The sequence below is a fragment of the Rhizobium sp. P1_B8 genome (assembly GCF_056406515.1).
The window spans coordinates 112,854-166,266 of sequence record NZ_JBFTZZ010000007.1 but is presented as its reverse complement, the minus strand read 5'-3'; the positions used below and the strand labels follow the sequence as shown (position 1 = coordinate 166,266).

At 60.8% G+C, this 53,413-nt stretch carries 50 protein-coding genes and 1 pseudogene (1 of these 51 running past the window's edge); 24 read left to right on the top strand and 27 right to left on the bottom strand.

The window, feature by feature from the left end:
- Nucleotides 1-324: 324 nt before the first annotated feature.
- The 19 genes from lpdA to sdhC all read right to left on the bottom strand — a co-directional run bounded on the left by lpdA (nucleotide 325) and on the right by sdhC (nucleotide 19,152).
- Complete coding sequence (lpdA, locus tag AC1D2N_RS12235; RefSeq protein ID WP_018243877.1) at nucleotides 325-1,731, bottom strand: dihydrolipoyl dehydrogenase; 1,407 nt, start codon at nucleotides 1,729-1,731, stop codon at nucleotides 325-327.
- Nucleotides 1,732-1,757: 26 nt separating this feature from the next.
- Nucleotides 1,758-2,396, bottom strand: coding sequence for a LysE family translocator (locus tag AC1D2N_RS12230; RefSeq protein ID WP_130653202.1), 639 nt, complete (start codon nucleotides 2,394-2,396; stop codon nucleotides 1,758-1,760).
- Nucleotides 2,397-2,417: 21 nt separating this feature from the next.
- Nucleotides 2,418-3,170 carry an SDR family oxidoreductase gene (locus AC1D2N_RS12225; protein ID WP_047620322.1) on the bottom strand — a complete coding sequence of 251 codons (753 nt, stop codon included), beginning with the start codon at nucleotides 3,168-3,170 and terminating at the stop codon, nucleotides 2,418-2,420.
- Nucleotides 3,167-3,697: a hypothetical protein gene (locus AC1D2N_RS12220; protein ID WP_130653203.1), complete on the bottom strand. Its 531-nt coding sequence runs from the start codon at nucleotides 3,695-3,697 to the stop codon at nucleotides 3,167-3,169. The genes AC1D2N_RS12225 and AC1D2N_RS12220 overlap by 4 nt, the downstream gene beginning before the upstream one ends.
- Nucleotides 3,694-4,443: a DUF4241 domain-containing protein gene (locus AC1D2N_RS12215; protein WP_130653204.1), complete on the bottom strand. Its 750-nt coding sequence runs from the start codon at nucleotides 4,441-4,443 to the stop codon at nucleotides 3,694-3,696. The genes AC1D2N_RS12220 and AC1D2N_RS12215 overlap by 4 nt, the downstream gene beginning before the upstream one ends.
- 13 nt (nucleotides 4,444-4,456) lie before the next feature.
- On the bottom strand, nucleotides 4,457-5,725 hold the full coding sequence (gene odhB, locus AC1D2N_RS12210) for a 2-oxoglutarate dehydrogenase complex dihydrolipoyllysine-residue succinyltransferase (protein ID WP_130653205.1): 1,269 nt from the start codon (nucleotides 5,723-5,725) through the stop codon (nucleotides 4,457-4,459).
- 39 nt (nucleotides 5,726-5,764) lie between these two features.
- Nucleotides 5,765-6,073: a YciI family protein gene (locus tag AC1D2N_RS12205; protein WP_130653206.1), complete on the bottom strand. Its 309-nt coding sequence runs from the start codon at nucleotides 6,071-6,073 to the stop codon at nucleotides 5,765-5,767.
- 15 nt (nucleotides 6,074-6,088) lie between these two features.
- A complete protein-coding gene (locus tag AC1D2N_RS12200; RefSeq protein ID WP_130653207.1) occupies nucleotides 6,089-9,073 on the bottom strand; it encodes a 2-oxoglutarate dehydrogenase E1 component in 2,985 nt (994 codons plus the stop codon).
- Nucleotides 9,074-9,246: 173 nt separating this feature from the next.
- A complete protein-coding gene (gene sucD, locus AC1D2N_RS12195) occupies nucleotides 9,247-10,149 on the bottom strand; it encodes a succinate--CoA ligase subunit alpha (protein ID WP_130653208.1) in 903 nt (300 codons plus the stop codon).
- 13 nt (nucleotides 10,150-10,162) lie between these two features.
- Nucleotides 10,163-10,654 carry a DUF1579 family protein gene (locus tag AC1D2N_RS12190; RefSeq protein WP_028733521.1) on the bottom strand — a complete coding sequence of 164 codons (492 nt, stop codon included), beginning with the start codon at nucleotides 10,652-10,654 and terminating at the stop codon, nucleotides 10,163-10,165.
- Nucleotides 10,655-10,662: 8 nt separating this feature from the next.
- Nucleotides 10,663-11,856 carry an ADP-forming succinate--CoA ligase subunit beta gene (gene sucC, locus AC1D2N_RS12185; protein WP_130653209.1) on the bottom strand — a complete coding sequence of 398 codons (1,194 nt, stop codon included), beginning with the start codon at nucleotides 11,854-11,856 and terminating at the stop codon, nucleotides 10,663-10,665.
- Nucleotides 11,857-11,892: 36 nt separating this feature from the next.
- The gene (gene mdh, locus AC1D2N_RS12180; protein WP_018482680.1) at nucleotides 11,893-12,855 is read right to left on the bottom strand and encodes a malate dehydrogenase; all 963 of its coding nucleotides are present in this window, start codon (nucleotides 12,853-12,855) and stop codon (nucleotides 11,893-11,895) included.
- Nucleotides 12,856-13,032: 177 nt separating this feature from the next.
- On the bottom strand, nucleotides 13,033-14,196 hold the full coding sequence (gene zapE, locus AC1D2N_RS12175) for a cell division protein ZapE (protein ID WP_130653210.1): 1,164 nt from the start codon (nucleotides 14,194-14,196) through the stop codon (nucleotides 13,033-13,035).
- 47 nt (nucleotides 14,197-14,243) lie between these two features.
- Entirely contained in the window at nucleotides 14,244-14,759 is a 516-nt protein-coding gene (locus AC1D2N_RS12170; protein WP_003543526.1) for a protease inhibitor Inh/omp19 family protein, read from the bottom strand.
- 136 nt (nucleotides 14,760-14,895) lie between these two features.
- Nucleotides 14,896-15,714 (bottom strand): nucleotidyltransferase domain-containing protein, encoded by an 819-nt coding sequence (locus tag AC1D2N_RS12165; protein WP_026230953.1) that lies wholly within the window; start codon nucleotides 15,712-15,714, stop codon nucleotides 14,896-14,898.
- Between the two features lie 5 nt (nucleotides 15,715-15,719).
- Nucleotides 15,720-16,499 (bottom strand): succinate dehydrogenase iron-sulfur subunit, encoded by a 780-nt coding sequence (locus tag AC1D2N_RS12160; protein WP_003567268.1) that lies wholly within the window; start codon nucleotides 16,497-16,499, stop codon nucleotides 15,720-15,722.
- Between the two features lie 18 nt (nucleotides 16,500-16,517).
- Nucleotides 16,518-18,359: a succinate dehydrogenase flavoprotein subunit gene (sdhA, locus tag AC1D2N_RS12155; RefSeq protein WP_047620318.1), complete on the bottom strand. Its 1,842-nt coding sequence runs from the start codon at nucleotides 18,357-18,359 to the stop codon at nucleotides 16,518-16,520.
- A 6-nt stretch (nucleotides 18,360-18,365) separates the two neighbouring features.
- Nucleotides 18,366-18,746, bottom strand: coding sequence for a succinate dehydrogenase, hydrophobic membrane anchor protein (gene sdhD / locus AC1D2N_RS12150; protein ID WP_018448193.1), 381 nt, complete (start codon nucleotides 18,744-18,746; stop codon nucleotides 18,366-18,368).
- Between the two features lie 10 nt (nucleotides 18,747-18,756).
- On the bottom strand, nucleotides 18,757-19,152 hold the full coding sequence (gene sdhC, locus AC1D2N_RS12145; protein WP_018243894.1) for a succinate dehydrogenase, cytochrome b556 subunit: 396 nt from the start codon (nucleotides 19,150-19,152) through the stop codon (nucleotides 18,757-18,759).
- A gap of 315 nt (nucleotides 19,153-19,467) precedes the next feature.
- On the opposite strand from sdhC, the gene AC1D2N_RS12140 reads away from it, so the two are divergent.
- A complete protein-coding gene (locus tag AC1D2N_RS12140; protein ID WP_113542465.1) occupies nucleotides 19,468-19,962 on the top strand; it encodes a hypothetical protein in 495 nt (164 codons plus the stop codon).
- Nucleotides 19,963-20,287: 325 nt separating this feature from the next.
- Here the strand turns inward: AC1D2N_RS12140 and AC1D2N_RS12135 are convergent, their stop codons facing one another.
- From AC1D2N_RS12135 to AC1D2N_RS12110, 6 genes are all read right to left on the bottom strand, one after another.
- Nucleotides 20,288-20,641 carry a RidA family protein gene (locus AC1D2N_RS12135; protein ID WP_130653211.1) on the bottom strand — a complete coding sequence of 118 codons (354 nt, stop codon included), beginning with the start codon at nucleotides 20,639-20,641 and terminating at the stop codon, nucleotides 20,288-20,290.
- Between the two features lie 175 nt (nucleotides 20,642-20,816).
- Nucleotides 20,817-21,686 (bottom strand): LysR family transcriptional regulator, encoded by an 870-nt coding sequence (locus tag AC1D2N_RS12130; protein ID WP_018448196.1) that lies wholly within the window; start codon nucleotides 21,684-21,686, stop codon nucleotides 20,817-20,819.
- Between the two features lie 107 nt (nucleotides 21,687-21,793).
- Nucleotides 21,794-22,858, bottom strand: coding sequence for an ABC transporter ATP-binding protein (locus AC1D2N_RS12125; RefSeq protein WP_130653212.1), 1,065 nt, complete (start codon nucleotides 22,856-22,858; stop codon nucleotides 21,794-21,796).
- A gap of 10 nt (nucleotides 22,859-22,868) precedes the next feature.
- Nucleotides 22,869-23,708, bottom strand: a complete 840-nt coding sequence (locus AC1D2N_RS12120; RefSeq protein WP_130653213.1) for an ABC transporter permease — start codon at nucleotides 23,706-23,708, stop codon at nucleotides 22,869-22,871.
- The gene (locus AC1D2N_RS12115; protein WP_130653214.1) at nucleotides 23,705-24,589 is read right to left on the bottom strand and encodes an ABC transporter permease; all 885 of its coding nucleotides are present in this window, start codon (nucleotides 24,587-24,589) and stop codon (nucleotides 23,705-23,707) included. Before AC1D2N_RS12115 ends, AC1D2N_RS12120 begins: the two co-directional genes overlap by 4 nt.
- Before the next feature lie 92 nt (nucleotides 24,590-24,681).
- Nucleotides 24,682-25,758, bottom strand: a complete 1,077-nt coding sequence (locus AC1D2N_RS12110) for an extracellular solute-binding protein (RefSeq protein WP_047620315.1) — start codon at nucleotides 25,756-25,758, stop codon at nucleotides 24,682-24,684.
- A gap of 261 nt (nucleotides 25,759-26,019) precedes the next feature.
- On the opposite strand from AC1D2N_RS12110, the gene speB reads away from it, so the two are divergent.
- From speB to AC1D2N_RS12025, 17 genes are all read left to right on the top strand, one after another.
- Nucleotides 26,020-27,081, top strand: coding sequence for an agmatinase (gene speB / locus AC1D2N_RS12105; protein WP_182564522.1), 1,062 nt, complete (start codon nucleotides 26,020-26,022; stop codon nucleotides 27,079-27,081).
- Between the two features lie 84 nt (nucleotides 27,082-27,165).
- On the top strand, nucleotides 27,166-27,963 hold the full coding sequence (locus tag AC1D2N_RS12100) for a transporter substrate-binding domain-containing protein (protein WP_130653215.1): 798 nt from the start codon (nucleotides 27,166-27,168) through the stop codon (nucleotides 27,961-27,963).
- Nucleotides 27,964-28,107: 144 nt separating this feature from the next.
- Nucleotides 28,108-28,776: an amino acid ABC transporter permease gene (locus tag AC1D2N_RS12095; RefSeq protein WP_018243904.1), complete on the top strand. Its 669-nt coding sequence runs from the start codon at nucleotides 28,108-28,110 to the stop codon at nucleotides 28,774-28,776.
- On the top strand, nucleotides 28,773-29,420 hold the full coding sequence (locus AC1D2N_RS12090; RefSeq protein ID WP_018243905.1) for an amino acid ABC transporter permease: 648 nt from the start codon (nucleotides 28,773-28,775) through the stop codon (nucleotides 29,418-29,420). The genes AC1D2N_RS12095 and AC1D2N_RS12090 overlap by 4 nt, the downstream gene beginning before the upstream one ends.
- Before the next feature lie 158 nt (nucleotides 29,421-29,578).
- Nucleotides 29,579-30,550, top strand: coding sequence for a bifunctional Delta(1)-pyrroline-2-carboxylate/Delta(1)-piperideine-2-carboxylate reductase (lhpI, locus tag AC1D2N_RS12085; protein WP_130653216.1), 972 nt, complete (start codon nucleotides 29,579-29,581; stop codon nucleotides 30,548-30,550).
- Nucleotides 30,551-30,823: 273 nt separating this feature from the next.
- Entirely contained in the window at nucleotides 30,824-32,674 is a 1,851-nt protein-coding gene (locus AC1D2N_RS12080) for a LysR family transcriptional regulator (protein ID WP_130653217.1), read from the top strand.
- 157 nt (nucleotides 32,675-32,831) lie between these two features.
- A complete protein-coding gene (locus AC1D2N_RS12075; protein WP_130653218.1) occupies nucleotides 32,832-34,271 on the top strand; it encodes a UbiD family decarboxylase in 1,440 nt (479 codons plus the stop codon).
- On the top strand, nucleotides 34,268-34,843 hold the full coding sequence (locus AC1D2N_RS12070; protein ID WP_018243909.1) for a UbiX family flavin prenyltransferase: 576 nt from the start codon (nucleotides 34,268-34,270) through the stop codon (nucleotides 34,841-34,843). The genes AC1D2N_RS12075 and AC1D2N_RS12070 overlap by 4 nt, the downstream gene beginning before the upstream one ends.
- Before the next feature lie 106 nt (nucleotides 34,844-34,949).
- Entirely contained in the window at nucleotides 34,950-36,560 is a 1,611-nt protein-coding gene (locus AC1D2N_RS12065; RefSeq protein WP_130653219.1) for an ABC transporter substrate-binding protein, read from the top strand.
- 145 nt (nucleotides 36,561-36,705) lie between these two features.
- Nucleotides 36,706-37,644 carry an isocitrate lyase/PEP mutase family protein gene (locus AC1D2N_RS12060; protein ID WP_018243911.1) on the top strand — a complete coding sequence of 313 codons (939 nt, stop codon included), beginning with the start codon at nucleotides 36,706-36,708 and terminating at the stop codon, nucleotides 37,642-37,644.
- 67 nt (nucleotides 37,645-37,711) lie between these two features.
- Nucleotides 37,712-38,707 carry an ABC transporter permease gene (locus AC1D2N_RS12055; RefSeq protein ID WP_042941350.1) on the top strand — a complete coding sequence of 332 codons (996 nt, stop codon included), beginning with the start codon at nucleotides 37,712-37,714 and terminating at the stop codon, nucleotides 38,705-38,707.
- A complete protein-coding gene (locus AC1D2N_RS12050; RefSeq protein WP_130653220.1) occupies nucleotides 38,704-39,627 on the top strand; it encodes an ABC transporter permease in 924 nt (307 codons plus the stop codon). Before AC1D2N_RS12055 ends, AC1D2N_RS12050 begins: the two co-directional genes overlap by 4 nt.
- Nucleotide 39,628: 1 nt before the next feature.
- Nucleotides 39,629-40,660, top strand: a complete 1,032-nt coding sequence (locus tag AC1D2N_RS12045) for an ABC transporter ATP-binding protein (RefSeq protein ID WP_130653221.1) — start codon at nucleotides 39,629-39,631, stop codon at nucleotides 40,658-40,660.
- On the top strand, nucleotides 40,657-41,724 hold the full coding sequence (locus AC1D2N_RS12040) for an ABC transporter ATP-binding protein (RefSeq protein ID WP_018448210.1): 1,068 nt from the start codon (nucleotides 40,657-40,659) through the stop codon (nucleotides 41,722-41,724). The genes AC1D2N_RS12045 and AC1D2N_RS12040 overlap by 4 nt, the downstream gene beginning before the upstream one ends.
- Entirely contained in the window at nucleotides 41,724-42,302 is a 579-nt protein-coding gene (locus AC1D2N_RS12035; RefSeq protein WP_130653222.1) for a TIGR02444 family protein, read from the top strand. The genes AC1D2N_RS12040 and AC1D2N_RS12035 overlap by 1 nt, the downstream gene beginning before the upstream one ends.
- 197 nt (nucleotides 42,303-42,499) lie before the next feature.
- Nucleotides 42,500-44,113, top strand: coding sequence for a histidine ammonia-lyase (gene hutH / locus AC1D2N_RS12030; protein ID WP_130653223.1), 1,614 nt, complete (start codon nucleotides 42,500-42,502; stop codon nucleotides 44,111-44,113).
- 85 nt (nucleotides 44,114-44,198) lie between these two features.
- Nucleotides 44,199-45,404: an amino acid aminotransferase gene (locus tag AC1D2N_RS12025; protein ID WP_130653224.1), complete on the top strand. Its 1,206-nt coding sequence runs from the start codon at nucleotides 44,199-44,201 to the stop codon at nucleotides 45,402-45,404.
- Nucleotides 45,405-45,569: 165 nt separating this feature from the next.
- Here AC1D2N_RS12025 and AC1D2N_RS12020 read toward each other — a convergent pair.
- Together AC1D2N_RS12020 and AC1D2N_RS12015 are read right to left on the bottom strand one after the other, a co-directional pair.
- Nucleotides 45,570-45,800, bottom strand: a pseudogene (locus AC1D2N_RS12020) (IS701 family transposase); the annotation flags it as partial.
- 44 nt (nucleotides 45,801-45,844) lie between these two features.
- Complete coding sequence (locus AC1D2N_RS12015) at nucleotides 45,845-46,528, bottom strand: GntR family transcriptional regulator (protein ID WP_018243919.1); 684 nt, start codon at nucleotides 46,526-46,528, stop codon at nucleotides 45,845-45,847.
- A gap of 118 nt (nucleotides 46,529-46,646) precedes the next feature.
- On the opposite strand from AC1D2N_RS12015, the gene AC1D2N_RS12010 reads away from it, so the two are divergent.
- The 6 genes from AC1D2N_RS12010 to AC1D2N_RS11985 all read left to right on the top strand — a co-directional run.
- Nucleotides 46,647-47,294 carry a GntR family transcriptional regulator gene (locus tag AC1D2N_RS12010; protein WP_032991460.1) on the top strand — a complete coding sequence of 216 codons (648 nt, stop codon included), beginning with the start codon at nucleotides 46,647-46,649 and terminating at the stop codon, nucleotides 47,292-47,294.
- A gap of 115 nt (nucleotides 47,295-47,409) precedes the next feature.
- Nucleotides 47,410-48,246, top strand: a complete 837-nt coding sequence (locus tag AC1D2N_RS12005; protein WP_018243921.1) for an ABC transporter substrate-binding protein — start codon at nucleotides 47,410-47,412, stop codon at nucleotides 48,244-48,246.
- Nucleotides 48,247-48,323: 77 nt separating this feature from the next.
- Nucleotides 48,324-49,016: an amino acid ABC transporter permease gene (locus AC1D2N_RS12000; RefSeq protein WP_130653225.1), complete on the top strand. Its 693-nt coding sequence runs from the start codon at nucleotides 48,324-48,326 to the stop codon at nucleotides 49,014-49,016.
- 15 nt (nucleotides 49,017-49,031) lie between these two features.
- Complete coding sequence (gene dapA / locus AC1D2N_RS11995) at nucleotides 49,032-49,922, top strand: 4-hydroxy-tetrahydrodipicolinate synthase (protein WP_130653226.1); 891 nt, start codon at nucleotides 49,032-49,034, stop codon at nucleotides 49,920-49,922.
- A gap of 11 nt (nucleotides 49,923-49,933) precedes the next feature.
- The gene (locus AC1D2N_RS11990; RefSeq protein ID WP_412104582.1) at nucleotides 49,934-52,867 is read left to right on the top strand and encodes an FAD-dependent oxidoreductase; all 2,934 of its coding nucleotides are present in this window, start codon (nucleotides 49,934-49,936) and stop codon (nucleotides 52,865-52,867) included.
- Nucleotides 52,864-53,413, top strand: partial view of an amino acid ABC transporter ATP-binding protein gene (locus tag AC1D2N_RS11985; protein WP_112905459.1) — the 5' portion only. It continues 179 nt past the right edge of the window; 550 of the gene's 729 nt are visible here — the first part of the coding sequence; it begins with the start codon at nucleotides 52,864-52,866; the stop codon falls past the right edge of the window. The genes AC1D2N_RS11990 and AC1D2N_RS11985 overlap by 4 nt, the downstream gene beginning before the upstream one ends.

The following is a 53,413-nucleotide window of genomic DNA, read 5'->3' as shown; positions in this document are numbered from 1 at the left end:
GCCTTTCCGGGTTAGATTGAAGCATTCTGTTGGCTCAAACGGAGTCGGATGGTCGACCGGCCGGCGCGCGTCGTAGCCCAGCTCTACGGCCAAGCCGGCCGGTCGATCAGCCGGCCCGTTTCAGCCAACCCGAAGGGCCGGGCATCTTTGCGCCAGGGCAGAGGCGATCGGCTCGGACGTACCAAGGGGTATGCCCTTCGCCAATCGCCTCTGCCCTGACGAAAACCTGCTCCGGCAGAATGCTTCAATCTAACCCGGAAAGGCTCTAGAACAGCCGCCTGCCTTCCGGCAAGCGGCTGTATGCCTTGTTACGAATATGTAAGATTACATATGGATCGGCTTGAAGAAGGTTGCGAGCGCAGCCTCTTTCACCGCTTCCGACATTGTGGGATGCGCGTGGCAGGTACGGCCGAGATCTTCTGACGAACCGCCGAACTCCATCAGCACGGCGATCTCGTGGATCATCTCGCCGGCGCCGAAGCCGACGATATGGCCGCCGAGCACGCGGTCGGTTTCCTTGTCGGCAAGGATCTTGACGAAGCCGTCCGTCGCCAGCATCGCACGCGCCCGGCCGTTCGCCGTGAACGGGAACTTGCCAACCTTGTAGGCGATATCAGCCGCCTTGAGTTCTTCCTCGGTCTTGCCGACGGAAGCGATTTCCGGCTGGGTGTAGACGACGCTCGGAATGACCTCGTAGTTCACATGGCCATGCTGTCCGGCGAGGATTTCGGCAAGCGCCACGCCCTCGTCTTCCGCCTTGTGCGCCAGCATCGGACCCTTGACCACATCGCCAATCGCATAAATGCCGGCAACATTGGTCTTGAAGTGACCGTCGATCTCGACGCGGCCGCGATTGTCGAGCGTAACACCGGCCTCTTCGAGGCCGAGACCCGATGTATAGGGCTTGCGGCCGGTGGCGATCAGCACGACTTCGGCCTCGAGCGTCACCTTGTCGCCGCCCTTGACCGGCTCGAAAGTGACCTTGGCGCCCTTGTCGCCCTTTTCGACGCCGGTGACCTTGGCGCTGAGATTGAAATCGATGCCCTGCTTGGCGAGCATGCGCTGGAACTGCTTGGAGACTTCGCCGTCCATGCCGCCGAGGATTGTGTCGAGATATTCGACAACGGTGACCTTGGCGCCGAGGCGCGACCAGACCGAGCCGAGCTCGAGGCCGATAACGCCACCGCCGACGACGATCAGCGTTTCCGGCACCTTCTCCAGCGCAATGCCGCCGGTCGACGAGATGATGGTCTTTTCATCGATCTCGACCTGCACGCCAGGAATGCCGGCGACGTCGGAGCCGGTGGCGATGACGATGTTCTTGCCTTCGATCTCCTGCACCTTGCCGTCGTCGGCGGTGACGGAAACCTTGCCGGCCGAGACGACCTTGCCGATGCCCTGAAAGGTATCGATCTTGTTCTTCTTGAAGAGGAAGGCGACGCCGTCGACATTCGACTTCACCGTCGCATCCTTGTGGGCCATCATATTGCCGAGGTTGAGCGTCGGCGCCGGAATATCGATACCGAGCGCGCTCATTCCGTGGCCGGCCTGATGGAACATTTCGGAGGCATGCAACAGCGCCTTCGACGGGATGCAGCCGACGTTCAGGCAGGTGCCGCCATAGGTCGCCCGCTTTTCGACGACGGCAACCTTGAGGCCGAGCTGGGCCGCCTTGACGGCGCAGACATAGCCGCCCGGGCCGGTTCCGATAATGATCACATCGTAGGACATTGCTTCTTTCCCTTTGGATTTTTCGTTTAATCGGCCGCGCGCGACAAAGCGAGGCGGAAGCCGAAGCCGACAAGTGCCGCTCCGGTGATGCGGTTGAACCATTTGCCGCTGGCAATGAAGCGGTCACGGATCGCCTTGACCGTGAAGAAATAGGAGACGCCGGCAAACCAGGCGACCAGCGCCGTCGCCATGCCGATGCCATAGGAGAACTGGATCAGCGCCGGCGTGTCGTGATGGACGAGCGTCGAAAACAGCGACAGGAAGAACAGCACCGGCTTCGGGTTCAGCGCATTGGTGATGAAGCCCATGCCCAGGCATTTCAGCATCGAGACCGGCCTGCGGTCTTCCGCCGTCACCTCGATATCCCTCACCTTGAAGCCCGGTTCGCGGAACGACTTGATGCCGAGATAGACCAGATAGGCGACGCCCGCCCATTTGATGACAGCAAACAGCATCAGTGATTTGGACACGATCAGGCCGAGGCCGAGGATAGTGTAACTGATGTGGAAGAGCAGGGAGAAGCCCATCCCGAGCCCGGTCATGATGGCGGCGCGTCGCCCATGCACGATGCTCTGGCGCAGGATAACGGCAAAATCGGCGCCCGGCACGACGATGAAGATCGAAAAGACGGCCATCAGGCCGAGGAATTCGAGAATATATTGCATGCTGTTTTTCGCCCTGTCGTTCTAGCGGCCGCCGCTCACATTGAGGATCGCGCCGGTTATATAGGAAGCCGAAGGTGACAGAAGATAGAGGATCGCATCCGCCACCTCCTCGGGCGTACCCGCACGCTGCATCGGAACCGCCGGCGCCATCTCGCGTGCCCGGTCAGGCAGCCCGCCCGAAGCATGGAGGTCGGTCTCGATGATGCCGGGCCTTATCGCATTCACGCGGATGCCCTCGGCAGCGACTTCACGCGCCAAGCCGACAGTGAAGGTGTCGATCGCCGCCTTCGAAGCGGCATAATCGACATACTGCGTCGCCGAACCGAGGATCGCCGCCATCGACGAGATATTGACGATCGCCCCGCCCTGCCCGCCATGCCGGCTCGACATCCGGCGTATGGCCTCTGCGGCGCAGAGGATGGAGCCGGTCACATTAACGCGCAGCATGCGTTCGATTCGCTCCGCCGACATCTCATCGATGCGCTGCGGATAGTCGACGATGCCGGCATTGTTGACGAGCCCGTCAAGCCGGCCGAAATGTCGGTCGACCGCCGTAAACATCGAGACGATATCCGCAGCCTTGCCGACGTCACCCTGGATCGCCACGGCCTCGCCGCCGCCTTCTGTGATCGAAGCCACGACCGCATCCGCGGCTTGGCGGTTGGCGGCATAATTCACCGCAACACGCCAGCCCTGGCGCGCGGCGAGCCTTGAGGCCGCGGCGCCGATACCCCGGCTTCCGCCGGTGATGAGAACAACAGGTGCATCGCTCATGTCGCACACTCCTTGAATGTCAGTACGTCCCAAGGCGCTACCGAAGCCTTGCCCTCGCCCCAGGCACTGGATTCGCGGATGGCGGGACCAAGGCCGGGGAGCACGAGCTTTTCGGCCGCCGCAGCACCTTCGGGCTGCAGATTGTCCATCTCACCCTCGGCATCCATGCCGTAGACGGCGCCCTGCCAGACCGTGCAGGCATCGAGATCGGCGCCGGTCGCATCGCCCTCGGGGCAGTTGAACATCAGGATGCCGATGGCGCGCACCGGATCTTCCGATGGCATGACATAACCTTCCATCACGACAGGTGTCTTGAGCGCGCTGACCTTGAACTGGTTGCTGGCGGCGGCCGATGGAGAATTCAGCGGTGCGAAGCGCAATTCATAGGCACCGTCGCGATCGACGTAGACGGCTTGTTCCTGCTTGCATGCGGCGCCGAATGTGGATGCCGGAACGGCGAAAAACGCGGCGGCTGCGATCGCAGCCATGCCTTTCCGTCCCACCATGATCCCGATCCTTCCGCTCATTGCAGCTTCGGCTCCTTCCGCCCGTCGGCGTTTTCGACAACGCTGAAATCCGTCAGCAGCACCAGCGCGCGGCCGTCCTTGTCGAGCCCCCAGAAAACCGGGTAGAAACCGTCGCCCCAGCCGCTCCAGAACACGGCGACATTGCCTCGTCTGCCGGCAACCGGCCGGTGCAGTGCATAGATGCCTTTGTTGGCATTGAGGTCCGACGCCAGCACGTCATCGTAATAATTGACGTCGGCATCCGGTTTCTGCGCCTGTACCTGCCCTTCACGCTCTCCGATCAGATCAAACGTATCGGCATCCATGTAGCATCCGAGGCCGGCATCGACGGGATAGCCGAAGATCTCGCCGTCCTTCAGCGTCGCCGTGTCCTGCCCGGGCAGGACTGCAAGCTCCCAATGATCCGGCCTGCCCTCGGCAAACCGCATGCTGGCGGCGGCGATGCGCCCGAAGGCCTGGTAGAGCGTCACCGGATAGTCGCCCGGCGCAACCGTTCTTGCGAGCGCTGGACGATCGGGCTGGGCGAGCGGATCGGCCGCAACGATGCGCCCCGATGTCAGCTCGACATTGCCCATATGGATCGCGCCGATCGACCGCCCGGAGAGTTCGGCATCGCTCAGCGCCACCAGTTCGAAATTGCTGCTTGCCTTGCTGATGTCCCAGCCGGCAGCCGATGCGGCGACCGGGACATGCGCGGCGGCAGCGCAAAGAAGAAGGCGCGCCGCTCGCATGATCCGGTTCCGCATCGTAAGCGCTCCCTTAGAGATCGAGAACCAGACGTTCCGGATCTTCCAGGCTTTCCTTGACGCGCACGAGGAAGGTGACCGCTTCCTTGCCGTCGACGATGCGGTGATCGTAGGACAGCGCCAGATACATCATCGGACGGATGACCACCTGCCCGCCGATCGCCACCGGCCGTTCCTGGATCTTGTGCATGCCGAGAATGCCGGACTGCGGTGCGTTGAGGATCGGCGAAGACATCAGCGAACCGTAGACGCCGCCATTGGTGATGGTGAAGGTGCCGCCCTGCATGTCGGCCATGGAGAGCGAGCCATCACGGGCTGCCTTGGCAAGACGGCCGAGCTCCTTCTCGATTTCGGCGATCGACATCTGGTCGGCGTCGCGGATGACAGGAACGACGAGGCCCTTGTCCGTGCCGACGGCCATGCCGACATGGCAGTAGTTCTTGTAGATGACGTCGGTGCCGTCGATTTCAGCGTTGACGGCCGGCAATTCCTTCAGCGCATGCGTCACCGCCTTGGTGAAGAAGCCCATGAAGCCGAGCTTGACGCCGTGCTTCTTCTCGAAAATGTCCTTGTACTTGTTGCGCAGGTCCATGACCGCCTTCATGTCCACCTCGTTGTAGGTGGTGAGCATGGCGGCGGTGTTCTGCGCGTCCTTGAGGCGCTTGGCGATCGTCTGGCGCAGGCGCGTCATCTTCACGCGCTCTTCGCGCGAGGCATCCTCGACCGTCGACGGGCCACGCGCGGCGGCAGGCGTTGCCGCGGGTGCGGCCGCCGGAGCGGAAATGCCCTTGGCGACGGCGGCGATGACGTCGCCCTTCAGCACCTGGCCGCGCTTGCCGCTACCATCGAGCTGATCGGCGGAAAGGTTGTTTTCGGCAAGCATCTTCGAAGCCGCCGGTGCCGGCGGCATGGTGGAGACGGAAGCGCTTGATGAGGACGACGCAGCAGCGGCAACTGGCGCTGGCTGGGCAGCAGCAGCCGGGGCTGGCTGGGCAGGTGCGGCGGCCGGTACAACAGCAGCAGCCGGCGCGGCAGCGGCAGCTGCGCCTTCGGCGATCTGGCCGAGCAGCGCGCCGAGGCCGACGGTCTCGCCGGCGGCGACGACGATTTCCGAAAGCGTGCCGGAGGCGGGTGCTGGAACTTCGATGGTCACCTTGTCGGTTTCAAGCTCGAGAATCGGCTCGTCGGCCTTGATGGCGTCGCCGACCTTCTTGAACCAGGTGCCGACGGTTGCCTCGCTGACGGATTCACCGAGAGTTGGAACGCGGATTTCTGTGGCCATTGTTCAGATCCTGATTTCGTGTGTTTTCGTTAATGCGTTTCAGACGGCGGGCGGCCGCGAGATGATCGAGGGCATCGGCAGGATATCGAAGCGGAAACCGAAACCGGAAGCGATGATCGGATCGCCGTCGGCAAGAACCTGCGCCGCCGCCTGATCCTCGACCTCGACGATCGCCATGCCCCAGGCGCCTTCACCCTCGAAGACGGGGCCGACGATGACCGCCGATCCCGCAAAGGCGTGCCGATGCCAGTATTCGACATGGCGTTTCATCGCCGCCATTTCCTCCCCGGTCCCGTCATGCGGGAAAGTGGGGCGCGGCGGCTGCAGTCTCAGAAAGAAATAAGCCATTGCGCCCCCCGTGTTTTAACCGCCCAATGCATCCTCGAGGAATGCGGCGAGCTGCGACAGATGCTTGGACATCAGACCCGTCGCCGGCGAGGCGGCGGCCGGACGGCCGGTATAACGGACGCGCTGGTATTTCGCGTCGATATGGGCGAGCACCCATTCGAGGAAGGGGTCGATGAACGACCAGGCGCCCATGTTCTTCGGCTCTTCCTGGCACCAGACCATCTCGGCATTGCGGAAGCGCGACAGCTCGTTGATGAGCGCCTTTGCCGGGAACGGATAGAGCTGCTCGACGCGTAAGAGATAGATGTCGTCGATGCCGCGCTTTTCACGCTCTTCGAGAAGATCGTAATAGACCTTGCCGGAGCACATGACGACGCGGCGGATCTTGTTGTCCTTCTGCAGCTTGATCGGGCCGTCCTTGATCACCTCGGCATCGTCCCAGAGCAGACGATGGAAGGCGGATTCGCCGGCCATTTCGGCAAGCGTGGAGACCGCCCGCTTGTGGCGCAGCAGCGACTTCGGCGTCATCAGGATCAGCGGCTTGCGGAAGTCGCGCTTCACCTGCCGGCGCAGGATGTGGAAGTAGTTTGCCGGCGTCGTGACGTTGGCGACCTGCATGTTGTCTTCCGCGCAAAGCTGCAGGAAACGCTCGAGGCGGGCCGAGGAATGTTCCGGACCCTGACCTTCATAGCCGTGCGGCAGCAGGCAGACGAGGCCCGACATGCGCAGCCACTTGCGTTCGCCCGACGAGATGAACTGGTCGAAAACCACCTGCGCGCCGTTGGCGAAATCGCCGAACTGCGCTTCCCAGAGCGTCAGCGCATTCGGACGGGCGAGCGAATAGCCGTATTCGAAACCGAGCACGGCCTCTTCCGAAAGCATCGAATTGATGACTTCGTAGCGCCCCTGCGTCGGCGAAAGATTGGCGAGCGGGATGTAGCGCTCTTCGGTTTCCTGATCATAGAGAACCGAGTGGCGCTGCGAGAAGGTGCCGCGTTCGCAATCCTGGCCGGACAGGCGGATCTTGCTGCCTTCGACGCAGAGCGCACCGAAGGAGAGCGCTTCGGCCATCGCCCAGTCGATACCCTCGCCGGTGGCGATCATGTTGGCGCGATTTTCCATGAAGCGCTGGATCGTCCGGTGCGCATTGAAGCCCGCCGGGATCTCCGAGAGCTTGCGGCCGATATCCTTCAGCGTCTTCATCGGCACGGCGGTCTTGCCGCGGCGCTGCTCGTCGGCATTGTCGGCCGTGCGCAGGCCCGACCACTCGCCATCCAGCCAGTCGGCCTTGTTCGGCTTGTAGTGCTGGCCGGCCTCGAACTCCTGTTCGAGATGGGCGCGCCAATCGGCCTTCATCTTCTCGACTTCGCCGTCGGTGAGCAGGCCCTCGGCGACGAGCCGGGCCGCATAGAGCTGCAGCACGGTCTTGTGGGCGCGGATCACCTTGTACATCTTCGGCTGCGTGAAGGACGGTTCGTCGCCTTCATTGTGGCCGTAGCGGCGGTAGCAGAACAGGTCGAGCACAACAGGCTTGTGGAACTTCATGCGGAATTCGGTGGCGATCTTGGCGCCATAAACGACCGCTTCCGGATCGTCGCCGTTGACGTGCAGGATCGGCGCCTCGATCATCTTGGCGACGTCGGACGGATAGGGCGACGAGCGCGAGAAGGCCGGGTTCGTGGTGAACCCGATCTGGTTATTGATGATCACATGCATGGTGCCGGCGACGCGGTGGCCGCGCAGACCGGAAAGGCCGAGGATTTCGGCAATGACACCCTGGCCGGCAAAAGCCGCGTCGCCATGGATCAGCAGCGGCAGAACCTTGGCGCGTTCGGAAAGCGGGATGATGTCGCCGTCCCAGACGGTGGCGTTCATATCCTGCTTGGCGCGGGCCTTGCCCATGACGACGGGATCGACGATTTCGAGATGCGAGGGGTTCGCCGTCAGCGAAACGTGGATCTTGTTGCCGTCGAATTCGCGGTCGGAGGAGGCGCCGAGATGGTACTTGACGTCGCCCGAGCCCTCGACCTCGTCGGGAGCGGCCGAGCCGCCCTTGAACTCGTGGAAGATCGCCCGGTGCGGCTTGCCCATGACCTGGGAGAGCACGTTCAGGCGGCCGCGATGGGCCATGCCGAACACGGCTTCCTTGAGGCCGAGGTGGCCGCCACGCTTGAGGATCTGTTCCAGCGCCGGGATCAGCGATTCGCCGCCATCGAGGCCGAAACGCTTCGTGCCCTTGAACTTGACGTCGAGGAACTGTTCATAGCCTTCGGCTTCGACGAGCTTGGCAAGGATCGCCTTCTTGCCTTCCGGCGTAAAGGCCACGCCTTTGTCCGGTCCCTCGATGCGCTCCTGGATCCAGGCCTTCTCTTCAGGATTGGAGATATGCATGAATTCGACGCCGAGCGTCGAGCAATAGGTGCGTTCGAGGATTTCGATCATCTCGCGGATGGTCGCGTATTCCAGGCCGAGCACGTTGTCGATGAAGATCTTGCGGTCGTAATCGGCGGCAGTGAAGCCGTAATTCTCCGCCGACAGCTCGCGATAGTCGTCGACGGGAGCGGCGATGCCGAGCGGGTCGAGCTTGGCGTGCAGGTGGCCGCGCATGCGGTAGGCGCGGATCATCATGATGGCGCGCACGGAATCGCGCGTCGCCTGCAGGACCTCGGTGCTGTCGGCAGGCTTGCCTTGAGCTTCGGCCTTGGCTTTGACCTTGGTCTCGATCACCTTCTCGACGATGCCCCAGTCGCCATCGAGAGCCGATACCAGATCGCCGCTTGCCTGAAGCGGCCAGTTCTTCTTGCGCCAGGAAGCCCCCTTGGCTGCCCGCTTCACATCGCTGGGATCCTCCTCCAGCGCCTTGAAGAAGGCACGCCACTGGTCGTCGACCGATGCCGGATCTTCTTCGTACCGCGCGTAGAGCTGCTCGATATAGGCAGCGTTGGCGCCATCCAGAAACGAGGTGATCTGAAACTGCTCGTTGGCTTCTTGCCGTGCCATGGTGATATGCGGACGCTTCCGTCCGCCTCCTGACTTGATGAATTTGCCGGCTTGATGGCCGGCTGCCGCATTCCGATTGCCGCCTGTCCGCGGCGCATCTGCTGTTCTCGTGTCGTCGAGGCCGGGCGGAAGGCGCAGATGCCGTTCCTCCGCCCGGTCCATATTTAGGTGGCTTAGCCCTTGAGGACTTCAACCAACGTCTTGCCGAGGCGGGCCGGAGAAGGCGACACCTTGATGCCTGCCGATTCCATCGCCGCGATCTTCGATTCCGCATCGCCCTTGCCGCCGGAAACCACCGCGCCGGCATGGCCCATGGTGCGGCCCTTCGGGGCCGTACGACCGGCAATGAAGCCAGCCATCGGCTTCTTGCGGCCCTTCTTGGCTTCGTCCTTGAGGAACTGGGCTGCGTCTTCCTCAGCCGCACCACCGATTTCGCCGATCATGATGATCGACTGGGTGGCTGCGTCGGCCAGGAACATTTCCAGGACGTCGATGAACTCGGTGCCCTTGACCGGGTCGCCGCCAATGCCGACGGCCGTCGTCTGGCCGAGACCTTCATTGGAGGTCTGGAACACGGCTTCATAGGTCAGCGTGCCCGAGCGGGAAACGATACCGACCGAACCCTTGCGGAAGATCGAGCCCGGCATGATGCCGATCTTGCATTCTTCCGGCGTCAGGATACCCGGGCAGTTCGGGCCGAGCAGGCGCGACTTGGAGCGGTCGAGGCGAGCCTTGACCCGCACCATGTCCATGACCGGGATGCCTTCGGTGATGCAGGTGATGAACGGGATCTCAGCGTCGATCGCCTCGATGATCGCGTCGGCAGCGCCGGCCGGCGGAACATAGATGACGGTCGCGTTGGCGCCGGTCTTTTCCTTGCCTTCGGCAACGGTTGCGAAGATCGGCAGGCTTTCGCCCTTTGCGCCGGTCCAGGTTTCGCCGCCCTTCTTCGGATGGATGCCGCCGACCATCTGGGTGCCGTAATAAGCGAGCGCCTGTTCGGTGTGGAACGTGCCGGTCTTGCCGGTTAGGCCCTGAACGAGAACCTTGGTGTCTTTGTTGACGAGAATGGACATGCGAGGCCTTTGTTTAGGAGAGGTTGGAAGACGTGGAGGACGCGCGACGATAGACGCCGCTGACGACCTCCTGCCAAGTATCGCTGCCTGCAGGCGAAAAGCTGACGCCCATCCGGTAGCAGTCTTCATTTTCGAACGTGAATACGGTGCGCTGGCTGCCGCGCGGCGAAGTCTTCATCAGCACAAGCTCACTGCCATTCCACTCGCCGGACGCCGGTACGGGCGGCGCAAAACCTGCGGTGTCGAACTGGTAGAGTTTGTAGGTCTGGTCCGAAGCATCGAAGCCGAAAACATTTCGCGCCTCGAACGAAACAGCACCATCGCGCGTCTGGCGATAGCGCTGCTCGAGGAAGAACCCGCCGAACAACACCTCGCCGGAAAACTCAGCACTGGCATTGCCTTCACTCGTCCACGCCGACGCCGCGACACGCTCGTCCCCTTCCCACACGCCAGCGAAGGCGTTGAGGCGGAAATGAGCAGCGGAGGGCGTGGACTGGAAGGCCATGATCGTTCTCAGCCGCTGATCGCCGCGACGATCTTCTTGGCAGCATCGTCCAAGTCGTCGGCCGCAGTGATCGCCAGACCCGACTCATTCAGGATCTTCTTGCCGAGCTCGACATTGGTGCCTTCAAGGCGCACGACGAGCGGAACCTTCAGGCCGACTTCCTTGACCGCGGCAATCACGCCCTCGGCAATGACATCGCACTTCATGATGCCGCCGAAGATGTTGACGAGAATGCCTTCGACCTTGGGGTCTGCGGTAATGATCTTGAAAGCCGCAGCAACCTTCTCCTTGCCGGCGCCGCCGCCGACGTCGCAGAAGTTGGCCGGCTCCTTGCCGTAGAGCTTGATGATGTCCATCGTCGCCATGGCAAGACCAGCACCGTTGACCATGCAGCCAATATTGCCGTCGAGCGCAACATAGGCGAGATCCCACTTCGAGGCCTCGATTTCCTTGGCGTCTTCTTCGGTTTCGTCGCGCAACGTCTTGACATCATCGTGACGGAAAAGGGCGTTGCCGTCGAAAGACATCTTGGCATCGAGGACGCGCAGGTGGCCATCCTTCATGACGATCAGCGGATTGACTTCCAGGAGAGCCATGTCCTTTTCGCCAAAGGCTTTGTAAAGCGCCGGGAAAAGCGACTTGGCATCCTCGGCGGCAGCGCCGTCGAGCTGCAGAGCCTTGGAGATCGCAGCAACGTCGGCAGCCGTCACGCCGGCTTCCGGATCGATGGCGATCGTCTGGATCTTCTCGGGCGTGTCGTGGGCGACGGCCTCGATGTCCATGCCGCCTTCGGTCGATACGACGAAGGCAACGCGGCCAACCGAGCGGTCGACAAGGATCGAGCAATAGAGTTCGCGGGCGATGTCGGCGCCGTCTTCGATGTAAAGGCGGTTGACCTGCTTGCCGGCTTCGCCGGTCTGGGCGGTCACCAGCGTGTTTCCGAGCATTTCCTTGGCGTGGGAAACGACTTCCTCGATCGACTTGGCGAGGCGAACGCCGCCCTTGGCATCAGGCCCGAGCTCCTTGAACTTGCCCTTGCCGCGGCCCCCGGCATGGATCTGGCTCTTGACCACGTAAAGCGGACCGGGAAGCGACTTGGCGGCAGCCTCGGCTTCTTCAACCTTGAGAATAGCCACACCTTCGGCAACCGGCGCGCCATAGCCCTTAAGGAGAGCCTTGGCCTGATATTCATGAATGTTCATGGGTGTATCCCTGTTTCGATTACTTCAGCCCGTCGACTACTTGAGGGCCGGCGCGATGTTGATGCAGGCTTCGCAGAGACCGGCGACGGCGCCGACGGACTTGTCGAAGGCTTCCTTCTCGGTCTTGTTGAGATCGATCTCGATGATGCGCTCAACGCCGCCGGCGCCGATGACGGTGGGAACGCCGACATACATGTCCTTGACGCCGTACTGACCGGTGAGGTGGGCAGCGCAGGGCAGAACACGCTTCTTGTCCTTGAGGTAGGATTCGGCCATCTCGATCGCCGAAGCAGCCGGCGCGTAATAGGCCGAGCCGGTCTTCAACAGGCCGACGATTTCAGCGCCGCCGTCACGGGTGCGCTGAATGATCTCTTCGAGGCGCTCCTTGGTGACCCAGCCCATGGTGACGAGGTCGGTGAGCGGAATGCCGCCGACCGTCGAGTAGCGGGCGAGCGGTACCATCGTGTCGCCGTGGCCGCCGAGAACGAAAGCCGTGACGTCCTGGACGGACACGTTGAATTCCTTGGCGAGGAAGAGGCGGAAGCGCGAGGAGTCGAGAACGCCGGCCATGCCGACGACCTTGTTGGCGGGAAGGCCGGAAAACTTCTGCAGCGCCCAGACCATGGCGTCGAGCGGATTGGTGATGCAGATCACGAAGGCGTTCGGCGCATACTTCTTGATGCCGGCGCCAACCTGCTCCATGACCTTGAGGTTGATCCCGAGAAGATCATCGCGGCTCATGCCGGGCTTGCGGGCGACGCCTGCGGTGACGATGCACACGTCAGCGCCTTCGATCGCGGAATAGTCGCTGGCACCGGTCAGATTGACGTCGAAGCCTTCGACGGGCGACGACTGGGAGATATCGAGACCTTTGCCCTGGGGAATGCCGTCCGCGATGTCGAAGAGAACGATGTCGCCCAGTTCCTTCAGGCCGGCGAGGTGCGCCAGCGTGCCACCAATCATGCCAGAACCAATGAGTGCGATCTTGTTACGCGCCATTTTCGCTGTTTCCTTTGCGATCAAATTCGTCGAACGGACGCGCAAGGCACCGCCCAATGACGCACTCGCATAGACCCAAAGCCAAAAAATGGCAATTCATTATTTTTGATGCAGCGTTTTCAATCGTTTAGATACAAAAATTCTTACGTAAACGTAAGACATTCTGTCACTGAATTGTTACTCTGCGGCGCGTTTCTCATGGTGCAGCGCAAGATATTCCGCACTGCGCATCTCGAACAGGCGCGATGCCGTGCGGTCGAATTCGAAGCCCTCGGTGCCCCGGCGCTGCAATAGCAGTTCCTCCGGCATGGCCGCCGCGGAAATGTAAAGCCGCACGGCATGATCGTAAAACGTATCGACCAGAATGATGAACCGTTTGATCTGGTTCCGCTTTTCCGGCCCGAGCAACGGAATGTGATCGAGGAAGACCGTATCGAAGCGTTCGGCGATGGCCAGGAAGTCGACCGCCCCGAGCGGTTTGTCGCAAAGATCGGCGAAAGAGAACCGCGCCATGCGGTCGACGGCGAGCGGCACATGGATGTGGCGCCCCTTCATCGGAATATCCTGCGGCTGCGCCTTGCGCCCATGCAGCGCCTGTGTCCAGGACGCGTCCATCGCCATGTCGTTATGCTCGTTGATCGGCACCAGATAGACCGGCTGACTGCTCAGCTTCTCCATCCGGTAGTCGGTCGGCGAATCCAGGGTGACGACATCGACATGCTGCTTGAGCAAGGCGACGAACGGCAGGAAGAGGCCGCGATTGAGGCCATCCGTGTAGAGATTGTCGGGCTCGACGTTCGAGGTCGCGACCAGCACGCATCCGCGCGCGAAGAGCTCGGAGAACAGCCGCGACAGAATCATCGCATCGGCGATGTCGGTGACCGTGAACTCGTCGAAGCAGAGCAGCTCTGCCTCCGCGTAGAGCGCTGCGGCGACCGGCGGCATCGGATCGGCCTGCTTCGTCTCGCCGTTCTTGAGCTTCAGCCGGTGTGCCGCGATGCGGTTGTGCACATCCGCCATGAATTCGTGGAAATGCGCCCGCCGTTTCTTCCTGCACGGCGCCATTGCGAAGAACATGTCCATCAGCATGGTCTTGCCGCGCCCGACGCTGCCGTGGATGTAAAGCCCCTTGATGCCGTCGGCGGACTTCTTCTTGGCGGCAAACAGCCAGCCAAGCGCACTCGATTTTGCCGCCGGCCGCCGCTGCTTCAGCCCGGCAAGCACCCGATCGAGGCTCTTTGCCACGTCCAACTGGGCGGAATCAACCTGGAGCGCGCCCGATGCGGTCAGCGCTTTAAGCTGTTCGCAGACGCTGAGCGCATAATCCGGCATTGGTTGCATGAGGGCATATCCGCCTGTCAGTCATCGCAGGAGACCTGCTGGAACATTTAGCGGCTGAGACTAATCGACTGGCCCGTGCTCGTCTGCCCCTCAAAGCGGTTGTCGGCCGTCTTGTAGACGCTGCCGAGCTGGTTGCCGGAGCGGTCCTTGAGCAGCACTTGCTTGCCGGCGACCTCCCAGGAGCCCATCGCCGTCAGCTCGCCGACGCAGCCACGCGTTCCGCCGCGCGAACCGCTGCCGAGATTGGTGAGCGTCAGGAACATGTCGCAACTGCCGTTGACACGCCAGCTTCCGACCATCGATTCCTTGGTAATATCGAGCGCATTTGCTGCCATTGCGCCAGGCTGAGCGCCCGGCATCGGCGCCGTCGTCGTCGGCGCGGCCGGAAACTGCGAGCTGCCGGTCGGCGGAGGAAGCTGCCCACCCTGCACCGAGGGAACCGGCTGCGCCGTCAACGGCGCCGGGCCGGCACTGGCGTTGGAGCTGTAATCATATGCCGTACGCTGACAACCGGCTAGCGACAGAACCACCACCAGACCTGTCATCGCATATCGCAACTGCATCATCATACTCCTGAATTCGGCTATCGCCGTAGAGAAACGGGCGTGAGACAAGTCCGATTATCGTAATTCGATTTGGTTAATCAAGTCGTGCTGCATAAATTGCCCGTGACAACAACTAACCGAAAAACGATACAGTTCAACTGTCCCGCTGCAAAACTTCCTGCACATAGAATTTGTCAGCAAGGTGTTGCGCGCGTTCATCTCTGTCAGGATCCCTGTCGAACTCGCGCAATGTCTCGGAATAGCGCTCCAGTGCACCCTGCAGGAACACTTGCACCAGTGCCGGCGGCAGGCCCACACCCATTTCGCGCGTCTGCTTCTTGACATGCACGAGATCGAGTATCGCTGCCCGAAGTTCCGGCGCGACGGAGATCGTCTCAAGGCATTCCAGCATATTCATCGGCGGTAGCACGCGATATGAACGCTGTCGCATCCATTCGAGCGCGATGGCCGGACGCAGAGCATAGAGCAGCGTCTTCAGCTTGATCACGTCTTCGCCATGGCTTTGAAAATGCCGCCGCATAAGTCCGACATAATGCGCAGCGACCTTCTCCGGCACCATGACGCGATCAAGAAACGCGCCGAGACGGGAGCGAAAACCAGCTTCCTCTTCGTAGGCGATCGGCGATTTCAGCCATTCTACCACCACGGCGTTTCCCTTGAGCGCAAGCCGCAACGCCTTTCTGAGATCCCAACCGCCGGTATCGATATCGCCAATGATCGGGAACTCGATGACATCGCGCGCCGAAACAAGAGCAAGATGATGCTCGACGGGACGGATGTAGACAAAGCGACAATCATAATCGCTGTCGGGAGATGGAAAGCCCCAGGCGCGGCTACCACTTTCGATCGCAAAACCGATGCGGATGCCCTGTTCGCGCACAGAGGCAAGCCGCGACCTGATCTCTGTGACGGCTTCGGGATCGAAGCCGTCGATTCCGCCATCGGCATGCACGCTGATCAAACCCGGCGCTCGACCATCATCTTCTTGATTTCGGCGATCGCCTTGGCCGGGTTGAGGCCCTTCGGGCAGGTCTGCGCACAGTTCATGATCGTGTGGCAGCGATAGAGGCGGAATGGATCCTCGAGATTGTCGAGGCGCTCGCCGGTCGCCTCGTCTCTGGAATCGATCAGCCAGCGATAGGCCTGCAGCAGAACGGCCGGACCGAGATAGCGGTCGCCGTTCCACCAGTAGCTCGGACAGGAGGTCGAGCAGCAGGCGCAGAGGATGCATTCATAGAGGCCGTCCAGCTTCTGCCGGTCCTCATGGCTCTGCTTCCATTCCTTGGCCGGCGCCGGCGACACTGTCTTCAGCCATGGCTCGATCGAACGATGCTGGGCATAGAAGTTGGTGAGGTCCGGAACCAGATCCTTGACGACGGGCAGATGCGGCAGCGGATAGATCTTCACCGCGCCCTTGATATCGTCGAGGCCCTTGGTGCAAGCGAGCGTATTCGTGCCGTCGATATTCATCGCGCAGGAGCCGCAGATGCCCTCGCGACAGGAACGGCGCAGCGTCAGCGTCGGGTCGATCTTGTTCTTGATGTAGAGAAGACCGTCGAGCACCATCGGCCCGCAATCGTCGACATCGATGTAGAAGGTGTCGATCGACGGGTTCTGACCGTCATCCGGGCTCCAGCGGTAGACGCGGAATTCGCGGGTGTTCTTGGCACCCGCCGGCTTCGGCCAGACCTTGCCTTCGCGCATCTGAGAATTCTTGGGGAGAGCGAGTTCAACCATGTCCGGTTCCTCTTGAGATCAGTACACGCGAGCCTTCGGCTCGATCTTGTGCGGATCGATGCCTTCGGCGATCAGCTCGGTGTGGACCGGCCGGTAGTCGAGTTTCACGTCGCCTGCTTCGTTCACCCAGGCGAGTGTGTGCTTGCGCCAGTTGACGTCGTCGCGGCCCGCGAATGCACCCTCGGTATAGTCTTCCCGAGCATGCGAACCGCGGCTCTCCTTGCGGGCCTCGGCGCCATAGATCGTCGTGATGGCGTTAGCCATCAGGTTCTGCAACTCCAACGTCTCGACCAGATCCGAGTTCCAGATCATCGAGCGGTCGGTGACCTTGATGTCCTTCATCTCGCCCCAGATTGCCGAGATGCGCTGGCAACCGGATTCCAGCGATTCCTGCGTGCGGAAGACGGCAGCGTCTTCCTGCATGGCGCGCTGCATCTTCTCGCGCAGTTCCGCCGTCGGCGTGCCGCCGCTGGCATGACGCAGACCGTCGAAGCGGTCCATGATCTTGTCGCAGGCTGCGACGTTGAGATGCGGGATCGGCGCTGCGCGGTCGATGACCTCGCCGGCACGGATCGCAGCGGCGCGGCCGAAGACCACCAGGTCGATCAGCGAGTTGGAGCCGAGACGGTTGGCGCCGTGCACCGAGGCACAGCCGGCTTCACCCACAGCCATCAGGCCGGGGATGATCCGTTCCGGATTGGCACTGTCGGCGTTCAGCACTTCGCCCCAATAATTCGTCGGTATGCCGCCCATATTATAGTGAACGGTCGGCAGAACCGGGATTGGCTCGCGCGTGACGTCGACGCCCGCGAAGATCTTGGCGCTCTCGGAAATCCCCGGCAGGCGCTCATGCAGAACGGCCGGATCGAGGTGGTCGAGATGCAGGAAGATGTGGTCCTTGTTCTTGCCGACACCGCGGCCTTCACGGATCTCCAGCGTCATGCAGCGCGAAACGACGTCGCGCGAGGCAAGGTCCTTGGCCGAAGGCGCGTAACGCTCCATGAAGCGCTCGCCCTCGGAGTTGACCAGGTAACCGCCTTCGCCGCGCGCGCCTTCGGTGATCAGACAGCCCGAACCGTAGATGCCGGTCGGGTGAAACTGGACGAATTCCATGTCCTGCAGCGGCAGGCCGGCACGCGCCACCATGCCGCCGCCGTCACCGGTGCAGGTATGGGCCGACGTTGCCGAGAAATAGGCGCGGCCGTAGCCGCCAGTCGCCAGCACCACCATCTTGGCGGCGAAGCGATGGATGGTGCCGTCATCGAGGCACCAGGCGACGACGCCGGTGCAGCGGCTGCCGTCTTCCGACATGATCAGGTCGAGCGCGAAGTACTCGATGAAGAATTCGGCATTGTTGCGCAGCGACTGGCCGTAGAGCGTATGCAGAATGGCGTGGCCGGTACGGTCGGCAACGGCGCAGGTGCGCTGTACCGGCGGGCCTTCACCGTAATTCTGCATGTGGCCGCCGAACGGGCGCTGATAGATCTTGCCTTCCTCGTTGCGCGAGAACGGCACGCCGTAATGCTCGAGCTCATAGACCGCCTTCGGCGCTTCCATGGTGAGATACTGCATGGCGTCGACGTCGCCGAGCCAGTCGGAACCCTTGACGGTGTCGTAGAGGTGCCACTGCCAGCTATCCGGCGTCATGTTGCGCAGCGAAGCGGCGATACCGCCCTGAGCCGCGACCGTATGCGAGCGGGTCGGAAACACCTTGGTGATGCAGGCCGTGCGGAAACCCTGCTCGGCCATGCCGAGCGTGGCGCGCAGCCCGGCGCCGCCGGCGCCGACGACGATCACGTCGTAGGAGTGATCGACATACTTGTAGGCCTTGCCATTCTGGGCGGGTGAAGTCGGTGCCATATCAGCTTATCCTACGAATGCGATTTTCAGAATGGCGAAGAGACAGAGGCCGGCGATCAGGATCGCAAAAAACGTGTTCAGCATCAGGAGAACGATCTTGCCGAACTCGCCATGCACGTAATCCTCGATGATGACCTGCATGCCGAGCTTCATATGAATGACGCCCGAGATCACCATCAGCCCCATGACGACCGCGACGAAGGGGTTCGACAAGGCGCGAACCACATCCGCATAGGGCGCGCCGGCATAGGCGAGCATGAATATGACGAAGAACAGGATGAGCGGAACATTGGCGACGGCCGTCAGCCGCTGACGCCAGAAATGGTCCGTGCCGTCCTTGGCGGAGCCGAGCCCGCGAACCTTGCCGAGGGGGGTGCGCATATCCATGAGAGGACCTTCAGAAGCGAATGAGGAAGCCGATCACCCAGACCAGCACGGTCAGACAGAGCGACCCGATGATGTTGGCGATGGCGAGCTTGGTCGAGAACTCTTTCCCGAAGCCATAGCCGAGATCCCACATGAAGTGGCGGAAGCCGCCGAGCATGTGGTGCAGCAGCGCCCATGTATAGCCGAGAAGCACGAGCTTGCCGAGAAGGCTGCCGAGCACCCAATTGGCCCAGTCATAGGAGCCCTGGCCGCTTGCCGCCGCGATCAGCCACCAGGCGACGAGCACCGTGCCGACATAGAGCGCGCCACCGGTAATGCGGTGAACGATGGACATGACCATGGTGGGAATAGGCTTGTAGATTTGCAGATGCGGCGATAGGGGCCGGTTATTTGTCACGTTCGCCATCAGAACCTCGCGGCGGCTTCTCTGCGCTCCCGGATTTCGGAGCATGCTCAGTCAACCACACGAATGACAAAATTCTCTGTGTGCGTTGCATCAATTGCGACGTTTAATCACCGGGAACGCCGACGACAAGCACAATCGCTGTCTGCTTTTAATTTAATCGATTCGCGTTACCGGGAAGTTCGCAGGCTAAAGAAACTGGTCTTTTCCGCTCAAATTTTGTGCCGGTTGTCCGACCTGAATGGACAAGCTTCGGCTTTTGGCGCAATCTGGCGTTAACGATTTGTTAGGGATCGGAATTCCGGAGGCCGGCCACCCATGTTTCGCAGTCTGTCCGCAGTCGCCCTGCTTGCCCTATCCGCGCTTGCTGCACTCCCCGCCGAAGCCGGCGACCGCCGCAACGATCATCGTTTTCCCGGCCATCGTCACGCTTTCCACGGCGGATTGCTCCTCGGCGAACGTATCGGCTGGCGCGATGGTGGCATCCGTTTCGACAACGCTTATCGATACCGGAACCGCAAAGAACGGATGCCGTTCCTGAAACAGTTTTCATCGCCGGCGACCAATCGCGTCGCCCGCAACAATCTCATCGTCGTCGTACCCCAGGTGCAGGGTGGTGGCAGCGGCGACACTTATGCCGGCTCTTCCTATGTCTATCAGGCCGATGGCGGAACCTATGTCGGCGGCGACGGCTATGGCTTTTATCCCCCCGCACGATCTGAGCAACTGGCACCGAAGGCAAAGGTCATCGATATCGCCGTTCAAGACGATCCCTGCGCCTACGAGGCCAATGTCTGTGTCATCCGGCCTTAGAGCATGATGCCGAAAGTGCGGAATTCTGTAGCAAATTCCGAGGCCGCTCTTTGTCTTACCTTACCGATACATCATCCCTTGATCACAAAAGGTCGCAAAGCATCCGCCACCTTTGCCCCTAGAGCAATTCCAGGAAAAGTGCGAAGCGGTTTTCCGTCCGGAATTGCGTAAAAACAAAAGCCTAGAGCCGTCCTGCGCTTCCGTTAAAAGCTGAACCGCTCTAGCAAGACATGGCCCTCTTCGACGAAATGTAGACCGTCCTGCTTCAAGCACTTCCGGGTCCGGCTTTGCTGACAAGAGTGTGAAGATGACGAATACAGGCGGTTCAAATTTGCCCGGCCTCACTCTTTCGCGACGCGGCTACGTCAATACGGATGGCGCACATCGGCGGGAGATTCTTGTCCTCAAACGTTGCCCGCCGTGGCGTTCCGCTATCAGGCATCCAAGCATCCCAGGCTCTGTTCATTTCCTCGAAAGAGGCAAGGTCCCTGAGCCAAATGTTGACGAGAATGATCTCTGACTTGTCGGTACCTTCGCGTATCAGCATGTCATTGATGCGCTCCAGTATTTCGTTGGTTTGTGCCGTCACGCTCGCCCCCCTCGTGAGGTTTGCGACCTGGCCGGGCAGATAGGCGGCATCTGCGAGGAGAGTTTCGTCAACTTTGGCTTGCCCCATCATCGTATTCGCAGACTTCCATGAATGCTTGAAATTGGGTCGTCGACCCTTCATCCGATCACTGTGCGGCTTCGATCGCCACTTCGGTAGGGGGAATTAAATTGACCCGATATAATGGAAGCTGAACGCTCCCAGAGCCTTTCCCGGTCAGAATGCTGCAAGCTGACCAAGAAAGGCTCTAGCTCGACAATATGGCCGTATGCCGCGAAATGAAGTCCACAAGATAGCGCGCACCTTCGGCCGTCTCGGATTGAGCATACAGACCGATTTCGATGCGCACCGGACCGGGCAGGTCCGCCGATCTGTCAAGTGTCCGGCAGCCCTCCGGTTTCGTGTTGAGCATCATTGGCGCGATACCGATACCAACGCGAACCGCGGTCGCCATGGCCACCAGCGTCGATGCGACGCACGCCGTCTTCCACTTGACGTTCCGCTGGGACAGAGCGGCAAGCGTCGGGAGCGTCCAGGGACACTCCTCCTCGAACATAATGATGGGAAGCGGCTTTTCCGCATCCGCCACGAAGTCGGATCTGACCGTCCACATCAAATATTCGGTCCAGATCAGGGTCGGTTTTCGCGCGAGGCAGGTGATGTCGCAAACCACGAGATCCAGCTTCCCGTCTTCAAACAGGCTGGCGAGGCGGCGATTCGGCTCGACAATGATGTCGATATCGACCTTCGGGTTCTGCGCCCTGAAGTCACTAAGAATGTCGATCAGGTGGCCGGCTGCGAAGTCCTCAACGACGCCGAGGCGAATGCGGTCCTCGATCATCTTGCCTGTCAGCCTTTTCTCGACCTCGTCGCTGAGGGCGACCATTTCGCGGGCATAAGCCAGCATGATCTGCCCATGGCTCGTGAGCTCGAGGCCTTTTGACGAACGCGAAAACAGCGTAACGCCGACAAGCTCCTCCAGCTTGCGGATCTGCATGCTCACGGCGGCCTGCGTTCTGTTCAGCTTGACGGCTGCTCCATTGACGGTGCCGATCTCCGCGACGGTCAGAAATGCGCGAAGCAGATAGGAATCAAGATCAAGCATCAGAAGCCGCATTCCAAAGTTTGGGGCGCTCGAGTGCTGAGGGCCTCTCCGCCTATAAGCGGATATTGGACGAACCATGTCCTTCCGACAACTGGTGACCCTTAGTCGGGAATGCCAGCTTATCGCGCGAACAGAACGCATGCCTCGGGCGGAATGGAAACACTGATCTCCTGCCCGCGAGCAAAGGCTATGTCTGGACGGTTCGGGCAAGCCGAGATTATGCGGTCGCCGCTGACGAGATCCAGAACGATATGCCTGAAGGCGCCGAGTGTCACAACATCGGCAACGCGTCCGGGCATGGCCCCGGCAGCCGGAGCGCCGGACGATATCTCGACGCTTTCCGGCCTCACGCAAATCTCGGCGGCACCTGAAAGGCTTCCCGTGGACGCGACCGGAAACTCCCAGCCGGATTCGGAGCGAAATTTGCCGGCTGTTCCGCCCGCGGCCGAAATCGAGCCATGAATCCAATTCGTCCGCCCCATGAAATCCGCGACGAAACGCGAGTCTGGACGCCAATACACATCATCCGGCCTGCCGGATTGCATGATGGCTCCACGGTTCATCACGAATATGCGCTCTCCCAGGCTCATCGCCTCCTCCTGGTCGTGGGTTACCACGATTGCGGTCGAGCCGACCGCGGCGAGCACATCCTTCAATTCGGTGCGCAGCTCATGTCGAAGTTTGGCGTCGAGCGCCGACAGGGGCTCATCCAGAAGAACAAGGCTCGGATGGGTGGCGAGCGCCCGCGCAAGCGCAACACGCTGCTGCTGGCCGCCGCTCAGCTGGTGCGGTCGCCGCTGTCCGAAACCGACGAGCCGGACGAGCTCGAGCATCTCGGCAATGCGGCGAGGTATTTGCCCCGGCGGATGGTTGCGATGGCGAAGCCCGTAGCCGATGTTCTGTTCGACGGTCATATGCGGGAAAAGAGCGTAGTGCTGGAACAGCAGCCCGACATTGCGCTCATAGGGTTTCAATCCGGCCATCGGCTCGCCGTCGATCAGGATCGAGCCTTTGTCGGGCCGCTCGAATCCGGCGATGAGCCGAAGAATGGTGGTCTTGCCGCAGCCGCTCGGTCCAAGCAGTGCGATTGTTTCACCTGGGTTCACCGAGAAGGAGATATTACCGAGCGCGACCGTTTCGCCGAAGCGCTTGCTGACCCCTTGAAATTCCACGGCAGAAATCATCGTATTGTCCTCATGAACGAAACAGACCCTGACCGACGACAGTGTCGAAGCCGACGACTCGGTCCAGCACAACGATCAGCAACGCGGTGACGGCAATCAGGACCACGGCCGCCGCAGCGATCGTCAGATCGAAAGCCGCGCGCATGTTGCTGACCAGCGTAACAGGCAAGGTCGTTGCCGACGGATCGCTCAGAAAGAGACTGATCGATACGTCATCTATCGAAATTGCGAAGGCGAAGATCGCGCCGGTGACGACGCCGGTCCGCATGAGCGGTAGGGTAATGGTCCAGAAGGCCTGGCGCTCGGTGGCGCCGAGAACCATTGCGGCTTCCGTCAATCGTTGGTCGCTGCCAAGAAGGCTGGCGAGGCTGGTCCTTATGCAATAGGGCAACGTCACGATCACGTGGCCGAGGAGCAGGCGCGCCATACCATTTGTGATACCGGCCTTGGAAAGGAAAAGCAGCAGACCGAATCCAATGACGACCGGCGGAACAATGAGTGGCGAGAGAAAGGCCGAAGTCAGCGCTGCCTTTCCTGGAAAATTGCCACGGGCAAGGCCAACGGCCGCCGCCGTTCCGATCGTGACGGACAGAACCGTCGTGAGTACCGCCAAGATGAGGCTGGTGCGTAGGCTGGTAAGGATATCCGCCTGAGAGACGAGCCGTTCGAACCAGTGAAGCGACAAGGCAGGCGGCGGCAGTGGACCGAGGTAGGTCCTGGCGTCGAATGCCATAAGGCATGTTATCACCAAGGGGATGGCGAGGAACGCCAATCCAAGGCCGATGACACCGTAGGCGAGGGAACCGGCGATCCGGTCCCCGGTTCGCGCTGCAAGAGATTGTCTGCTCATCGGGAAACCTTCCAGGCCTGCGCAAACGTTATGACAGCGACGACCGCCAAGGCCGCGGCAAGCATGACGAGCGAGATCGCCGCGCCGCTCGGATAGTTGGCGATATCGCTGAACCGGGTGTAGATGACGTTCGATATGAAAAGCACCCGGCCCCTCCCGAGCACCATGGGAATGACGAAGGCGCTGATCGCGAAAGTCAGCGAGACAAGCGTGCTTGAGATCAGAGCCGGGAAGCTCAGGGGAAGCGTGATCGACAAATGGGCTTTCCATCCCGGCGCGCCGAGCGACTGGGCTGCATCGAACAGACGCGGATCGATCGATTGCATCGCGCCAATCAGCGTTAGCGTTGCGACCGGTATGATCGAGTGAACCAGGCCCGCAGTAACGACGATATTGATATATTCGCGGCTGTTGGGCGAAAGGCCAAGTGTCAAGAGGAGGGGTCGGAAGATGCCGACCGACCCGAAGGTCAGTTCGATCGCGTATGTCTTGATCAGGACGCTGGATAGAACAAGCGTAATCAAAAAGCCGAGGGTGAGCGCGCGCATCCGCGGGGAAATGCGCCGCACGATAAAGTAGGCCAGCGGAAATGCCACAAGCTGGCCGATGATCGCGGCAACTCCACCGATCCAGAAGGTCGTCAGCAGGACACTCGCAAACGCCTGGTTTGCAAGCTCGTAATAGTTTTGGACCGTTGCCGCGGCATTTTCAACGGAACCGACGCGCCCCGGCGTAAACTCCTTCAAGCTTTCGATTGCCAGATTGATTAATGGTGACAGAAAACCGAATGCGAACACCAGGAGGGCTGGCCCGAGCGTCAGGGCCGCATCTCGGCGATCAGATATTGAAATGGCAACGGGTTGCCGCCTAACCTTGGTCATGGTGGAACAGCCTTCCTCGCCCCTAGGGGCCATGAGAAAGGCAGGTTATCGAATCCCGCGCTCGCGCCTTCGATAACCTGCCGCGAGGTGCCTTAGAGCAACGGGGCGATGTCCTGTTCCCAGCGCTTGGACCAGGCATCCTGCTGTTCGAGAACGACATTGTAGTCCGGCACATAGACGAAGCTCGAAAACTCGTCCGACGTGAAGGACAGATGCTTCAGATTGTCGGGCGTGACCGCCTTGCTGTTCAATGGCGCTTCGCCCGCCACCTTGGCGTAGAGCGAGTTCATGTCCGGGCTGATTGCGAAGTTGACGAAATCGAGCGTTGCCTTGGTGTTCGGTCTATTCTTCAGTACGCCGAAACCGCTCTGGTAGAGGAAGGCCTTGAAGTTGCTGTCCTTGGTGAAACGAGTAACCGGGAAGTTCTTCGCCACGGCCGCCCAGCCGGGCTCGGCGAAGAAGCCGACGGAGGTCTCGCCCGACGTCAGCGAATTGGTGAAATCGATATCGGTGATGGCGACGCGGCCGATATTGCCGGATTTCGCCAATTCCGTCATGAGCTTCCATCCAGGTTCCATATTCGTTTCACTGCCGCCAGCGTGAAGGGCGAGCGCGACAATCTGGAGCATCATGCTCTGTGTTGGGCCTGGCCAGCAGATCGCACCCTTAAGATCGGGGCTGAGCAGATCATCGATGGTCTTCACAGCGATAGGGGCCGTGTCGGTTCGGGCGCCGAAATACATGCCGCCAACTGCGCGTGGGACCGCTTTGATATTGCCCTTGCCATCACGAATGATGATTTTCTCGGGAATATTCGCAAGGTTGGGAACATCGGCAGGATTGATGGTCTCGAGCCAATCCTCCTTCACCATGCTGTTGAATGAGCCTTCCCAGCCAGCGACGTAGTCGTAGTCGACATTCGGCCAGACTGCCTTGATCTTTGGCAGGATAGCGCCCGCGCCGCCCTGATGAAGAACCCAGTTGAATGTCGCCGCATTCTGGTCGGCGGCAATCTGCTTCATAGCTTCGACGACCTCGCCGCCCCATTCGACGGCGGTGAGATTGCCGCTGCCGGCTGCGGCGGATCTCGCAAACCCGGTCATCGTGCCGGCAATCCCCGCGGCAGCGGCGGATCCGAGGAAGCGGCGGCGTGTCATATCGTGCAACATGGTAGGTTCCCTTTGTTGTCGGCCCTCTGCTGGACCGTTCGCATCGGAGACTGCTTGGAGGTTACCAACCGCGGTAGTGGGAAAATTCTCGCCGGGTTATAAAGTTTTCTGAACGCCCGGATGAACGCACTACCCGCTTCGCGCAGCCTCGGCCGGGCTGGTCTATCAAGAATCGTTATATCCCCTCTCGAATTTTCGCGGTTCCAAGAGAAGCGGGCGGCGCCGATGATGATGGCAGCATCAATACCGCGGGAGCCTGCCTTGACCATTGACCGGGATTTTCTGGAAGACTTGAGAAAGCGCTTCGGCAGCGCTGCAGGCGGGGAGATGGAAGATCCGCACTTCCGCGCCGTGGCGGCCAGCGTATTCAAGGACGGCGACAGCCGCAAATGGCCCTTCGCCGACCCTGCGACCTTTCTGGACGCCCGTTTCATCGAGAACGGCTTGCGCCCCGAGGTGCTTGAAGCGCTTGACGTGGCCCTGATCGGCGTGCCGATGGATCTCGGCGTCACCAATCGTGCCGGCGCGCGGCTGGGGCCGCGGGCCGTCCGGGCTGTCGAGCGTGTGGGGCCCTACGAACATGTTCTGCGTGTCGCGCCGATGGGAGGGTTAAAGGTCGCCGACGTCGGCGACGTGCCGATGCGCAGCCGGTTCGGCTTGGCCGAGTGCCATGCCGACATCGAGGCCTGCTACCGGATGATCGCGGCAACAGGGGTTATCCCGCTGTCGGTCGGCGGCGACCATTCGATCTCCGGCGCCATTCTCAAGGGCCTGGCGGCCAGTCAGCCGGTAGGCATGATCCACATCGACGCTCACTGCGATACCGCTGGTCCCTATGAGGGCTCCAAGTTCCACCACGGCGCGCCCTTCCGCGAGGCAGTTCTGGCGGGCGTGCTCGATCCGAAGCGTACGATCCAGATCGGCATCCGCGGCGGCGGCGAATATCTCTGGGAGTTCTCCTTTGCCGCCGGCATGACCGTCATCCACGCCGAAGAGGTGGCGGAGATGGGCCTCAAGGCGGTGATCGCAAAGGCTCTGGAGGTTGTCGGCGCCGGTCCGACCTATCTCAGTTTCGACGTGGACAGCCTCGATCCGGCCTTCGCTCCGGGAACCGGCACGCCAGAAGTCGGCGGGCTTCAGCCGAGGGAGGTCCTGACGCTGCTGCGCGGCTTCAAGGGCATCAACCTCATCGGCGGCGACGTCGTGGAAATCGCGCCGCAATACGACAATACCACCAACACCGCGCAGATCGCCGCGCAGGTCCTGTTCGAACTCCTGTGCCTCGCGATGTTCAGTCCCGCGGTCAGGACAAACGTGACCTGAGAACCAGCTCCACAGCGGCAGCGTGCCTCGCGCCCGCTGCCATCCATCACCTGTCGCACAACACGTCYCAAAAAGGGGAACGACATGACTGCTCTTATGAAATTGCGCTACACCGCCACCGCGGCAATTGCCGTGTTCGGCATCCTGGCAGGAGCCGCACAGGCCGACGAACTTGCCGATATCAAGGCCGCAGGCGAGATCAACATCGGCATCTTCTCCGATTTCCCACCCTTCTCTTCGGCAAGCGCCGATATGAGCATCAAGGGCTATGACGTCGACGTCGCCCAGAAAATTGCCGACGGGCTCGGCGTGAAACTCAATCTCGTGAGCGTTACCGGCCAGAACAGGATCGCCTACCTGAACGACGACCGCGTCGACCTGCTGATGAGCGTCGGCTATTCGAAGGAGCGCGCCGAGGTTATCGATTATGCCGCCCCGTACGCCCCCTACTATATCGCCGTCATCGGTCCGGCAGCACTGAAGGTGAGCAGCAAGGAAGACCTCGCCGACAAGACCGTTGCCGTCAATCGTGGGACGCTCGAAGACACGTCGCTGACGGCAGCTGCGCCCGGATCGGCTGCGATCCAGCGTTTCGAGAACTACAATTCGGTCATCCAGGCCTTCATATCCGGCCAGACCCAGTTGATGGTGGTCGGCAACGATGTCGGTGCGCAGGTTCTGGCACGACAGGACGAACTGAAGCCGGAGCAGAAGTTCCAGCTCCTCAGCTCCCCCTCGCACATCGCGCTCCGCAAGGGCGAGGAAGGCCTGAAGAAGGCTGTCAATGACAGCGTCGCCGCAATGATCGCCGATGGTTCGCTCGACACAAGCTCGAAGAGCTGGCTGAAAGCGCCGCTCAACCCTGAAAACCTGAAGGACTGACGAGGACGGCCTCCCACTCACCAGAGCATGATGCCGAAAACTGTAAGCGATTCCGGTGGCATCATGCTCCCATTCTTTGGTTGAGAGGCGGATCGAGATTTCGGGCCGACCCGGCCCAGATCATCCGGCTCCAAAGGACGAAAGATGAGATACAGCCTCGATTTCAACTGGCTTTGGGACGGAATGGGAGCTCTGGCTTATGGCGCAGGCACGACGCTTGCGCTGACGGCCTCCACATCGGTCCTCGGGATCGTTCTCAGCGTTCTCGGCGCGGCCGCGCGCCGGGGACCTTATCCATGGTTGCGCAAGGTCGTCGGCCTGTATGTGGAAATCATGCGCAATACGCCATTCCTGGTGCAGCTGTTCTTCATCTTCTTTGGCTTGCCTAGCCTCGGCATTCGCCTCGATCCGATCTCCGCCGCAGTCCTTGCCATGACCCTCAATATGGCGGCCTACACGATCGAGGTGGTCGGGGCCGGGCTCGATGCCATACCGAGAGGCCAGAAGGAGGCGGCGCAGGCACTCGGCCTCAGGCCCCGGCTGGTGTTCTTCAAAATCATTCTGCCGCAAGCGATCGCCATCATTTTCCCGGCGCTGACGAGCCAGGTCATCATCATGATGCTGGAATCGGCGGTGGTTTCGCAAATATCCGTCCGCGAGCTGGCGCAGGAGGCCGATCTGCTTCAGTCGCGCACCTTCCGCTCCTTCGAGACCTATCTGGTGGCGACGTTGATCTACCTTTCAATGTCCGCCGCACTTCGCCGGCTCCTTTTCGCCGGGAAACGTCGTTTTCTGGGAGCCGGTCTGGCATGATTGAGTTCACCTTCTGGGACATTCTGCGCAATCTTGTCTTCGCGACACGCTGGACCCTTATGCTTTCGCTCGCAGCCTTTGCCGGCGGCGCCATCGTTGGCCTGGCGATCCTGTCTGCACGGATATCGAAAACACGCTGGCCGCGCAGCTTCGCGTCCGGCTACATTGCCCTGTTTCAGGGAACGCCGCTCCTCATGCAGCTCTTTCTGATGTTCTTCGGCCTGCCGATGCTCGGTTTCCGGATCGAGTCATGGACCGCCGCCGTCTGCGGCCTGACGTTCTATGCCAGCGCTTATCTTGCGGAAATCTGGCGGAGCGGCGTCGAGGCGGTGCCGCGCGGGCAATGGGACGCTGCAGCCAGCCTGGGCTTGCATCGTCTTCTCGAACTTCGGCTTGTCATCCTGCCGCAGGCTTTCCGGATCACGCGCGCGCCGACTGTCGGGTTCTTGGTCCAGTTGATCAAGAGCACCGCACTGGCCTCGATCCTCGGCTTCGAAGAACTATTGAAAACCGCGAACGCCATCAACAACGCGACCTTCGAACCTTTCAAGGTGTACGGTCTCGTCGCGGTGATCTTCTTCGCCCTGTGCTATCCGCTTACGCAATACGCCAGAATTCTGGAGAAGAAAGCTGCGTTTGGCTGAGCGGTGCCGAGTTGCTCCGCATTCCGATCGCAACGGAGTGTCCAAAGGGCCGATGCCGGTTGAAAAGCCGGTACGCCGCGCAGCGGCGACGCGGCTCTCGTTCAATCACACAGAACTCGCTTTATCCAGCAGTCAGAACCTCCTGAGAGATCGCTTCAATGACCCACACACAAATCCGTATTCTCGATGCCCGGGCAACGGGCGAGTTCCTACCTTTCGGCGCGCTGGTCGCGACCCTGCGGCAAGCATTTGCCGAAGGCTGTGTTGTGCCGGTACGGCATCATCACACGATAGCCAATATCGGCGAACCTGATGCGACCCTGCTTCTGATGCCTGCCTGGCATGAAACGCACCGGTCGGAGCGCTACCTTGGCATCAAGATCGTCACCGTCTTTCCCGGCAACACGGTACGCGGCATTCCAGGTTTGACATCGACTTACATGCTCTATGATGGCCGGACCGGGATGCAGCTTGCGCTCCTTGACGGAAACACGGTCACCGCGCGCCGCACGGTAGCGGCATCGGCCCTTGCCGCGGACTATCTTGCCCGAAAAGACGCCCGCCGCCTGCTGGTGATCGGCGCAGGCCGCGTCGCGAGCCTCATACCCGATGCCTACCGCGCCGTCCGGCCGATCGCGCATGTGGATATCTGGGATATCGATCCCGCCAATGCGGAACGGCTGGCGCAGAGCCTCCGGCAACAGGGGCTCCAGGCCACCGCCGTCACGGATCTGGAAGCCGCGGCGCGGCAAGCCGATATCGTCAGCGCGGCGACGCTGGCGACAGCACCGCTTATCCGGGGCGAATGGCTACGGCCGGGCACCCATGTCGATCTGATCGGCGGCTTCACCCCGGCGATGCGCGAGGCGGATGACGAGGCGCTTCGGCGCTCCTCGGTCTATATCGACACTCACGAGGCCCTTCACGAAGCGGGCGATCTGGTTCAGCCGATCAGAGCCGGCGTCATTGCTGCAGATGCGGTGCGTGCGACACTTGACCAGCTGTGTCGCCGGGATGTTCCAGCGCGGACGTCCAACGATGAGATCACTCTCTACAAGGCAGTCGGAACGGCGTTGGCTGATCTTGCCGCCGCGACGATGGTGTATGAAGCCGCTTTGATCGCCGGCTGACGTCTTCTGGTCCGGGCGATTGCAAATGACGGAACGGAAGATTCTCGATTTCTAAGAAGGACTGATCACCCTCAATATGCGGGCTCCCGGTTTCGACGCTCTCGGCCTGTCCAGGCATTCCATCGCCAGTGCTGCACCCGACCAATGTCCGAGGCCGACCATGTCGGTTCGGTGGGCTCGGGAAGCAATGGGCCGGCGCTGATATTCGTGCGGCATAACGCTTTGTGTGCCATAGTCGGGTGAGCCCCTTGTGCAATCCGATATAGACCCGCAGTGATTACAAATCCGCCGCGCATCGAAATCCAGCAACTGGCCCATTTCGTGCTGGCCTGTCAGAGCCCGACGCTGGCGGAGACCGCGCGCGAGCTTGGGATTGCTCCTTCGGCGCTGACATCCAGTCTGCGTACTTTGGAAAATGAACTTCAACTCAAGCTCTTCATTCGCAAAAGCGGTCACCTCAGTCCTTTACCGGCAGCCTTCTGGCTGTTTCAGCAGGCAACGGCCATCCTGCATCGCGAAAGGTTCGTGCGTCGGATGCGGAATGGGGACACGGACCATCGTCGCATCGATATTCGTCTCGATCTCAGTTTCTCCATCGGCCGGTTTTCGAAGGCGATCGGACGTACCGTCGAAGATATGGAACGCGAGCGGCCCGACCTGCTGATCGACGTGATGTTTGCAGACCAGCGAGGAAAATCCCTTGTTGACGACGAGGCTGCGGACATCCCGGGCAACGCGGGTTCGGTGGAAATCGAAGTCGGCTATATGACCGGCGTGCCATCTGCGAACCTGCCTGCGATGACGCCCTTTTACGATGAGGTCTGGTTTTCTGTCGGAGCGGCGGAGGCCGCGGTTGATCTTCGCTCCCCCAATCAGAAATTTGTCGTTTTGAAAATGCGTCAGGTACTTCGCGATGCCGTTATCCGATATGCGGACGAGCATGGCATCCGCGACCGCATAATCCTGATGGATGAGGAGCCGGCAGACCTTCACCGGCTGCTCAACGAGTTTCCGCAGATGCGGTTCCTGATGCCGCGCAGTATGGTCGCCGACCGGCTCGGACTTGCGCGCCTGCATCTGGAGCCCCTCGATCCGCCTTTGTCGAGCACCTTGGGCGTGCGCGCAAACGGGCCGGATCAGGAGGTCGTGTCCGCCATGCTTTGTAGCCTCAAGAAAAATCTGGAGGCAATGGAGGCCAATATCGTCTTTCGACCGCAGTTGACGGCACGTCAATTGCACTACTTCAACCTTGCGCATCTCAGCGGAGGTATTTCGGCGGCGGCGCGCGCGGCGCATGTCACGCAACCGTCCGTTTCGATCCAGATTCAGAAAATCGAGGCAGTTGTCGGGCAACCTCTGTTCGAACGGCGGCGCAACGGTGCCGAGAGCACGAAGGCCGGCAAGGCATTGCTTCCCTTCACCCTGGAGATCGAAGAGCGCATCGATAGCCTCCTTCGGGCCAGTCTGGATATTGCCGCCCACACACAGGCGACCATCTCGATCGGCATGCTGCCGAGTTCGGGGCATGACAGCGTCATGACGGACAAGGTGGCGCAGGCACTGGCGGCAACCCGCCTTGGCCATCCCGAATACCGGCTGAGAATCATCGAAGGTTCCAACGCTGTGCTTCACGATCAGGTGCGCGCGGGAGAGCTCAATCTGGCCATTGTCGGTGCCGTCCAGACGCAGATGACCCGGATCCATCTCGGACCGAGCGAGCGCCTCTCGGTCGTTGCCAATCCGGCCTTGAACCTTGCCGGCCGAACGGAAATTCCACTGGCCGAAGTTTGCGGATTTCCGCTGGTTCTCGGAATCAAGCATCTCAGTATCCATCAGGCGTTCATGGCAGCCGCCAGTGCGCGGCATCTGCGTGTCGAGCCGGTCATGGACGTCGGTTCTCTGCCATTGGCCATCGCCATGGTCCGCCGTTTGCCGGTCTGTACGGTCCTGCCGGTGTCCTCGGTCCAGCAGGATATCGGCAGCGGGCGCCTCACCGCGGCGCCGATTACGGAAGACGTGATCGCCGGAAACCTCTCAGTGATTTTCTCCGGCGAAAGGACGCTGTCCGAGGCCGAACGGACGATGATCCAGTCACTCGTTGCCGTCTTCGGCCGACAGGCGTGATCTAAAAAACATATCGTGCCGAATCGTGCTCATGCGCGGAGCATTCTGATTTTCCTATCCCCCAATTCGTGATTTTCGAGCTACCCAGTCTCCGGCCTGCGGCTGATACTTGCCGCATCACAACAGCCCTCGGAAATGACTTTCACAGGATTACCGGATGAATGATCACCCTGATCCGCTTGAAAACGCGGCAATGACATCCGGGGCGGCCAGCGCAATGCCACGCGGCGAAAGCGATCAGTCGTGTCGAGGCATTCTTCAGGAACTCGACCGACGCGGTCGGCTGCTGGTGATTTCGGAGGAAGTCGACCCGATCCACGACGTATCGGCCATTCTTTCCATCGTCGATGAAAAGGCGGCGGTACGGCTCGACCGCATCAAGGGTCACGACATGCCAATCTTCGGCAACATCCTGTCGGATCTCGATCGTGTCGCCCTGGCGCTTGATGTCGCGAAAATCGATATCCAGCAGAAGCTGCTATCCTCGATCGCGTCTCCGGTGCCGCCAGTCTTCGTGGACGATGCGCCGGTACAGCAACAGCTCTTCCAGGACGACATCCTGACCCGGCTTCCAGTCCCGACGTTCTTTTCCAAGGAGACCGGTCCCTACATTACTGCGGGTCTGATCGTGGCGCGCGACCCTGAAACAGGCTTGGGCAACGCGTCCTATGCCCGCATCAAGGTGCTTGGTCCGAACGAAGCGATGATCGGTATTGCACCGAACCATCATCTCGCCATCATGGCTCGCAAGGCAGGCGCCAAAGGCGAGCCGCTGCCCTTCGCCGTCGTCCTCGGCGCGCATCCGGCCATTCAGCTTGCCGCCTGCTTCTATCTGGGGCTCGGTGACGATGAAATGCACTGCGCCGGATCGTTGCTCGGCGAGCCGGTGCGGCTTGTCCACTGCAAGTCGATCGATCTTGCGGTGCCTGCAGAGGCGGAGATCGTGCTCGAAGGTCATATTCATATCGACGAGCCGATCCTCGAGGGATTGGTCTCCGAATATCACGGCATGTACGAGGATTACGGCTCCGGGGTGCGCGTCAGATTTGAATGCATGACTTGCCGCTCCGACGCGATGTTGCAGGTGATCGAGCCCGGTTACCACATGGAGCACCTCTATCTCGGCGCGGTGCCGATCGCTGCAAGCCTCAAGGCCGTCATCCGGCGGTCCGTTTTCAATGTCGGCGAGGTTGCCGTCACCGCGTCAGGTAGCGGACGGAACAACGTGGTCGTGCAGATCGATGCGCCCCGCCCGGGACAGGCACGCCGCATCATGTCGATCTGCTGGGGTGCGGTCAGCATCGTCAAGAACATCACCATCGTCGACAGCGATGTCGACCCCTGGGATCTCAGTGCCGTCGAATTGGCAAAGATGACGCGCATGCGCGCGGAGCGCGACATTCTCATCGTCACGGACCTTCCGGCAGACCGGTCCGAGCCTCAGGAAGACGGCGGCGTGATCGCCAAGGTCGGTTACGACGCCACGATGAAGGCGGGCGATCGGAAGGAAGGGTTCGACAAGGCGCTTCCGCCGCTGGAGTCCTACGAGCGGATGCGTCAGCTGCTGTCGCGTGTCAAGCCGGAGATGAACGTTTGAGGCGCTTGATCATCGGCATATCAGGGGCTTCCGGTGCAATCTACGGCCTGCGTGCGCTGGAGATGCTGCGGGATTTCGACGATGTCGAAACGCATCTTGTCATATCGCCCGCGGCGATCCGCACGGCACTGGCCGAAGGGACGGGAAAGACTGCGGACGAAATCCGTGGCCTCGCCGACCGGGTCTACAGCCACGGGGATATCGGCGCCTCGATCGCCTCCGGCTCCTTCCGCTGCGACGGCATGCTGGTTGCACCATGCTCGATCAAGACGCTGAGCGGGATCGCGCATTGTTATGCAGACGATCTGATCGTGCGCGCCGCCGATGTCTGCCTGAAGGAACGCCGCCGGCTGGTGCTGATGGTGCGGGAAACGCCGTTGCATGCGGGCCATATCGCGCTGATGGACCAGGCGACACGCAGCGGCGCCGTCATCATGCCACCGGTGCCGAGCTTTTACACGCTGCCGAAATCAATCGCCGAAATGGTCGACCAGACCGTGGGGCGTGCGCTGGATCAATTCGGGCTTCATCATCCGACGGTCCGGCGCTGGACGGAGGATCATAACGACTGAGCCATGAAGAGCAGCGCTGAAAGCTGCCGGGCCATGATGTCAACCGCATGCAAACAACGACGCACAATCACTCCCCCAGGGGAACTCAAAAAAAGGAGATAGAGTGATGTTGTCAGACAATCGTTCCAGAAGGCTGCAGAGCCTGTTCATGCGTGGCGCCGCCGCCTTGCTGTTGTCGCTGACGACGGCGGCACCCATGATGCTCGCCGCATCTTACGCGATCGCGCAGACGGAAAAGCCCGTCAGCGGCGGCACGATGACCATTATCAACGGTTCGGACATCAAGAGCTGGGATCCGGCGATCACCGCCGGCACCTATCCCGGCGGTCCGATGGATGTGCTCGACGCCGTCTACGGCTTTATCGTCTACGTCAACGATAAGGGCGTCGTGACCGGTGGCATGGCCGAAAGCCTGACCAGCACCGACGCGGTGACCTGGACCTTGAAGCTTCGCAAGGACATGAAGTTCACCGACGGTGCGCCCTATGATGCGCAAGCCGTCAAATACAATTGGGACCGTGCCGCCGATCCGGCCACGCTTTCGCCGGCTCAGCCGTTCATCTCTTCCTGGAACAAGGCGATCACCGTCGTCGATCCACAGACGCTGACGATCAAGCTGTCCTCCCCGAACGCCAATTTCGCAGCCCAGGTCGCCGAGCTGTGCCCCTTCATCGCCTCGCCGGCAGCATTGAAGGCCGCCAAGGAAAAAACCGATATCAAGCCGGTGGGCGCCGGCGCCTTTACGCTGACCGAATGGAACCAGGGCATATCGATGACCATGGCCCGCAATCCCGGTTATTGGGATCAGCCGCGCCCCTATCTGGATACGATCAAGTTCGCCATCATTCCCGAAACCAACAGCCGCATCGCCACCGTCGTGCAGGGCGGCGCAACGATGATGGCCGGTTATCCCTATCAGTTCGGCTCGAACGCAACGGCGCCGGGGGTTGCGACCCGCGAGATCCCGATCCGCGGCATCAACCGCGCCTATCTCAACCAGGCCAAGGGCATCTTCACCGATGTTCGCGCCCGCGAGGCCTTCTATTCCGCCATCGACCGCGCGCGGCTGATGCAGGCCTTCACGCAGATGCCCGGATACAAGGCACCCAGCAATTACTTTGGAGAGAATTCGCCCTATTTCGACAGCGTTTCATCGTTGCCCACCTATGATCCGAAGAAGGCGCAGGAACTGTTCGATGCTCTGAAGGCGGACGGCAAGCCATTCTCGATCAAGATCGTCACCTATACCAACTCGGACCTGAAGCGTCTTGCCGCCTACATCCAGCAGGTGCTGACCGGCTATGAGGGCGCCTCGGCTGAGATCGTCGAAGTCGACCAAGCCTCGCTGATCCAGCGGTGCAAGACGCAGCTCGATTTCGACATCTGCGTCGAGGGCGGGGTACTGGTGTCGAACGGTGCCGAGCCGAACATTTCCAACCTGCTGAGCTCCGGCGGTGCTTTCAACTGGGGACAGTACAAGAGTGCCGAGATGGATGCTGCACTGAAGGAGGCCAGCTCCACTCTCGATCCGGCCGCTGTCAAAGCCGCCTATGTCAAGGTTCAGAAGCTCGTTGCAACCGAGATGCCGCTCTACATCTTCGGGGAACAGACGCGCTCGCTGCTGCTGCGCGACAATACCGGCGGCGTCGTTCCCTCGAATGGCGGCATCCTGCAAAAGCAGTTCCTCTACGTTTGCACGGATGCCTGCCAGAAATAGCGGGCTCCAGATCATGACGCACAAGCTCGTCCGGAAGATCCGGGCGGGCAGGGAAGGGCCGGTCGATGGGCTGGACGACCGTACACGCCAGAGACGTTAAGACGACGGAATGAGCCCTGCGACGCGGGGCGATCGGAAAAGGTGGATGACGATGATCGGCAATCGCAAGAAGGTGAAGTTTCGGGACCTGGTTTCCCGCAAGCAGGTGTTCACGCCCTGCGTCTGGGATTGCTACTCCGCCAAGGCGGCGGAAATGGCCGGCTTCGAGGCGATCCTGCTCAGCGGCGCATCGCTGGGATTCAGCATGTCCGGCGTGCCGGATCTCGGCCTGCACAATCAGGAGGAACTGGTCTACGCGACCGACCGCATCGCCGACTATTCGCCTCTGCCGCTGGTCATCGATGCCGATGACGGCTTCGGCGATGTCGTCCAGACCTTCCGCACCTGTTATCGTCTCGCCAAAGCCGGTGCCGGAGCGATCCTGATCGAGGATACGCCCAATGAACGCGGCTATGCGCGGTTCGGCCGCGCCATGGAGGCGGCGACGCTGGCCGGCAAGGTCGATGGCAACGTGCCGCATGAGGTCGTCTCGCAGGAGCTGTGGCTCGCCAAGATCAAGGCCTCGATCGAAGCCTGCGAAGGCACCGATTGCGTGGTTATCGCACGCACCGAATCCAAGCTCGAGAAAGGGCTGGACGACGCTATCGAACGCTGCGTGCGCGCCGCAGCACTCGGTGCTGAAATGACCTATGTGCATGGGCTGCGCACGTTGGAGGAATGTCAGAAGGTGGCAAAGGAATTGCCCGGCTGGAAGATGTTCGGCGATGTCGCGACAGTCAACGGCGTGCCCTTCGTGCGGCTCGAGGAAATCGAGGCGCTCGGCTTCAACCTGGTGACCATGCATTATCTCGAGAAGGGATCGATGTATGGCATGATGGATTACGGGCGGCATGTCTTCAACGACCGCAGCACGCGTTACGCCGACGAGCACAGCATGGGCGGCATGACGCCTGCCGAGCAGAAGGCCGCGCTGGAGCGGGACAGCGGCTGGCTCGATGCCGAGGACAGATGGAAGGCACTCTGATCCCGGAGGCCGGCCGCTCTGCCGTCTCGTTTTGCGAAATCCGGATGCCGGTCCAGTCCGGCATTGGATGTTCCACCTGACAATCGGAGTCCGATCGTTGCGAATTGCCAAGCTCTCCTATCTGAAAGCGGTCGGCGTCCGGCTTCTGGCCGGCATTCCGGTCTTCCTGCTGGTGACGTTCTCGGCGACGGCGCTGTCGAGCCTGATGCCGGGGTCGGCGGCGCAGCTGATCCTTGGAGAGAACGCGACGCAGGCGCAGATCGATGCGCTGAACAGCCGTTACGGCTACGATCTGCCGGTCTGGGAACGTTATCTCGGCTGGCTCGGACGGCTTCTTCAGGGAGATCTCGGGCAGACCATGTTCAGCCAGCAGTCCGTGGCAAAACTCCTGGTCGACCGGGCGGCAGTGACGTTCGAGATTGCACTGCTTGCCATGTTCGTCTCGCTCCTGATCGGCGTGCCGCTCGCCATGTATACCGCCAGCCGGCCGGGCGGCATCGTCGATACGGTGCTGCGGGCGGTGTCCTCGGTCATGCTGTCGATCCCGACCTTCGTCATCGTGGTTCTGCTCGGCTTCGTCTTCGCAATCGTGCTGCGCTGGCTGCCGGCGACCGGCTGGGTTTCCTTCAGCGACGACCCGATCGGCAATCTCTACTACGTCGCCTTGCCGGTGATGTGCCTCAGCGTGCACCAGGCAGCCTATTTCTACAGGGTGAGCCGCAGCGAATTCGTTGCGGTCCTCCAGGAGGACTATGTCCTCGTTGCCAGGGCCAAGGGTCTGCCGACGCGCTATATCCTGATGCGCCACGTGCTGCGCCCTGCCTCTCCCCAGGTGCTGACGGTGATGGGCCTGTCGATGACCTATCTGCTCGGCGGTTCCTTCATCGTCGAGAGCTATTTCGCGGTGCCCGGCATCGGCTGGACCGTTCTCAATGCGGTGAGCAGCCACGACCTGCCCGTCATGCAGGCCATCCTGTCGCTGACGGTGGTGATCTTCGTCGTGATCTTCATCCTGGTCGATCTCGGTTATGCGCTCATCGATCCGAGGGTGGACGTGTCATGAGCCGCCTCCAGCCAACACAAACGGACCTCGTGCCCGGCGAAGCGGTCGCGTTGTCGGAGACGTTGAATGCCGCGATGCCGAAGACCGCGCGCTTCCGCATGCCGAGCGACCATCCGATGGAATGGTTCGCCTTCGTGTTCCTGGCGGTTCTGATCGTCTCCTCGGTTTTCGTGGAGTTCATTCCGGGTCTCGTCCGGGCAAGCTTCCCCTATGGCGATTTCTCGCAAGGTCCGGAATGGAGCCTGAACGGCCTGTTCGGAACCGATGCGCTCGGGCGCAGCATCCTGTCCCGCGTGCTCTACGGCGCGCGAACGACGCTCGCCATCGTCTCGGTCGCGACGCTGATCTCGCTGGTGATCGGCATGATCCTCGGAATGCTGGCCGGCTTCTATCGCGGCCCGGTCGAGCGGATCGTCGATCTCTATGCCAATTCCATGGCGTCGCTTCCGCCGATCCTCGTCATCCTGGCGCTGATATCGGTGACCGGAAATTCGGTTTTCACGATGATGCTGGCGCTTGGCCTGCTCGATATCGGAACCTATGCACGCATCGCCAAAGGCGGCGTGATTGCCCAGAACGACCGTGACTACGTGTTGGCGGCACGCGCCATGGGCGCGTCGGACATGCGGCTTCTGCTGCGCGAGATCCTGCCCAATCTCGTTCCGGCGCTGACGGCGATCGTTCCGCCGCTGATGGCGGGGCTGATCATCACGGAGGGATCGCTGAGCTTTCTCGGTTACGGCATTCCGGCGCCGGCGCCGAGCTGGGGCGGGATGATCGCCAGCTCGACCGACCTGCTCAGCCGCTTTCCACTGCTGATCTTCGGACCGATCGTCGCCATCGTGCTGACGGTCTATTCGCTCAATACGGTCGGGGATTGTCTGGCCCGTCGCATGAACCATCGCGGCAGGGAACTCTGATATGAATGAGGCAGCGAACACTACCCCGGTCCTCGATTGTCACGAGCTCTCCTGTCATTTCAGGTCGCCGTTCGGGCCGATCCGCGTGCTGCACGACGTGAGCTTCAGCATCCCGCCGCGCACGACGCTCGGCATCGTCGGAGAATCCGGCGCGGGCAAATCCATGCTGGTCAAGACCATCATGGGGATTGCGCCGGAGGGCATGAAAACCAGCGGCCGCATCCTTGCCGACGGGATCGATCTGTCGACGCTCAACGAGGCGAAACGCCGTGCCCTTCTCGGTCGCAAGTTCGGGATGGTTCTCCAGAATCCGATGACATCCCTTAACCCGTTCGTGCGGGTGGGGCGGCAGATCGAAGAGGCGAGCCGCTTCCATTTGCGGCTTGGAAAAGCGCAGGCGAAGGCGCTTGCGATCGAACTGCTGGCAAGCGTCGGCATTCCCGATGCCGCGGAATGTTACGGGCATTATCCGCATCAGTTTTCGGGCGGCATGAAGCAGCGGATCATGATCGCCACGGCACTTGCCTGCCAGCCGGATCTGCTGATCGCCGACGAGGCGACGACTGCGCTCGACGTCACGGTTCAGAAGGAAATTCTCGATCTGCTGCAGGTTATCCAGCAGCATCGGCAGATGTCGATGATCCTGGTGACGCACAATCTGGGCATAGTCGCCGGACGCACCGACGACATCCTCGTGCTCTATGGCGGGCATGTCGTGGAATACGGCCCGACGAACACCGTCTTTTCCCATCCGCGCCATCGCTATACCGAGGCTCTGCTTTCGGCGATGCCGCGCATGGACCAGCCGGCTCATACGAAACTGCACACGATCCCTGGCCGTCCGCCTGATCTTGCCAACCCCGCGCCCGGATGCCCGTTTGCACCGCGCTGTCCAGCCGCCGAGGCCCGCTGCCATGCCTCGATGCCGCCGATGACCACCAGTGCGGACGGCAAGCACCGCTTCGCCTGCTATGTGCCTGTTCAAACCGGCGATGCAGCCGACACCGCGGTCGAAAGGAGGGCATTGTCATGAATGACGAGCCTTCCGGCCAGGCCATCGATGCAGGTGCCGCAACGCATGCCTTCGATACTTTCCTGCGCGACGACGCGCTTTTGAAAGTTCGCGATCTCTCGGTCAGATACCGGCGCGGCGGCAAGATCTTTGTTGCGGTCGACGGCGTCTCCTTCGACGTGGCTCCCGGGGAAACGCTCGGTCTCGTCGGAGAGTCGGGCAGCGGCAAGACGACCATCGGCCGTGCCCTTCTGAAGCTTCTGCCGAAGGCGGACACGCGTGTCGACGGCCACGTCGAATATGACGGCCTGAATGTTGCCGACCTGTCGGCTTCCGATCTTCGCGCCATCCGCAGTAAACTGCAGATGATCTTCCAGGACCCGATTTCTTCCTTCAATCCGCGCCGCAAGGTGCAGGATATCGTCGGAGAAGGCCTCGAGATCCAGGGCATCCGCAAAGCGGAAAGGCTGGAAAGGGTCGATCGTGCGCTCAACGATGTCGGCATGAGCCGGACGATGGTGGAGGGCCGCAGGCCGCATCAGTTTTCCGGCGGCCAGTGCCAACGCATTGCGATCGCGCGGGCGCTTGCCGTTGGGCCGGAGTTGATCGTTTGCGACGAGCCGGTTGCATCTCTAGACGTTTCGGTGCAGGCGCACGTGATCAATCTTCTGCAGGATATCCGCCAGAAGCGAAACCTGGCGCTGATCTTCATTTCCCACGATCTCGCCGTCGTGCGCAATGTCAGCGACAGAGTCGCCGTCCTCTACATGGGCAAGATCGTCGAGATCGGAACCGGCGATGCCATCTATCAGCGTCCGGCGCATCCTTATACCCGCATGCTGCTGGAAGCAGTCCCGGTTCCCGATGCCAGCCGGAAGATCGTGCCGAGCGCAACGCCGACGCAGGCCTTGTCGCGGAGCGCGCCGCCATCCGGATGCCGGTTCCGCAGGCGTTGCCCACGCGCTCAGGCGGTCTGTGCTGCGCAGGAACCGAAGCTTGCGGCGATGCCCTACGGCCAATTCGCAGCCTGCCATTTCCCTCACGACGAACCGGCGCCCGGAATGAAGACGGCGGAACAAGCGTGATGGAAAAAGCCCCTGATGCATTCGAAGAAAAACCCGTGGCAAGCGGCAACGCGCGCTCAGAACAGGATACCGGAGCTGCGAGGCGCACTGTTTTCTGTGCCAATGTATTCGATGCCATGGTCCGGCTCTACGGTGAGCCCGGCATCGCGTCCTTGTGCCTCGAAGCCCAGACACGTCATGCGGTGGACGTGCCGTCACTGCTGTTCTTCGCTCTTGCGGATAGTGACGGACACGGCGCGGATGACTGCGAGATGCGGCGGCTTCTGGACCGTGCCGGCGAATGGCGCTCGCTTTTCGTCCTGCCGTTGCGACATCTTCGGCTAACCCTGCGTCAAGGCCGCAGGAACACGGCAGAGATTGAATTTTACGAGCAGATCAAGGCAGCGGAGCTGGAGGCGGAACGGTTGCAGGTCCGGCGTCTGGCCGACGACTTTCTCCCGCTCGAAGGGCCGGGCGGGCTGGCAGCCCGTTATCTCGAAACGATTGCCATGCCGGAACCCAAGGGAGGGGCGTTGATCGGGCGGCTTCAAGACGCCACCAAAGCCGTGTGCCACGGCTTTCCCCGTCACGCGCACTGAGGGTCTGAAGACATCATGAGCGATTTCGGCGCCGTCATGACAGCAACCATCGTCACCGAAGAAGGTGTCGCGGAAAACTACGTCGCCGTCACTGGTGGCGTTACCGCTGCGATGGAGACAGGCCGCGCTCCCGGCGCGCGACGTGTTCGATTTCGGCACTTACTTTCTCACACCCATCGAGCTTCAAGGACATCGAGATGAACGCCATAATTTTAGACGGTGACAGCCTGACGATCAAAGATACCGTTCGTATCGCGCGCCAGGGCGCCAAGGTAGCGCTCGCCGATGCAGCGCGCGCCGAAATCATCAAGGTGAGAAACTATATCGAGGAAAACTGGCTGACCGAAAACGCGCCGCCAACCTATGGCTTCAACACCGGCGTCGGCAAGCTCAAGGATTATGCCATCAACCAGGCCGATAACGATCGCTTCCAGCGCAATATCGTGCTCTCGCATTGCTCCGGCATCGGAGAACCGGCGTCGGAAGAAATCGTCCGCGCCATGATGGCCGTCCGTATCAACGCCTTCTGCCTCGGTGTTTCCGGTCTGCGGATCGAGGTGGTCGATCGTCTCGTTGAGATGTTGAACCGCGGGGTTCACCCTGTGGTGCCGATCCAGGGGTCGGTCGGCGCGTCTGGCGATCTGGCGCCGCTCGCACACATGGTTTCGGTGCTGATCGGCTATGAGGAGGCGGAAGCCTATTACCAGGGCGAACGCATGCCTGCGCCGCAGGCTCTGGAAAAAGCCGGCATCTCGCCAATTGCTTTCGATCTCAAGGCGAAGGACTGCCTTGCCCTCATCAACGGCAACAGCCTCTGCGCGGCCATGGCGGTTCTCAACCTCCATGACGCCGAGATGCTGATGAAGACAGCCGATGCGGCCGGTGCGCTCAGTCTGGAGGCGATCCGCGGCGAGCAGGCAGCGTTCGATCCCCGCATTCATCTCGTGCGCAAGCAGCCCGGGCAGATCGCGACTGCGGAAAATATCCGTCGCATTATCGAGGGTAGCCGCCGCACGACCGAGGCGGCGCGAGCGGTACGCCTCGAGGACGATATCCTGCATCCGAAACACACCGCCCGGGTCCAGGATCAGTATTCCTTCCGTTGCCTGCCGCAGGTGCATGGAAGCTGCCGCGACCAGTTGGAGCACGCCAAGGAACTGATCACGCGCGAGCTCAACGCCGCGACCGACAATCCGCTCGTCTTCTGGAACGAACTCGGCGCGCTGGAATTCCTGTCCGGCGGCAACTTTCATTGCGAACCCATCGCTTTCGCCATGGACATCCTGACGATCGCTTTGGTGGAAATCGGCAATATTTCCGAGCGACGCCTGTTCTCGCTCTGCGACACGACATTGAACTACGGCCTGCCGCCGAACCTTGCCGGCAAGCCAATCGGCCTGAATTACGGCTATGGCATCATCTCGACGGCTGCGGCGTCCGTCGCATCGGAAAACAAGACGCTGGCTTTCCCCGCCGTTGCCGATACCATCCCGACCAAGAGCAGCCAGGAAGATCATGTTTCGATGGCGACATGGGCATGCCGCAAAACGCGTCAGGTGGTCGACAACATGCCGAAGATCCTTGGTGTCGAATGCTTGCTTGCGGCCCGCGCCATCTTCCTGACCGAAGAGGCACTCGGCGGCTACAAGCTCGGAACCGGCAGCCAGGCGCTCTATGATGCGCTTTGCGAGGCGATCCCATTCCAGCAGGAGGACAGCTACATGCCCAAGCAGACCACACCGGCTCTCGAGATCGTGCGGTCCGGCGCATTTCTGGAGGCCATCGAGAACAAGATCGGCGCGCTGAAATAGGCGGGCCGGCTGATTTGGGCTGCGGCCGCATCATGAAGCGCCGGCGTTTCATCGCCGCCGGCAAATCCCCTGGCCGGAGAGAACAATGTTCGATGACCTGACAATGCCGCCAGCCGACAAGATCCTGTCGTTGATACCGATTTTCCGGCAGGATAGTCGTCCGAACAAGATCGATCTCGGCGTCGGGGTCTACCGGGACGCCTCCGGTACGACGCCGATCCCGTGGGCGGTGAGGGAGGCAGAAAAGCGAATCCATACCGCGCAGACGACCAAGGCCTATGTCGGCCCGGCCGGAGATCCTGTTTTCTGCGATCTGATCGGCAGGCTTGTCTTCGGCGAGGCCGCGCCATGGGAGCGAATTCGCGGTATCCAGACGCCGGGCGGAGCGGGCGCTTTGACGGTGCTCGCCGGCCTGATCTGCCTGGCGCGCCCGGGTGCTGCGGTCCATGTGCCCGACCCGACCTGGGTGAACCATGTGTCGATCCTCGAAGACAACGGGCTTCGGATTGTCACTTACCCGTACCTCGATAACCGAACAGGCGAGATGGATTTCGACGCCCTGCTCGATCATTTCTCACGGTCGAAGCGGGGCGACATCGTGTTGCTGCACGGCTGCTGCCACAATCCGACAGGCGCGGACCCCAGCCGTTCGCAATGGCAGGCACTGGCAGCCATCATCGCCGAACGCGGTCTCGTTCCGCTGGTCGATATCGCTTATCAGGGGTTTGGCGACGGGCTCGAGGACGACGCCTTCGTCGTGCGACTGCTCGCTGGCATGGTTCCGGAAATGCTCGTCTCCGCGTCATGCTCGAAGAATTTCGGAATTTATCGCGAGCGTACAGGTGCTGCATTCATTCTCGCCGCCAACGCGGATCGGGCGGATGCAACCAAGGCGCAACTCACGGTGCGAGCCCGTATCGTCTATTCGATGCCGCCGGATCATGGCGCGGCTATCGTCCGCACCGTCCTGGAAGACCCGGCACTTTCGGCCGACTGGCGCGCTGAACTGGACGGTATGCGCTCCAACATTCTGTCGCTGCGCCAGGGGCTTGCTGCCTCGTTCCGGCGCTTCACCAATGGCAGCGACTACGATTTCCTCGCCAAGAACAAAGGCATGTTTTCGCTGATCGGTCTGACACCCGGGGAAGCTGTGATGCTGCGCGAGCGCCACGCCATCTATATCGTTGAGGACGGACGCATCAATGTCGCCGGGTTGCAGGCCAGCCAGATCGACACCTTTGCGGAAGCCGTTCTGGCGGTTCGCGGACTCAGCGGATCAGCACCCGTTTGAGGCGTTAACAGGGCGTTCGGTATCTACGCAGTGTGAAACAGCAACCAAGAATCCTCCGGCAGCCAACGTCGAACTTTGCAACGGGGCCAGACTGTGGCCGTTTTGACGTTTGGGCAAAGGCTGCGACCTGCCTTGTGCCGGAAATTATCCGGGCGGATGGCGTTGAATAGCCTGCTGCCACCACGGGCCGGTGTCGCCCGCCGCCTCCGCCCGCATCCGACCCGTCTTGCGCCGCTCTTCTCCCCGCAAACCGTCCAGAAATTGCCCAGCCGAATTTGCCACGCGCTCTTGCCTGAACAGTGGCCGCATTCGCGCTTTCACATCTCGTAACGAAGACGCCCAAAGCTCAAGTGTCGCCTCAATCGATACACTTGTCATCCATGACCTCCGAATCATGGAGACCTGTGGCTTCAGGTGACACAAAAAATGCAGCAGCAATGCTAAAGGTCAGCGACTTGTAGATGCATTCGCGTAAATGCGATTAAGCTTTCGATGTGGTGGGCGACAGCTCGGCGAGTTTCCTCGACGTCGCCCCGGTCGATCGCCTCGATGATAACGAGGTGTTCCGTGGAGTCCGGCTTCAGGCGATCTTTCAGGCGGTCGATTTCGAAGAGACGCGTGGTCGCCCGAAGCTCCCGCAATACTTTGGCCATTACCGCGTTGCCGCAATGATCGATGATCATATTGTGGAGATTGTCGTCGGAGAACCAGTGCGCGTCCGTGTGATACGCCGTCGCGTCCAGAAGGTCGTGAATTTCCTGCCGGACGCTCATCAAAAGTCGTCGCGGAATAGCGTTGATCGACAGTACGGCTGCGTCAGGTTCGATCAACAACCTCAGTTTCAAGCTTTGAAGATACTCGCCGACATCCACCTGTCGCACGACGTAGTTTCGGCCATCGCCCTTGCGAACCAGGCCTTCGCCCTCCAACCTCTGCAGCGCTTCCCGCAGCGGCGTCCTCGAAATCCCGAGTGTTTCGGCAAGCCTTGCCTCAACGATGACATGCCCGCCTTTCAGCCGGCGATGCCGGATCATGTCGGACACGGCCTTGTAGGTCAGCGATGCAAGATTATGCTGCCCTTTCTCCGCAATTTTCCGACCCGGGGCCTCTAAGGCGTCTGTCACCGTTTGCCATTTCCTTGTTCTTTAAGGCGTTGGCCGCTCGACGCGGCATCGTGCTTTCCTTACGCGATCACTTGTTACATATGATAGCCGATTTGGAAAAGGACTGGAACGAGCGCAGATGGACGATGGTCTGAATGAAGTTGGCGACTCCAGCCTTGCTGACGAAACCTACCGTTCCCTGCTGGCCGATATTCTATCAGCCAGGCTCGCGGGGGGGTCGGTCGTCCAGCAACGCCGCCTGGCGACCAAACATGCTGTTTCGCGTTCTCCCATGCGCCACGCGCTGGGACGTCTCGAAGGAGAGGGACTACTTGTCAGAAATGAAAAGGGCGTTCTCTCGGTCAGGGTCATCAGTCTCAAGGACTACCTTGACAGTCTCACCATGAGGATGCTGCTCGAACCAACTGCGGCCGCGCTCGCCAGCCCCCATGTTTCCCGACTTGAACTGGACCCTTTGACAAGGATGCTTGACGAGATCGAGGCCGACCCCGAACCTGACCCTGAGGTGGTCTGGGCGTTTGACGATGCGCTTCACAACTATATCGCAAGCGAGAGCCGCAACCCCTTTATGGCAACCACGATCGGGGAAATGCGACGCTACACAACGATCTTCGAGCGACAGCTGCCTGTCGTGCGCGCGAAGCCGGGCGTGCGAGAACATCGAGCGATCCTGCTTGCCTTGGCCGCCAACGATGCCGAGGCGGCTCGCCGAGCCATGACCGATCATCTCGAAGTCGTCCGCCAGGGCGTCCTTGCGAACTACTGAATCGATGAATTGAGAATGCACTTGCATCCACGATGAACTTTTGTATAAAAGTGGGATCCCACTTGAATGCAGGGTTGGGATCCAACGATAAAGAACCGAACTCCAGAGGCTCTCCATGCTCCGTTCACACTTCTCTCGCAGCGTTCTTGCCGCGTCCTTCCTGTCGATCACAGCGTCTTTTGCCTTCGCTCAATCCTGCGAACCCAAAGTGGCGGCAGGCGAGTTGATCAAGCCCGGCACGCTCGTCATGTCGACCAATCCAACGCTTCCTCCGCTCCAGTTCATCGACTCCACGGGCGATCTGAAGGGCATGCGCATCGACCTCGGCAAAGAGATCGCCAAGCGCCTTTGCCTTGAACCCGAATATGTCCGGATCGAATTCTCCGCGATGGTTCCGGGCCTGCAGGCTGGCCGTTGGGACATGATCAATACAGGCATTTTCTTCACCGAAGAGCGCGCCAAGATCATGCAGATGATCCCCTATGAAGATCAGGCCATCAGCGTCTCCGTGGCACCAGATTCGAAGAAAAACGTCGCCGCAAAAGATGATCTGGCCGGCATGACGATCGGTGTCGAAATCGGTGGTTTCGAGGAAACAAAGACACGCCTTCTCGACAAGGAACTGCGTGACGCGGGCAAAGAAGGCTTGACCATCCAGACGTTCGATAATTTCGCCCTCGCCTACCAGGCTCTGCGGGCAGGCCAGGTGCAGGGTGTCGTGTCGATCGACGCCGTCGCCAAGGAGTACGATTCTCGCGGGGACTTCAAACGGGCAATCAGCGGCCTCTACCCCGCTCCGGTCTCCGTCGCATTCAAAAGCCCGGCTTTGGCTGATGCCGTGTCTGCGACGTTGAAAGACATGAAGGCGGATGGATCGCTGAAGGCGCTCTTTGACAAATACGGTCTGCCGATGGTCGCGGGTGACTATTCGGTCAAGGGCCCCGGTCGCTGAACTGATTTCAAAGATCGTTTAGAGATGAGGCGGGGCGCGACCACGTCGCGCCAAACCTCTTGCAGAAAGTCGTCTTCATGTCGCTTTGGAACTGGTCTGGCTTTTTCGGTTATCTGTTCAACCCCTTTATACTTGGCGGGGTGTTCACGACCGTTTGGCTCACCGTCGTCTCGTTGATTGCGGGGCTTATTCTGGGCTTTGCTCTTGCATTGATGCGGCGATCGTCGCGGCAGGTGCCAACCTACATTGCCAAGGCGTATATCTGGCTTTTTCGCGGCACGCCGCTTCTTGTACAGTTGATTGCGATCTACACGGCGCTTCCGCTGTTCGGCATCAAATTCACCGTCATAGAGGCAGCGTTGCTCGGATTGGCTCTCAACGAGGCGGCTTATCTCGCGGAGATCATTCGTGCCGGAATCGAAGCCGTGCCGGAAGGCCAGACCAGGGCAGCACGCGCGCTCGGCATGACTGAGCGTCAGATCATGCGCTACATCGTGATGCCGCAAGCCTTCAAAGTTATCGTTCCGCCTCTCGGCAATTCGGTGAACGGTCTCTTGAAAACGACCTCTGTCACCTCCGTCATCTCGGTCGAAGAACTCCTTCGCCGGACCCAGGTTCTCATCCAGGAGCGGTTCATGGTGCTCGAACTGTTTGCGGTCGCGGCGATTTATTACCTCCTCCTCACAACACTCTGGGACTTCTTCCAGAGCCATATCGAAAAGCGTCTCGGTCAAGCCGGATCTCGGCTTTCCATGAACGAGAAGCGCTAGAACCAGGATTTTCAAATGCAGAAGACGTTCCGCGGTGTCTACACCGTGATGATTACTCCGTTGGATGCCAGCGGCGCGGTCGATCTGAAGGGGCTGGCTGCCTTTACCGACTGGCAGGTCAAAGAAGGTATCCATGGTCTTATCCCTCTTGGATCGACAGGTGAGTTTCTGTCACTCAGCGAGGAAGAGCGCGATGGTGTGGCGAGGACCGTCATCGAAACTGTCGCGGGACGAGTGCCTGTTTTGATCGGCACGGGAGCGGAAGATACGCGGGAGTCCATTCGCCTTAGCGTCAAGGCCGAGGCAATGGGGGCTGACGGCGTCATGATTATTCCGCCGTTCTATTCCACCCCAACGGATGACGAACTCGTTCACCACTACAAGAGCATTGCGTCTGCCGTGGCCATCCCGATTATGGTCTACAACAATCCCGCGACCGCAAACGTCGATCTGACGCCGGAGTTGGTCAAGCGCATCGCCGAAATCGACGGCTGCGACTATATCAAGGAGTCCACCCTCGAAGTGACGCGCGTGCGCGATATCATCCGACTGGCCGGCGACGATATGACTGTGTTCGGGGGCATACTCGGGTTCGAGTCTTTCGTTATGGGTGCGCAGGGTTGGGTGGCAGTGGCTTCAAATGTTGCGCCAGGACCGATGGCGCAGATCTTCGAACTTGTCGCAAATGAGAAAAAGTTCGATGAGGCAAGAGAGCTTTACCTCAAATGGCTGCCTGTCATTCAGGCGGTCGGGGGCCAGGCCTATGTCGCAGGAACGAAGTCACTGCTGACCCACATGGGATTTGGCGCAGGCCTGCCGCGTCCGCCGCGCCTGCCGTTGCCGCCCGCGCAGGATGCCGCCATGAAGAGGCTGGTGGCCGATTTCGGTCTGACGTTCAGCGTCTGAGGAATTCCATCATGCCCGTCGCTTCCATAAACCAGAGTTTGAGACCCGACGATGCGCGGGTCAGGCTCTCGGTCGACGGTCTGCAGATATTTGCCGAAAAGGGCATGTCTGTTGCCGCCGCCATCGAAGCGACGGGGCGGCATGAATTTTCCCGAGGCATCAAGGGCGAGGGCCGTGGCCTCTTCTGCGGAATGGGTGTCTGTCACGACTGTCTCGTGACGATCGACGGAAAAGTCAGCCAGCGGGCCTGCATGACCATTGTCGACGATGACATGCAAGTTCTGCGCCCTGCTACGCGGCCAGATCTTGCCACTGGTCAGATTGCCGATCTCTGCAGTGTGCCGCATTCCTTGACGACAAGGACGATGGACGTTCTCATTGTCGGAGCGGGGCCCGCGGGGCTTGCCGCCGCGGAGGTCCTTGCTGCGGCCGGCGCCAAGGTGACTGTCATTGATGAACGGCCGTCTGCCGGCGGGCAGTATTTCAAACAACCCTCGACACGGAGCGCCGCCGAGCGATTGAGTGGCGACGAGCAGTCGTTATCCGGCGCAGCGCTTATAGGGGAAGTGCGCAATCACGGCGTGACATTTCTAACCGCTTCAGTGGTGTGGGGTGCCGCATGTGACGACGACGGTTCGCTTATTATCGCCTGCTATGGGTCCGGCCATGCGTTTTACTGCAAGCCGAAAATACTCATCATCGCGACGGGGGCCTACGAACGCCCAACGCCGGTGAGGGGTTGGACACTTCCTGGTGCGATGACAACAGGGGCCGCCCAGACGTTGCTGAGGAGCTATGGAACCGTTCCCGGCCGAAGGATCATTGTCGCCGGAAACGGCCCTTTGAATATGCAGGTCGCAAACGAACTTCGAAAGGCAGGAGCCTCCATAGTCGCTTTGCTGGAAGCAGCACCACCACCGTGGTCTCGGCCGGTGGCAGCCCTCGGCCTTCTGACAACTGATCCCGCTCTCGCCCGTCACGGATTGCGCCAGATATCTACGCTTAGATCCGCGGGCGTCAAGATAGGCTGGAATAGCGTACTCACCTCGATCAACGGTTCGCAGCGGGTGGATAGCGTCACGTTCGCCGGACCAGGCGGCGAGACCAATCTCGATGCTGACACGGTCCTTATCGGCGGCAATTTCGCATCCTCCAATGAGCTGTCCCGGCTACTCGGGTGCGGCCATGAGGTCGTCGTCGGCGATCTGCGGGCAGTGCGGGATCTCGACGGTCAGACAACGCTTGCAAACGTGCATATTGTTGGTGAAGCGGCGCGTTTCGGCGGCGCGCATGTTGCGATGGCAGAAGGACAGATCGCCGCCGCGGCGATTGCGCGAAAACTGGGCCTCCTTGTCCAAACTGACGAAAGCGTGGTGAAAAGACTTGCCCGCCATAGACGGTTTCAAGAAGCCCTTTGGCAGGTCTTTGCGCCGAAGGACGATGCAAAGACAAAGACGGCAATTCTGCCAGATGATGCATTGATCTGCCGTTGCGAAGGCGTGACTTACGGTGTCTTGAGGACGCTCAGCGCAGATAGTGCGCAGGACGTTTCGACATTGAAGCGCCTGTCGCGTGCAGGCATGGGGCGGTGTCAGAGCCGCTACTGCGGCAAAGCGATCGCTGACGTCGCGAAGCAACGGCACCTCACTGGCGAAACGAGCGGTTTTCTGGCTCCGCAAATGCCACTTCGACCTATCCCGCTGGCGGCGCTTGCGGTCGAAAAGCCGGAATGGGGCGGCCACAAGCGCGCACTTTTGCCGGAAAAACCCCCGGTGGCGAATCCTCAAGCTTTGCCGGTGGCGGAAACGTCCACGCTGGTCATCGGCGCAGGCATTGCAGGCCTTTCGACGGCGCTCTTCCTTGCCAGGGAAGGCGAGGACGTTGTGGTGGTCGAGCGCGCTTTTGCGAACTCGCTGGCGTCTGGAGGGAATGCCGGAAGCCTTCATGCCCAGCTGCTTTCCTTCGACCACGGCACCCGTGCCGAAGGTGGCGGCGGAGCGGCCGCTCAAACACTTCCCCTCCAGCGTGATTCAATCGCTCTTTGGGCGGCGCTGCAAAGCGAGCTCGGACAGGATTTCGAGATGAAGGTCACAGGCGGCCTCATGGTGGCCGAAACCGATGACCACATGCGTTTTCTGGCGGAAAAGGTCGGGGTGGAGTGCGCGGCCGGGATCGATTGCCACTTGATCGGGCAAGAGGAACTGCGCTCCCTGGAGCCTGCTCTGTCTTCCCACTTTGTCGGCGCTGCCTATTGTTCCCAGGAGGGCAAGATCAACCCTCTCGTCGCGACGCAATATATATTGGAGGCGGCACGGCGAGACGGCGCTCAACTCTTCGAAAATTGTGAGGTCACCGGAATAAGGACCTCGGACGACGGGTTCGAGGTCAAGACATCGAGGGGCATGTTGCGGGCAAAACGGATCGTCAATGCAGCCGGAGCCTTCGCTTCAAGGATCGGCGCGATGCTCGGTGTCGATGTGCCGGTATTCGGTGCTCCGCTGCAGATGGTGGTTACCGAGGCCGCAGCACCTTTGATCTCGTGTCTCGTCGCCCATGCCGACCGCCATTTGACACTCAAGCAGGCGGCAAACGGGAACTTCATCATCGGCGGCGGCTGGACCGCAGGCCTCGATCCCGTCCATCAACATCCACGCCCGCTACTGTCGAGTCTTGAGGGGAACCTTTGGGTTGCCCAGCACGTCGTTCCCGCTCTGCGCAAACTTCACGTCATCCGAAGCTGGGCCGCGATGAACATCAACATCGACGGTGCGCCGATCCTCGGCGAACATCCGTCAATGCCCGGGTTCTTCAACGCCGTCACTTCAAACGGCTATACGCTCGGCCCGATCGTCGGCCAGTTGACATCTCGGCTCGTTCTCGGTCGCGAGACCGATAGAGCCTTGCAACCCTTTTCCATCGCGCGTTTCCAGAAAGGCCGGGCATGATTGAGATCACTGGCGTTACCAAATATTACGGTCAGTTCGCTGTCCTTAAGAACTGCTCGGTGAACGTCGAGCGCGGTGAGGTCGTGGTTGTCTGCGGTCCCTCGGGGTCGGGCAAATCGACATTGATCAAATGCGTCAACGGGCTCGAGCAGTTTCAGGAAGGTTCGATCCGGGTGCATGGTATCGAAGTCGGTGACCCGAAGACCGACCTGCCAAACCTTCGCACACGGGTAGGCATGGTCTTCCAGAACTTCGAATTGTTTCCGCATCTGACGATCATCGACAATATCATGTTGGCGCAGAAGATTGTCATTGGCCGCAGCGACACGGCAGCCCACGCGAAGGCCATGGCGCTTCTTGATCGCGTCGGGCTGACGGACCACGCGAAAAAATATCCAAGCCAACTCTCCGGCGGGCAGCAGCAGCGCGTGGCGATCGCGCGGGCGCTCGCGATGGATCCGCTCGCCATGCTCTTCGACGAGCCGACGTCCGCGCTTGATCCAGAGATGATTTCCGAAGTGCTCGACGTCATGACCGGACTGGCAA

What these genes read in the sequence shown, in the direction of transcription:
- lpdA (WP_018243877.1), bottom strand. Translation starts at nt 1,731, where the DNA reads ATGTCCTACGATGTGATCATTATCGGAACCGGCCCGGGCGGCTATGTC.
- AC1D2N_RS12230 (WP_130653202.1), bottom strand. Translation starts at nt 2,396, where the DNA reads ATGCAATATATTCTCGAATTCCTCGGCCTGATGGCCGTCTTTTCGATC.
- AC1D2N_RS12225 (WP_047620322.1), bottom strand. Translation starts at nt 3,170, where the DNA reads ATGAGCGATGCACCTGTTGTTCTCATCACCGGCGGAAGCCGGGGTATC.
- AC1D2N_RS12220 (WP_130653203.1), bottom strand. Translation starts at nt 3,697, where the DNA reads ATGAGCGGAAGGATCGGGATCATGGTGGGACGGAAAGGCATGGCTGCG.
- AC1D2N_RS12215 (WP_130653204.1), bottom strand. Translation starts at nt 4,443, where the DNA reads ATGCGGAACCGGATCATGCGAGCGGCGCGCCTTCTTCTTTGCGCTGCC.
- odhB (WP_130653205.1), bottom strand. Translation starts at nt 5,725, where the DNA reads ATGGCCACAGAAATCCGCGTTCCAACTCTCGGTGAATCCGTCAGCGAG.
- AC1D2N_RS12205 (WP_130653206.1), bottom strand. Translation starts at nt 6,073, where the DNA reads ATGGCTTATTTCTTTCTGAGACTGCAGCCGCCGCGCCCCACTTTCCCG.
- AC1D2N_RS12200 (WP_130653207.1), bottom strand. Translation starts at nt 9,073, where the DNA reads ATGGCACGGCAAGAAGCCAACGAGCAGTTTCAGATCACCTCGTTTCTG.
- sucD (WP_130653208.1), bottom strand. Translation starts at nt 10,149, where the DNA reads ATGTCCATTCTCGTCAACAAAGACACCAAGGTTCTCGTTCAGGGCCTA.
- AC1D2N_RS12190 (WP_028733521.1), bottom strand. Translation starts at nt 10,654, where the DNA reads ATGGCCTTCCAGTCCACGCCCTCCGCTGCTCATTTCCGCCTCAACGCC.
- sucC (WP_130653209.1), bottom strand. Translation starts at nt 11,856, where the DNA reads ATGAACATTCATGAATATCAGGCCAAGGCTCTCCTTAAGGGCTATGGC.
- mdh (WP_018482680.1), bottom strand. Translation starts at nt 12,855, where the DNA reads ATGGCGCGTAACAAGATCGCACTCATTGGTTCTGGCATGATTGGTGGC.
- zapE (WP_130653210.1), bottom strand. Translation starts at nt 14,196, where the DNA reads ATGCAACCAATGCCGGATTATGCGCTCAGCGTCTGCGAACAGCTTAAA.
- AC1D2N_RS12170 (WP_003543526.1), bottom strand. Translation starts at nt 14,759, where the DNA reads ATGCAGTTGCGATATGCGATGACAGGTCTGGTGGTGGTTCTGTCGCTA.
- AC1D2N_RS12160 (WP_003567268.1), bottom strand. Translation starts at nt 16,499, where the DNA reads ATGGTTGAACTCGCTCTCCCCAAGAATTCTCAGATGCGCGAAGGCAAG.
- sdhA (WP_047620318.1), bottom strand. Translation starts at nt 18,359, where the DNA reads ATGGCACCGACTTCACCCGCCCAGAATGGCAAGGCCTACAAGTATGTC.
- sdhD (WP_018448193.1), bottom strand. Translation starts at nt 18,746, where the DNA reads ATGGATATGCGCACCCCCCTCGGCAAGGTTCGCGGGCTCGGCTCCGCC.
- sdhC (WP_018243894.1), bottom strand. Translation starts at nt 19,152, where the DNA reads ATGGCGAACGTGACAAATAACCGGCCCCTATCGCCGCATCTGCAAATC.
- AC1D2N_RS12140 (WP_113542465.1), top strand. Translation starts at nt 19,468, where the DNA reads ATGTTTCGCAGTCTGTCCGCAGTCGCCCTGCTTGCCCTATCCGCGCTT.
- AC1D2N_RS12135 (WP_130653211.1), bottom strand. Translation starts at nt 20,641, where the DNA reads ATGATGGGGCAAGCCAAAGTTGACGAAACTCTCCTCGCAGATGCCGCC.
- AC1D2N_RS12130 (WP_018448196.1), bottom strand. Translation starts at nt 21,686, where the DNA reads ATGCGGCTTCTGATGCTTGATCTTGATTCCTATCTGCTTCGCGCATTT.
- AC1D2N_RS12125 (WP_130653212.1), bottom strand. Translation starts at nt 22,858, where the DNA reads ATGATTTCTGCCGTGGAATTTCAAGGGGTCAGCAAGCGCTTCGGCGAA.
- AC1D2N_RS12120 (WP_130653213.1), bottom strand. Translation starts at nt 23,708, where the DNA reads ATGAGCAGACAATCTCTTGCAGCGCGAACCGGGGACCGGATCGCCGGT.
- AC1D2N_RS12115 (WP_130653214.1), bottom strand. Translation starts at nt 24,589, where the DNA reads ATGACCAAGGTTAGGCGGCAACCCGTTGCCATTTCAATATCTGATCGC.
- AC1D2N_RS12110 (WP_047620315.1), bottom strand. Translation starts at nt 25,758, where the DNA reads ATGTTGCACGATATGACACGCCGCCGCTTCCTCGGATCCGCCGCTGCC.
- AC1D2N_RS12100 (WP_130653215.1), top strand. Translation starts at nt 27,166, where the DNA reads ATGACTGCTCTTATGAAATTGCGCTACACCGCCACCGCGGCAATTGCC.
- AC1D2N_RS12095 (WP_018243904.1), top strand. Translation starts at nt 28,108, where the DNA reads ATGAGATACAGCCTCGATTTCAACTGGCTTTGGGACGGAATGGGAGCT.
- AC1D2N_RS12090 (WP_018243905.1), top strand. Translation starts at nt 28,773, where the DNA reads ATGATTGAGTTCACCTTCTGGGACATTCTGCGCAATCTTGTCTTCGCG.
- lhpI (WP_130653216.1), top strand. Translation starts at nt 29,579, where the DNA reads ATGACCCACACACAAATCCGTATTCTCGATGCCCGGGCAACGGGCGAG.
- AC1D2N_RS12075 (WP_130653218.1), top strand. Translation starts at nt 32,832, where the DNA reads ATGAATGATCACCCTGATCCGCTTGAAAACGCGGCAATGACATCCGGG.
- AC1D2N_RS12065 (WP_130653219.1), top strand. Translation starts at nt 34,950, where the DNA reads ATGTTGTCAGACAATCGTTCCAGAAGGCTGCAGAGCCTGTTCATGCGT.
- AC1D2N_RS12060 (WP_018243911.1), top strand. Translation starts at nt 36,706, where the DNA reads ATGACGATGATCGGCAATCGCAAGAAGGTGAAGTTTCGGGACCTGGTT.
- AC1D2N_RS12055 (WP_042941350.1), top strand. Translation starts at nt 37,712, where the DNA reads ATGTTCCACCTGACAATCGGAGTCCGATCGTTGCGAATTGCCAAGCTC.
- AC1D2N_RS12050 (WP_130653220.1), top strand. Translation starts at nt 38,704, where the DNA reads ATGAGCCGCCTCCAGCCAACACAAACGGACCTCGTGCCCGGCGAAGCG.
- AC1D2N_RS12045 (WP_130653221.1), top strand. Translation starts at nt 39,629, where the DNA reads ATGAATGAGGCAGCGAACACTACCCCGGTCCTCGATTGTCACGAGCTC.
- AC1D2N_RS12040 (WP_018448210.1), top strand. Translation starts at nt 40,657, where the DNA reads ATGAATGACGAGCCTTCCGGCCAGGCCATCGATGCAGGTGCCGCAACG.
- AC1D2N_RS12035 (WP_130653222.1), top strand. Translation starts at nt 41,724, where the DNA reads ATGGAAAAAGCCCCTGATGCATTCGAAGAAAAACCCGTGGCAAGCGGC.
- hutH (WP_130653223.1), top strand. Translation starts at nt 42,500, where the DNA reads ATGAACGCCATAATTTTAGACGGTGACAGCCTGACGATCAAAGATACC.
- AC1D2N_RS12025 (WP_130653224.1), top strand. Translation starts at nt 44,199, where the DNA reads ATGTTCGATGACCTGACAATGCCGCCAGCCGACAAGATCCTGTCGTTG.
- AC1D2N_RS12010 (WP_032991460.1), top strand. Translation starts at nt 46,647, where the DNA reads ATGGACGATGGTCTGAATGAAGTTGGCGACTCCAGCCTTGCTGACGAA.
- AC1D2N_RS12005 (WP_018243921.1), top strand. Translation starts at nt 47,410, where the DNA reads ATGCTCCGTTCACACTTCTCTCGCAGCGTTCTTGCCGCGTCCTTCCTG.
- AC1D2N_RS12000 (WP_130653225.1), top strand. Translation starts at nt 48,324, where the DNA reads ATGTCGCTTTGGAACTGGTCTGGCTTTTTCGGTTATCTGTTCAACCCC.
- dapA (WP_130653226.1), top strand. Translation starts at nt 49,032, where the DNA reads ATGCAGAAGACGTTCCGCGGTGTCTACACCGTGATGATTACTCCGTTG.
- AC1D2N_RS11990 (WP_412104582.1), top strand. Translation starts at nt 49,934, where the DNA reads ATGCCCGTCGCTTCCATAAACCAGAGTTTGAGACCCGACGATGCGCGG.